Here is a 57,671-nt window from a genome sequence, read left to right on the forward strand (position 1 = left end):
TGTCCCACCAAAGCAAAAACTGGCACTAGTGGCCTAAGTCTCTACTTTTGATCTCAGCTAAAAATGGGGAGATTACCAATGATTCGCAACTCTGACATACTCTTGTAATTATATACGATTTAATTATCATGAACTTTCTACAAACCTGATTTTTCAGATATATACATATATGAATAAGTAGTAAGAAAATTATCTATACAATTACAAAGAATACAACATAAACAAACCCTTACAAAGTCGCTGATAAAATTAACATGGTAAGTTTATTTATCAAAGAGCCATATTGTGATGCTGTGAACTACGATATTGTATTAGCGATTCTTGCAGCCAGGTTACCCAAATATCCATTCCTATTCCATTTTTAGCTGATAAAGTTATAATATCGGTTTTATCGGATAATTCACACACTGCTCGTTTTACACTCTGAATTGAAAAGTTATCAAAATCAGGTAATAGGTCAGCCTTGGTCAGTAATACGGCATCAGCCTCTTGAAATATTACCGGATATTTAGAGGCCTTATCATCTCCTTCAGCTACAGATAAAAGTACAATGTTCAGATGTTGGCCAAGATCAAATATTACTGGACAAACAAAATTAACGACATTTTCCATAAACAGAATATCAACTTTGTCAAAATCAAGTTCCATGATAGCTTTGTTTATCATACCTGCATCTAGATGACGATCCACACGGGGAGTAATCTGAAGAACGGAGGTTCCATATTTACGGATCAAGTTGGTATCATTGCCTGTTCCTAGATTGCTCTCGATAACTGCAACACCAACACCGTATTCTTCCAATATCCCAATACTAGCTTCTAACAGACTTGTCTTACCACTGCATGGAGACGACATTACATTGATTACCAATATGTTACGATTATTAAAAAATGCTCTGTTATGTTCAGCTTGATGGTAATTATCATGTAATGAATGTTCTAATACTTCAGTCGATCTGCTTCCATCAAACCAGCTAGTGTACTCTTCACTTTCTTGAAGAAGATGATGGTTACCATCGAATATATGCCAGTTACAAGTATTACGCATAATAATGAACTCCGTTACTCTAGCCTTATCGTATTAAGGAATGATGAGCTTTATCTCTATTATACTCTTGAATTGAGGCTACCCCAATATTTAGACAAATGCACCTAATCCTTTTCATACGAAAACTCATTATCAATCATCTCTGCTAATTCTTTAAGTTCCTATTCACGCCCTATGTCAGGATTGTTGTCGCCTCAATTATAAAACTCCAAATTATAATCATCATTATAATCATCATTATGATTTCAGTATAGTTACAGGACTTTTTATTCGTGGATTATGGGTGGCAGGAAGCTCAAAGAGGGAACCATCGTTAGTTTCCTCTTGGCCTAGTGTGGGTAAAGCCAAGACATTAGTGACCACAGGCCATATTCCAAACTAAATTTGGGCAAAATGTTTTAACGTAGTTTATTTTCAAACGAAATATGACAATGTCGTTAAAGCATCACAATAGTAATTAGAAAGTATTCTATTAAAATTTGCTTAAAAATAACTCTTGCATTGTTCTTTTTTGCCGCATTTTAGGAATCAATAATTTATTTTATATTGTTCATTGTAGTTATAAAGGAGATCTATTTATGTCGAGTACAGACGAAAAACCAGGGAAAGGTGTATACACATGCACAAAATGTGGGCAAAGAGTAATTTTAGATGATAACTCCGATATACTTCCTCCTTGCCCTAAATGCGAAGCAACAAACTACAAGCCTTAAAATAGCCTTATATAAACTTATAAATGAGCACTGTTATAGGCTTTAAAAATTCGCCATTGAGCAGTAAAGAATGTGTAGATGGAGTAGCCATCACTGCACATGGAAGAAAGCATATTGTTATAAGCAACCGAACCATCATTAGCCTCTACAGAATTGAAACTTTATCACTCGACTACTTTCCTAAGAGCAGCCAAAGTCCCAAGAAATCTAAGTTTAATAATTGATCATAAATACCATTTTATGATGTGATTACGCGATTTTACGGGTTCAGAATATGAATTTGATCGGACTTAAGTGCAATAGTCGTCTTCACTCCGGCCTCAAGCGCTAACTTACGGACTAGATGTGTAGGCACATCGGCATTAATGATTGATCCGACATCAATCACTGATGCCATCACTCTCGAAGACTCGCCCATTACCAATACAGACTCAATCAGCACTTCTAACTTATTTATGCTTTTGCATAAACGGCCACTGCTAATGGTATTAAAGCGGATACCTTGATTTGGAATAACCCAGCGAATATTTTGGCCAATCGTTAATTTTGGGGCACTGTCGCTAACAATCAGTTCATGGCCCAAGGTAAACGTAGTCATATTACGCTCTGTGTCTTGCTCGACAACTTGACCGTCAAAAATATTTCTCAAGCCCATTTGCCTTGCCACAGCTTCGTCATTGGGATGAGATATCACTTCAAATGGCTCGCCGTGCTGGAGCATTTTCCCTTGGCTAATCAATATCATTTTATCGGCCAATAATAAGGCCTCATGAATGTCGTGCGTCACCATAACGATGGGAATAGACAATTGTTGTTTTAAGTGAGCTAATTCAATATATAAGCGCTCACGAGTTTCTTTATCAACTGCAGAAAAAGGTTCATCAAGCAGCAAAATAGCAGGCTCTCGAGCCAGTGCTCGAGCAAGAGCAACTCGTTGGCGTTGTCCACCGGACAGTTGAGCGGGTAAACGATTAGGAAAACCATGTAAGTTGACACGATCTAACCAATCTAGCGCACGCTGTTTACGTAATGCTTTGGGTATATGGTCAAGCCCAGAAATGACATTATCTAATGCTGATAAATGCGGGAACAAGCCAAAATGCTGCGGCAAATAGCCAATATGCCTTTGCTGAGGGGTCAAAGAAATAGATTGTTGTTCATCAAACCATACCGCATCCCCATAACGAATCTGGCCCTGTTGAGGAAAGGTTAAACCGGCAATCATTCTCAATAAGGTTGTTTTACCGCCACCAGAAGGGCCTACAACGGCTAAAACTTCACCTGCCCGACAACTGAAGTGCGCTTCAAGTGGTATGGGGAATGTTTGTGAAATATCACATGTAAGATCAGCGTTGCGAGGCGCCATGATGCCCTCCTAAACGCCTCGACATACTGGTAGTCAGCGCTAGCGCACTCACAGCAAAAACGAGTAAGACCAAAGACATCATCCCAGCTGAATCAAAATCGAATGCCTGAACACTATCATAAATCGCTATTGAAATGGTTCTGGTTTCACCTGCAATGTTTCCACCCAGCATTAATACCACACCAAATTCACCTAAGACATGGGAAAAACACAATACAACGGCAGTTAATACACCAGGCCAAATCATGGGTAATTCTACTCGAAAAAAAATACGTACACGACTCATACCACAACAAGCAGCTGCGTCGCGAATATCGATAGGAACGGTTTCAAACGCACGTTGTATCGGCTGAACGGCAAAGGGAATATTGACAATAATAGAGGCTATCACTAAACCAGAAAAATGAAACACAAGTTGTTGCCCAGCTAACTGCTCAACCCATTGACCAATGATGCTCTGGTCACCTAAACCCACTAATAAGTAATAACCTATGACAGTAGGTGGCAACACTAATGGCACCATGATTAAAGCCTCTAGCCATGACTTTCCCTTAAACTGGCAGTAGGCTAACTCACGACCAACAAAAATGGCCAGTGGAATGAGTAATATCACCGTAAAACAGCTCAGTTTGACCGACAACCACAGAGCTTGCCAATCCATTAATCCACCTTACGAATAACATGGATGGGTAAATTAAACCCAAATTGAGAGAGAACTTCCTGTGCATCAGGTGATTGCATATATTGATAAAAACGTTCTGCCGTTTTAGAGGCATTGGGCATTAATGCCATCCGTTGATTGATCGGTTGATACAGAGCATCGGGGATCTCGACATAGTTACCACGCTTGATAAACTCAGGCGTTAGCGCCAATGATAATGGTACGATTCCTCCTTGGGTTGATCCACTGATGGTAAACTGGGCGGCTTGTGAGGCATTTTCGCCTAAAATTAATTTAGGCTGCACCGCATCCCATAAACCTTTCGCTTTAAGGACTTCTCGGGCACGCTCACCATAAGGAGCATGATCAGGATTGGCAATCGCAAACCGCGACAATTTACCATCGTTGATTAATTGCGTTAATCCAACTAATTCAGGGTCCAAAATGAGTGGTGATGATTTAGGCGCAGCCAATGCTAATCGACCAATGGCATAAATAATGCTTTTATTTTGAGTCAAGCCAGCTTGATGCAGAATATCAATATAATCTTCATCAGCACTGAGCATTAACTCAAAAGGCGCACCATGCTTAATCTGAGTGACAAAATTGCCTGATGAACCATAACTGAGTCTTACAGATAGCCCCGTTTGCTGCTCAAAGCGTGTGGCAATTTCAGCCACAGCAAACTGAATATTTGCAGCGGCGGCAATAGCTGGTGTGTCACTGGCTATGCTTGCTGAACTAAATCCAACTAAACTAATAATCGCAAGTAACGCCGAGATACCGCCAGTATAAAACTTCAACGAAAGCCGATTAAAAAAATGAACAATGGTATTGATGAAATACATTGAAGATTTACCCTCGCTATTTACGAGCAATATGGAAAATTATTTTTGCCACGTTTTAGCTGCTTGTTGATCGCTATCACGTGCTTCAACCCATTTAGCACCATCGTCACCCGCTTCAAGTTTCCAGAAAGGCGCTTTCGTTTTTAAAAAGTCGATTAAAAACTCACAGGTAGCAAAAGCCGCTTTACGATGGGCACTGGTCACACCAATAAATACAATTTGTTCGCCGAGCGACATCGTACCGAAACGGTGAATAATGGTCACTTTGTTTAATGGCCAGCGTTCACAAGCCTGTTCACTAATCTGCATTAATACTGATTCTGTCATCCCAGGATAATTCTCTAGGGTTAAATCGGTTACCGCACTGCCATCATTAAAGTCCCGCACTTTACCGACAAAATTAACTACAGCACCGTCCTGATTATCACAGGCCAGCAGCGCATATTCATCTGCAACATTAAAGTCTTCGGTGTGCACTCGCACCATGATTTGATTATTCATTCTAACCTCCCGTAACTGGAGGGAAAAAGGCGACTTCATCACCATCGTTTACAGGCGAATCCCACTGGCTCATAGTTTGATTAATCGCGACCAATAATTTATCCGATGCCAACACTTTTGCCCACTTATCATCTGTGGCAGCAAGCGCTACGCGTAACGTTTCGGCGGTATCTATATTGTCGGCACAATGTTCAACTTTAGCGGTACCTAATAGTTCACGGATTTGGGCAAAAAATAACACTTGGATCATAGTAGTCTCTCAACGTATTTATTCATAAAACGTATTTAAATTTACGCTAGTGATAATTAACTGATTAGGCTTTAAAATGCCCAGACTTACCACCGCGTTTTTCAAGCAAGCGGACTTGAGAAATAATCATGTCCTTTTGCACAGCCTTACACATATCGTATATCGTTAATGCCGCCACAGACGCTGCGGTTAAGGCTTCCATTTCGACACCGGTTTTACCAGACAGCTTACACAAACTGGTAATGCGAACACGATTATTTTCAGGTTGAGCCTCTAGATCTACTTCTACTTTAGTTAGCATTAGTGGATGACATAAAGGAATTAAATCTGAAGTTTTTTTTGCGGCTTGAATACCCGCGATACGTGCTGTAGCGAACACATCACCTTTGTGATGGCTACCACTCATGATCATGGTTAAGGTATCTGGTGCCATATCAATAAAGGCTTCAGCACGAGCTTCACGCTCGGTGACCGCTTTTTCAGTAACATCGACCATATGGGCATTGCCATCGGCGTTAATATGGGTAAAACGATCGCTCATACTTTTACAGCCTTATTAAAATTCAATGTCTATCGACTGAGCGTCACTGACATTGTGGGTGTCGTATCAGTTTGATTAGTCTTAAAATAGCTTAACCACCAATTGAGGCAAGATGTTGAGTCACGCCAGTAATGCCTTGATGTAAAAAGTGGGTTTCTTTTTTCTGAGCTAATTGACCGTGTAAACGGCTAATTAATTCATCTCGTTGAGAAGCATCTTGGAGTAAATCACGTAAATCCACGCCATTTTCAGTAAACAAACATAGATGTAATTTACCTTTTGCAGAGACACGTAAACGGTTGCAACTGGCACAAAAGTTTTTTGCATAAGGCATGATTAGCCCAATACGGCCTTTGTAATCTGTATGACTGAAGTTTTGTGCTGGACCATCATCAACATCAGGCAGATCATATAACCAGCCTTCTCGTTCAAGTTGTTTTTTAATATCGACGCCAGCGAGATGATGGGCGTTAAAATAATCACGGCCTAAACCAGTTTCCATCAACTCAATAAAACGTAGATCAATGGGTGTATTTTTAATCCAATGTAAAAAACGCGGTAAATCTTTATCATTAAGACCTTTTAACAACACGGCATTAATCTTGACTCGCTCAAACCCAGCCTCAAGTGCGGCATCAATACCACGCATCACTTGGTCGAATTTATTTTCACCGGTAATTTGGTAAAACATTTTAGGATCTAAGCTATCAACTGACACATTAATGCGTCGCAATCCGGCGTCATACCATTCTTTGGCATGTTGCTGTAAGCGATAGCCATTAGTTGTCATGGCGACAGTATTAATATTAGGATTATCGGCAACAATCCGCACTATGTCGGTAAAGTCTTTACGAAGTGTGGGTTCGCCACCAGTGATACGAATTTTTTGCGTACCGACATCACCAAAACCAGCAACTAAATTTTCAATCTCGTTGAGAGTTAAAAACGTAGGTTTACCGTCTGGGCGATAGCCGTCGGGCAAGCAATAAGTACATTTGAAGTTACAAACATCAGTCACTGACATTCGTAAATAATGAAAACGTCGACCAAAACTGTCTTGTAATTGGGACATGTTAACCTTTCCAAGTGTGGGAGGTAAGTGCATTTATTTACTCACCCCGGTGGCAAAATTACCACGGCTAACTGTCCATATCGTTGACGTAGGACAAAAAGCTCGGAGAACCGTCAGATCTAACTATAGGCCTAGATACCGCAATACAAATACCCCTTAGGTTAATATCTTAGCTAAAAAGGTTATATCGTTTACTATTTATGACTCGACTCACACTGACAAGATTGTGTTTGCTACTGTGACAAAAGCAAATTTTGCGGTAAGGTAAGCAAAGAATAAATGATCGCTTACATATGCCACATTTTTGTGCAAATGAATGTACTCACTCTTATCTCAAAGCGAAAAATATTGATTTTGCATTGAAAATGTCACTAAGGGCCATAATGAAAACTAGCCCTGTAAGGTGCTGAGCATTTTCAAATTCCGGTTTACAATAATCCGATGTACCTCATATATTGCCAAGGCCAGAATCGTAAATCCGGCCGCAACTATGCTCAAGTACTCACTTCCAAGTGTTTGAGATACATGTTTTCCAATGGACGCTGAGAACGAAACGCCTAGATATATAGCTGATGTGTTAAGGCCCAGCACGATGGATGCACTAGTAGGTGCAACTTTGACTAGCTGGTGCTGCAGAGGTACCAAGCAGCTCCAAGCAATCGCTCCCCAGAGCGCAAGTGACAAAATAGATACGAACGTTGAATTGGTAAGATATGGCAACAGTAAGAAGTTTACACTCAAAATCGAGAGCCCGAAAAAGATAATCGGCCTTGTACCCCATCGGTCGGTAAGCCTAACGACGAAAAAAGTTCCAAGGGTAGCCGCAACGCCCCAAACTGCCATTAGAATAGCTAATGTTTTGCCGTCACCACCAGTCGTAGGCATAAGAATTACACTGGCATAAGTATGAACGATATAAGATCCGATCATTAAAAACAATGTTGTTCCTAATAATCCCAGTACTGCTGGTTTCATTACTGAGGCAAGTAAATCCCTGCTCCTTTTTTTTGTGACCGTTCTTGGAATAGGTTCCATTAGAGTTCCAATCCCAATAGCCGCAGCACCAGCCAGTGCAGCAACAAGCCACATACCAAGCCGCCAGTCACCAAAACTCGTTGAAAGAGCAATTCCCAATGGAGCCCCAATCGCGGTTGACGCACTCAATCCAGCTGTAATGATTGCTAATGAACGGCCCCAATGCTCTTGCGCGACTATCGCTGTCGCCGCCGCTCCGGCAATTGGCATAAACAGAGCTCCTCCCAGCCCCCCCATCGCACGACCAGCGATAGCTAATTCTAGAGTTGGCGCCAGTGCTGAGAACACATGGCCTGCAGCAAGAATTAGCATGCCCACAACTAAAATAGGTTTATACGAAAAATTCACCAATAGGATCGCGGCAATAGGTATAACCAGAGCATAAGCTACAGCGAATGCCGCAATCATACTTGCCGCATCACCTACGCTGGTATTAAAACTCGCAGCTACTTCGGGTAGAAGGCCAGCCATAACGAAACTGCCAGTGCCTATGGAAAACATTCCTAACGCTAGGACTAATAGTCTATTCATTGAGTTTTCGAACTCCTGTTACAATTAATTTAGCACTCTGTACCGCAGAGTCACTCGGTTAAAAAAACTGATTTAGACAATAACGTCCTATCAATGGTTAATTCGGTAACTGATAACATTCAAGACACGCTCTTTGGGGAAAACTGTCTGCCCTTTAAGACAAAACGTACATGTCAGCTTCGGAGCAAGCCGGAAACTGTCCAGTGACTAGCAACCCACACGTCACAACATAGATTTGCCAATCATCAATTTCAGTTTACTGCCCCCACTGGCTTTGAGCATTTCCTTCATCAGGAATAACACTACTATAAGTGCCCCTTCTTTTTGTTGGTAAAGCACATCACTTGCTAGCCAGATAATAGGTAGCCGGCATCACAGCCTATAACAAAAACATCAGTACCTAGGGAACTAAGCTAACTAAAGCCTGCAGCAACAGACTTTCTAGCAAGTAGCGCTTGAGGTATAGGCTTCTCCGTAAATGGCTACATTGTCATGTCCACTAGAATCTAACGCAGTGAGCAAATCCTCGGAGAGCTTGACATAATAGATCCGTTCCGCAGGTACCCTAACTCGAAACGATAATTAGTTACGGTCTCTAGGTACTTAGATCTTGAGGTGGCTATCAGCATTTTTGCGGAAGCCATCACAAAGTCATTCTAAGTAGCACGAGGATTTAGCTCTACGAGTTTTAACCCGGTCTTATCCCTGGTGTCACCGAGAAGCTCATTTGACGCCAATAACATTAATCCTCTCATTTTTGTCAGTTCAATAATTAATTTACTGATTAACGGCCATGGTTAACACTTGCGGAGCTCTATTCATCTCTTGCATGCGAGTGTTATTTCGCTGCCTCATACCTTCGAGCTTTGGCACGAGAGATGGCCTTAATGGAGGTTATATATTGACGTGCTGCATCCCCTCAGTAGTATAACGATCGCCGCTAATGGTGCCATTCGGAGCTATTTTACCGAGTATAGAAATATCTTCCTCTGTCAGAGACAATGACCCAGCACCTATATTTTCGTCAATATAACGTTCTGTACGTGTACCGGGAATAGGGATAACGTGCTCTCCTTGCGCCAGAACCCATGCCAAAGCCAACTGTGCCGGTGTACAGCCTTTTGAATCTGAAAACTTAGTTAGCGCATCGATCACGGACAGATTCTTTTGTAAATTATCTCCCTCAAATCGTGGTTGAGAAGTACGTCTAAAGTCATCTGCAGCCATGTCGTCAACAGACCTGATATTACCCGTCAAAAAACCTCGGCCAAGCGGACTGTATGGAATAAATGCTACACCAAGTTCTTTGCAGGTCTGCAATATTCCGTCTTCTGGATCGCGCGTCCATAGAGAATATTCCGACTGCACTGCTGCGATTGGATAAATGGCATGGGCACGGCGCAGGGTAGCGGGTGATACCTCGCTCAACCCTAGGCCACGTACTTTACCTTGTTTAACGAGTTCAGCCATCGCGCCCACAGTATCTTCGATTGGAACAGCTGGATTTAATCGGTGAGCATAGTAGAGATCGATTGTTTCTATACCCAGGCGTTTTAGCGAAGCCTCACAGGCTTTGATCATGTAGGCAGTGGTATTGTCAATTCGGCGTTCCTCAAGCGGGCCATCACGTACAATGCCAAACTTAGTCGCCAGAGTGATTTCGTCGCGGTGTCGGGCGAGAAAGCTACTGAGAAGTTCCTCATTACGGCCAAGACCATAAGTATCCGCGGTATCAAAGAAATTAATACCTTTATCAAGTGCATACTCCAGCGTCGCGAGAGATTGAGATTTATTAGAGGGGCCATAGAACTCAGACATCCCCATACAGCCGAGGCCAATAGCAGAGACAGCGCCCAGTCCAGCGCCAAGATTACGTGATTTCATAGTAGTTATCTTCCTTTTATATTTCAAAATAATAGGTAATTAGCACCATCACCAAGGATCATTCGCAGGCAAGAATGGGTAATCAGTATACCCCGCGGCCCCTCCCCCATATGCCGTCGCGTTGTCAAGCGGATTGAGAGATAAATTAAGCTCTAATCGGGTAACCAGATCAGGGTTGGCAATATAGGGGCGCCCGAATGCAATCAGATCAGCGGTATCATTATGCCGCGCTGCAAAAGCTAGATCTCGGTCATAGCCATTATTAGCCATGTATATCCCTTTGAACCGCTGTCGCAAAATATCTAAATTAAACCCCCCTTTGACTATGCGTGGCCCACGAGTTATTCCCTCAACAACGTGAAGATAAGCCAAATCGATGTCATTGAGTTGGTCAACAAGAGCCTTGAACACCGGTTCGGGGTTGCTGTCGCTAAGGCCATTGGCCGTGCTGATGGGAGATATCCGTAGCCCAGTGCGGCCGCCATTACAAATTGCCGCAACGGCTTTGGTAACTTCAAGAGTCAACCGAATGCGGTTTTCTACCACCCCGCCATAGGCATCAGTACGTCGATTAGCCCCATCACGCATAAATTGATCAAGCAAGTATCCATTTGCGGCATGAATTTCGACACCATCAAATCCTGCTACAAGAGCGTTGTGGGCAGCCTGCTCAAAATCCGCCACTATTCCCGGTAATTCGTCAATACCCAACGCCCTTGGTATCAATGCCGGTTTCTTTCCCCCTGCCGTGAACGCTTCTACATCGGGACGGACTGCAGATGGAGCGACGGGTAGTTCTCCTCCCAACTGCACATCTGGGTGAGAAACCCGGCCAACATGCCAAAGTTGAGCAAATATCCGTCCTCCCTTATCGTGGACGGCCGCAGTGACAGGGCGCCAGCTTTCTATCTGTTCAGCTGTCCAGAGGCCAGGAGTAAAGGCGTAGCCCACTGCTTGTGGTGAAATGTTCAGCCCTTCACTGATTATCAAACCCGCCGATGAGCGCTGTGTGTAATACTCTTGCATCATAGATGTGGCAATACTTTCTGCCGAGCGAGCCCGTGTCAAAGGTGCCATAATTATACGATTTTTCAGGATATAAGGTCCTACAACAACTGGAGAAAACAGGTCGTTTTCAGGGGTATTAATCATATTAACTCCTCATTTCCTGGCAGGCAGGAGAGTGCATTTTTGACTGAGGGAACCAATGCAGGGTCTACGCAAAGGTTTTGCCAAAACCGATTCACCTGATTTTACCCTCTCTGATATAATTGGACATCGCGCCTAGTTACGAATTTTTACGTGTCTTATCCTTGATCTGACCCGACGTGCAGCGTGGATCAGCAGCCTGAAAAGCTGCGATCTCTTCGTCGCCAATAGACAACGGTGCGCAGCCGTGATCTTTCTCGCAAACGAAATCGTATTTGATGCCCGCTGCATGGCAGCTCAAGCACTCACGCCCTTCAAAATTGACAGCATGATCTCCTCGACTCGTGATCGTCGTACTCTTTGCCGTCACATCGAGTGCGAGGAACTCCCAACCATTACTGTCCGGGTAGTATTCTCTTGAGTGCTTGACCATCGCTTCAAACGGAACAAGTTGCATTACAGTACCAACAGGATACTCAGTATCAGAGACACGTTTGGTAAAAATACGGATAGCTTCCTTGAGTTTTTTAGGGTCAGAATGGAATAGAAAGGTATTGCGTACTTTGGGCAAATCATAAATGCAGCTAAACATTTCCGCTGTCACATGGATATCATTGCTGGAACGGATAGGAGCTTCGGCTTGCGTTGGAAAGGCAATGAATAATGCGGCAAACAGGGCCATTACATTAGCCAATATAGACCCAAAGCCAGAACTCAGATGGACTGTTCTCATATGTTTTCTCCTTAATTGAATGTTGTGATAAGCCCATAAACCAGCACGGAAATAATACGGTAACAGTTCCGCCCGGTACAATTTCGGGATGATGGATGACATTGACCGCCCCTTGAAGCCAACCAGAATTCCTATATTTCGGAATATGGAGACGCTTAATAATGAAACAGGGTCAGTCAAGTCAACCTTTTCCGCTTATTTCAACAGCGCAAGGATCTCTTGTGCAGCGGCAGCCGATGAGGCCGGATTCTGGCCTGTGACGAGTTTGTCGTCTCGCAGCACAAAGCTTGCCCAATCAACGTCTTTCTCATAATGGCCGCCATTGGCTTTAAGCATATCCTCAACAAGGAAGGGCACTACGTTGGTCAGGCCAACGGCCTCTTCTTCTGTATTAGTGAATCCTGTCACACGTCGCCCAAAAACTAAGGAGTTTCCGTCGATACCTTGGGTGTGGCGGAATATCGCAGGAGCGTGACAGACTGCCCCAACAGGTAAGTCCGCGGCTGCGAACGCCTCTATTAGGCGTATGCTGTCAGCATCTTCAGCAAGATCCCACAATGGGCCATGCCCTCCAGGATAAAAGATTGCGTCGAACCCTTCTTCAGTCATATCTGACAGCTTCAGCGTATTAGCAAGATGCTCTTGAGTCTCAAGATCCCCCTTAAATCGGCGGATATCATCAGTCTGTGTGTCCGCGTTATCGCTGGAAGGGTCAATTGGAGGTTGCCCTCCTTTGGGCGAAGCTAGAGTGATATCGGCTCCGGCATCCTTGAACACATAATAGGGTGCAGCAAACTCCTCTAACCAGAAGCCGGTTTTTTTACCAGTGTCTCCAAGTTCATCATGAGATGTTAGTATCATCAAAATTTTCATATTATTTTCCTATTTTGTATTGCCAACGCGGATCACCCGCTTTCCAAAATTATCGCCATTAAGAAGGCCTATGAAAGCTTCTGGAGCATTTTCCAGACCATCGATAATCTCTTCGCGATATTTCACCTTACTGCTTTCAACCCACGCGCCCATTTCCTTCGCGAAGTTCGGGTAGAGATGGCCAAAATCGTCAAAGATGATGAAGCCTTGCACCTTAATCTTCTTATGTAGGATTTGACCCATTAGCCAGTTCATTCGATCCGGTCCATCTGGCAGTTCAGTGGCATTATATTGCGATACCAACCCACACACTGGTATACGTGCATTGGAATTCAGGAGGGGAATAACCGCATCAAGAACTTTGCCCCCAACATTCTCGAAATAGACATCAATACCATTAGGACTAGCCTTGGCAAGACGATCTGAGAAGTCACTAGCCTTGTGATCTATACAGTCGTCAAAACCCAACTCATCTACCGCATAAACACATTTTTCAGGCCCACCCGCGATGCCCACTACACGACAACCTAATAACTTACCGATTTGGCCTACTGTTGCGCCGACAGGACCAGTCGCAGCAGCCACAACAATTGTTTCACCGGGCTTAGGCACACCGATCTGCGTCAAGCCTGCCCAAGCAGTAAAGCCGGGCATGCCCAAGACACCGAGCGCCCAGGACGGATGTGCTGGCGATGCACCAAGGTTAGTCAACCCAGTACCATCCGATAGGGCATAATCCTGCCAGCCATTGAAACTGAGTATCCAATCGCCTATTTCAAAGCCATCAACGTTCGAGGTTACAACCTGCGCGACCGTGCCACCAACCATAACTTCGCCGATCTCCACTGGTGCGGCATATGATGGTTCATCACTCATCCGTCCCCGCATATAGGGATCTAGTGATAAATATTCGGTACGCAAAAGCATCTGATTGTCGCCGATAGAAGGGACCATAGCAGCTTCAAGCCTTAGGGTGCTCTTCGTCGGTTCACCTTCAGGGCGTTCAGCCAAAACAAATTTACGATTTACTATTTCAGATTGTGTCATCTTTAATTTCTCCTACAAAGCAGCTTCAAGAATGCGGCGAGCATCATCTGGGGCAATTGCTTTGTTTTCACCAAGTGCTGTCATACCATGGCCCTGCAGTGCTGTAACGATATGATCAATATCATGTGCATCAATGCCGTAGTCGCCTAACCGAGTTTTGATACCCATCTGTTCAAAGAAACCACATGTTGCGTCGATCACAGCATCAATACGCACATCGTCGGACCCTTCGTGGATACCCCAGACATTACTAGCATATTGAAGTAGCTTCTCGCGTTTAGGCCCACGTTGATCATTCATCAGCGATGGCAACACAACAGCTAGCGTTCGAGCATGGTCAGTATCATTCAAGGCGGTAATCTCATGCCCAATCATGTGGCTAGCCCAATCTTGAGGCACACCAGCACCAATCAGCCCGTTGAGAGCCATCGTCGCTGTCCACATCAGATTGGCACGAATGTCATAATTTTCTGGAGTCTCAAGAGCTTTAGGACCTAGATCTATAAGTGTGCGCAGCAGAGATTCAGCGAAGCCGTCTTGGACGTATGCAGCCGCTGGGTAGGTCAGATACTGTTCGATGGTATGGACAAAGGCATCCACCACACCATTGGCAATTTGTCGTGTAGGTAAAGTATAGGTGACCTCCGGATCCAAGACAGAGAAAATCGGGTAGCAATAAACGCTATTAAACGGAAGCTTTGCACCCTTCTCTGGATTTGTAATTACTCCCCCAGAGTTCATCTCTGAACCAGTTGCCGGTAAGGTCAATACTGTGCCAAACGGCAGCGCCTGCTTAATAACAGATCCGCGTGATGTCAGAATTTCCCATGTATCACCATCATACTTTGCCGCTGCTGCAATAAACTTTGTGGCGTCGATGACAGACCCACCACCAACCGCTAGCAGGAAAGTTATTTCTTTTTCACGGATCATCTCTACAGCTTTCATCGCTGTAGCAAAGCGTGGATTTGGTTCAATGCCTCCAAACTCAAGCACTGTTCGCCCAGCTAAAGCCGAACGAACTTGGTCCAGAACACCTGTCCGCTCAGCACTGCCACCGCCATAAAGAATCATCACTTTCGCATCATCAGGGACCTGATCTTTCAGGTCTGCAATGCTATTTTTGCCAAATAATATTCTAGTTGGGTTGTAAAAGTTGAAATTTTTCATACAAATTTCCTTTAGTCTCAATGTGTAGGCGGAAATCAATGTTTCCGTGTGTAGCGTTAGAATATGGGAATAGCCAATGCCTCGCCCAGGCCAAGCACCCTCAAAGGCCATACCCAGCAATTGGACGATGAAGCAAAGATCAAAGTCGTATCGACTATCGGCACGCAAGCTAAAACCCAACTGAATCGAGTTTTTGACCACTAGGCATAAAGCTTGACTAGCTTTACGCTATCGTAAATTCAAAAATAGGGAGCGTAACTGAGTGCAAACAGTTAACTCAGTTACATCAACCCTCTGCTATTCAGCCAGACTATTTTCACCTAAAATTTGCCATTGTTTAGGACTTTTCGGCTTAGAACGGCGCATCGATATCAACCACGGAGATGAGTTTGTGGTTAACGAACTCCTTGATTCCTAGCCCGATCAACTCTCTGCCGTACCCCGAACGTCCGATGCCACCAAAAGGTAGATCCGCCTTAGCCATTGTCGGGTGATTAACAAAAACCATGCCTGTGGAAATTTGCTTTGCTACATCGTAGCCATGATTGGGATCGGCAGTGAAAACTGACCCGCCTAGACCAAATGGTGAATCGTTGGCGATTCGCACAGCATCCGCCTCATCCTTCGCGCGGAACAGCATTGATACTGGACCAAAGAATTCCCAATACCGAGCGGGGTTGTCTTCAGAAATATCGGTCAAAATAGTTGGCTGGACGAAAGCCCCCGAGCTGGGAACCTTTGGTCCTACTTCGGTCGCTGTCGCTCCGTAAGAAACCGCTTGGCGTATCTTATCTTTAATCTCTTCTGCCGCGGCCTCAGAAGACAAGGGAGCTAATGTCGTCGATGGGTCTAATGGATCCCCCACCCTCAGATTAGCAACACCGGCGATGTAACCTTCAAAAAATTGGTCGTAAACGTCATCGACAATGATCATGCGTTTAGAGGACACACAGACCTGGCCACCATTCCAATGTCGTCCAAAAACAGCCCATTTAATAGTTTTCTCCATTTCTGCATCAGCGAGCACAACGAAAGCGTCAGCTCCGCCAAGTTCGAGCGTAGATTTTTTCAACGCTTTACCGGCTTGCGAGGCAATTATTGAACCCGCACCTTCAGATCCGGTCAGTGCAACTCCATGAACGCGTGGATCATTGATGATCGTTTCGATTTGAGCCCTTGTTGCATAAAGGTTTTTAAACGCTCCCTGGGGTAAACCGGCCTCCAACATCAATTTTTCGAATGCCGCTGCGGCCTGTGGCACATTTGATGCATGCTTGAGTAACATGGTGTTACCTGCAGATAATTGTGGCGCGGCAATACGAGCAACTTGGTAGAATGGAAAGTTCCACGGCTCAATTGCCAGTAAAATCCCTAGCGGTTCAGCGGATAATACAGCGTCTCCCTCACTGGGATCCGCTACTGGCAGCTTTTCAGATGCTAACAGCCTCTCTGCATTATTCGCATAATAGTCAAAGATATCTGCTGAAAGAGCGATTTCAGCTTTAGCTTCCGGTATGAGTTTACCCATTTCAATAGTCAGAAGGTTAGCGAAAAAATCAACGTCACGACGTAATATGTCTGCTGTATTGTGCATGACTCGAGCCCGTTCCGAGAAACTGGTTTCTTTCCAAGTCAAAAACGCATTATGCGCATGTTCAATCGCCTGATCTACTTCAGTATTTGTTGCATCTGGAAATGACGAAAGGAGTTCGCCAGTGTATGGATTGAGTGATTCGTAGGCCATTTAAGGACCTCCTCTTGATTAATTACGGCAGTGCTTCAGAACTTGATACGGCTCTCTATTAGCTCTACAGTAGACCGCCTGTCTATGACACAGAGTAAATAAAAAGCCGATAGAACGACTTGTAAATCGCGATAACGGTTTGTTCTGAACAAATAAGCCAACAAACAATAGACCAGTCTACTACATTTAGTCAATGAATTTTCTTAAACAATAAAAAAATCTGTTATTTTTATTGAAGAACAGCTATAGCCTATTTATCTTTCAAGATGAATTTTACAAGCAATATTTGGCAGTTTTGTATAAAATAAATCTCATGAAATGTCATTATTCTTTACAAATAAGAGATAAAGCACTAGAAAGGGAATAGCATGCAGCAAAGAGGATTTTGCTAAACGGTTTATACTTTTTGTTACAAATATAAAGTCGCCTTGTTTAAAAAGCTTCAGTCACTCGCTAACAACCCACAATACGGGAGCGAACATTGAAGAAGTTTCCAGTAACGCATTTCGATTCCCTATAAAGAATCATGTTATCTATTATGCAAAAAGAGAAGATACAGTTGTTTTAGTCGGAGTTATATCATCTGACATGTCACCTCAAAAACATATGATTCGAATGAAAGATATAACCAATGAGCTAGGTATGTGAATTTAGTTGTTGATCATTCCAGAAGTGCGTCTTTGTGATATTCGAAACTGAACGCATCCGAGATAAAATCCTTTAAATCAAATTCTTGGTTTTCTTTCAAAACATCAATGATCCGCATCCACCCAAGATAATTGGGAAAATAATCTGTTCCTACTCCGTTAAATCGCTCCATCCAGCTTAGTAGGTGTAATGGACATGTAAATATTGACGTTCTGTATATGGAACTGCTTGCCAATCACCCGTTCACCCTTGCTGGTAATAGCTCGGTAGTGCGTCAAGTTATTCTCTTTTGCAAAAGAACAATAAGAACGCGCACCATCGGAGCACAGAATAGAGTCAGGAACGACAATCGGCTTTATTGCCAATTCAATCTTTTCTTTATTCGGTCTGCCGAGCATGTAATCTGTCGTGGCACCGCTGCGATCTTTGACGATGAGAACGACTACCTGATCTTCTTTCGTGCGTTTATCTGCCAAACCACCACGTTTGCGTGGCTCTCTGTCATGGATAGTGCGTTTTCCTTTGTAGCTTTCAGCGAAAAACTGTAACGATTTAATCTGAATGTTATGTCTATAAGGGTCTTAAATAGCGAATTATTAGACCAGTCAATTTTATTATGGCATAGTCATGATCCAATGATCGAATTGAATATTAATCGATCTATGTTCACACCCAATCAAAGTAAAATATTTTTTGGAGCTATAAATATGATCCTTGTTCATCACCTTAACGATTCACGCTCACAACGTATTCTCTGGTTACTCGAAGAGCTAGGCCTCGAATATGACGTAAAATGTTATAAACGTGACCCTGACACACATCTAGCACCGCAGGAGCTCGTTCGGATTCACCCCCTGGGGAAATCACCTGTCATTGAAGACGGCAACAACATCATTCATGAGTCTGGAGCGATTATTGATTACCTCATAAGGAAGTATGCAGGAGACAAATTGCACCCAGCGAATACAACTTTAGCTTATGAGCAATATGTACAATGGCTTCACTATGCAGAGGGATCGGCGATGTTGCCCCTGCTTTTGAAGATCTATGTAGATCCTCTTGCTGAAGGTGGAACACCTCTGCATCCTAGGATCAACAGCGAACTAGACAACCATTTGGGCTTCATCGAGGCTTCACTAGAAGGGAAAACCTTTTTGGTTGATGAGAAATTCAGTGCTGCAGACATTCAGATGAGTTTTGTCGGAGAGGTTGCAGCCTCTTTTGAATTATTGCAGCTACGCCCTAACCTACAGGCTTGGATAAAGCGGCTTCAAACTCGGCCAACTTATCAATTAGCTATTATGAAAGGAGGAACATATAGATTGGCCAAGTAGTAACTGACTCAGTTTAGAAACTTTTTATGTACTACAAACAGTTATAATTCAATTAGTCCCACATATCTCGGATGCTACAAACTACATATCTGTGATATGGAAGATAGTGAGTAGAGCCAGTACCCACTTCACAGCGGGGGATTTTGGGACTATTTCGATTTATTTCAATCAATAGACAGAAACCGAAACCGACCAATATTATCAAGAGGGTGCTGTATAAATCGTTGTTTACTGGAGTTATTGTGCCCCTCTGCTGACTTGATTTAGCAGACAACTAACACTTCGGTAATCTCCCATTACTTCTTTGACTGTCTTACCTGATTATGTAGCACAAGCCAAAGTGATATTCTTATCGTTTCAAGATACAGAGTACAAGTAAAAAACTAGCTTAGATTTGCAGATAGAAAAATGATTACATTTAAAATCAAATAAAATCAGATAACTAAATTTTAAAAGATAAAATTTATCCAAAGACACTTTCTGTGGAAAGGAGTAACTATATGCATTTTCACAATCAGATAAAGCTGACGGAAAATCATTGACCGATGAACTAGAACGAGAAGTTCATCTATTTGATCTAGGCACACCTTCTTCGAAGGTAAAAGCAAACGGTGTACTTGATATACATCAAAGTAAGTAGTATAAGTGTGACTTAGTGAGCTGTATTAATGTGATCTTAGTAAGCTGTTTTGATGTGTACTTAAAGGGCATCAATTGAAAGGATTTCGTATTGAACATGAAAATGGATATAGTCAATCTAAATATCAGAAGCTTAAGTTTAAGCTGTAACAACTGTAATCGAATGACAGAAATCGAAGGTGAGATTGTGTGTTTTGAACAAGGAAAAATCAAACGTCTAATTTTAGACCCTTCTCCAACTTCACTCATGAGAATGGTGTGTATTCATTGGCAGAAAAAGTGATCTTCTAAAAATCTATAAAGCAGCATTAACAGTACAACAATATGAATGTTTTGTACCACAAATCTACATGATAAACACTCATAATCCGCCTGACTTTAAGTTAAAAGTAAGAGCCGATTGTGCAAACATAATGACATTCGATAAAAATTAGACTCATCATGTATGGTAACTGTGCAATAGTTTGATTTATTCTCCGTGGACGATCCCAAGTGTGGGAGGTCCACCAAACTCCAGAAAAGCCTGATGAAGAAATCGTCACGATCTTTTTGTTTTAGACGTTCCATATGAGTCGGCGTGGAAATTGTTGGGATAATGCCGTCGCAGGAAGTTTTTTAGCAACTTGAAGAAAGAAAAAGCCAGACGTATTCAGCTCAAAAACATAAGAAGAAGCTAGGTTAACTATTTTTCAACACATTGAGATGTTTTACAATCCGAAAAGGCGCCATACTGCTAATGGCAGGGTTGCACCAGCTGAATATGCAAATCGTTATTTTAAGGCTTTAGAAAGTGTCTAATATTCATAGGCCTTACCATAAATAATTCACTCCATTAGACACATTTCTGCACAGAAACTGGTAATTATTCCTGTTCTGTGCAAACAATATTATTTCATCACTTACCATCCTTAAATCTGTTCCTTTTTTTACATATTGTCTTAATAGACCATTGGCATTTTCATTAGCTCCACGTTCCCAAGAGCGATACGGATGAGCAAAATAAAACGCTGTGTCTAACGCCTTGGCAATGACTTCATGATGAGCGAATTCACGGCCATTATCGGCAGTGATAGTGTGCACATATTGCTTGTAGGGCATCAATAATTCGATAGTCGCCTTAGTCACATCCTCTGCAGATTTTGACGCCACTTTCTTTATTAAGTAAAAACGGGGTTTTCGCTCTAAAATTGTCACGATTGAACCTGTTCCATGCTTTCCTAACACGGTATCGGTTTCCCAATCACTGTGGCATAGTTATTTTGGCCACCTAAATAGAGGTGATATTATTACCTCGTAAATGACTTTAGGTGAACACATGAGATCGATAACCCGAAAAACATTTAGTGCTGAATTCAAACTTGAAGCAGCTCAATTAGTCCTCGATAACAACCATAGCATCATCGAAGCTGCAAAGACGATGAACGTGGGTAAATCCACCATGGATAAATGTGTAATGCAGTTAACACTAGAACGCCAGGGTGGCACGCCAAAAGCCTCTCCCATTCCCCCTGAACAAATTGAAATTCGTGAACTGAAAAAAATAGCTCGTCTTGAGGGGCATAATTTTATCCTAAAAAAGGCTACCGCTCTCTTGATGTCAGACTCGATGAACAATTTACGCTAATCAGCGCACTCAAGCAGAGCCACTCTATTCTCACAATTTGTAATGCATTCAAAGTGCATCGAAGTAACTATAAATATTGGCTAAAAAGAAAAGAACATATTGATGCAGACTTTACTATTTAATGCAGTGAAGTGAAGGCCGCGCATCGTATTAGTAATGGCTCTGCCGGTGCTCGAACGATAGCGCAATTAGTGACTAACAAAGGAATTAGTCTCAGTTGTTATCGATCACGTAATCTAATGAAAAAGCTTGGATTAGTCAGCTGCCAGCAGCCTAAGCATTCATACAGAAAGTTGCATAAGGGCATGTAGCGATCCCGAATACGCTTAATCGACAGTTTGCGGTTACTCAACCGGATCAAGTTTGGTGTGGCGATATGACGTATGTTTGGGTTGGTAATCGTTGGGCATATTTAGCGGTGGTTCTAGACCTGTTTTCCCGTAAACCTGTTGGGTGGGCGTTGTCATTCTCGCCTGAGAGCGAGCTGACATGCAAAGCCTTGAAAATGGCATTTGAGTTAAGGGGGGAAACCTGAGAATGTGATTTATCATAGCGATCAAGATTCACATTACACAAGCTTGAAATTCAGACAATTATTATGGCGTCTTCAAATTGAGCAAAGTATGAGTCGTCGCGGGAATTGTTGGGATAACGCGCCAATGGAGCGTTTCTTTAGAAGTTTAAAATCTGAATGGGTACCCGCAAGTGGTTATGGGAATTTTACAGAAGCAGACAAAGCGATCACCAATTACATCACTGGATATTACAGTGAAACTAGACCCCATCAATATAATGGTGGGTTAACGCCAAATGAGTCAGAACGTTTATATTGGAATGACTCTAAAGCCGTGGCCAATTTAACTTGACCACTACACTTAAATATATTGTAAACCTGTAAAATGGCTTACAAATTAACTCCGCCTCCCATCAGATTATTTAACGCCTCTAAAGCGATAGATTCCTCAGTTGTTAGCTCTTCCGTTTTGGAACAACGAGGATCCATTTTCTGTACAGCTCTAGTCATAACATGTGTTAAAGGCAGTGGGTCACATCCATGCCCAGTTTCACAAACAAAATCCCATTGAGACTCTGCTTTTACATGACATGCAAAACAATTTCCTCCAAATCTATTTTTAACATCTACAAAGCCTCTAGTTAAAATTTTTGAACCTTGCGGAGAAACATCAAGTTCAAAGAACTCCCAATCATTAGTAACGGGACTGAATCCTTCATCACGTTTAACCATAACTTCAGTTGGAACTAACTGTATAACACTTCCTACAGGATATATTTCACCTGAAGAGTTATTTGCGGCTTTAACGGTTAACTTTAAATCTTCTGGCCCTATAATATTATCGACATAAAAGTGCCTAATTGGCACCATGTCTCTAATGCAGCGGAAATCGGGAGTAACAGTTTTACTTTCTTCGGCAAATACTTGAGTACATGTTAATAGCATAAGGCACAGTACTGAGGCGTTTACATATTTCATTTTTTATAGCTCCACATCATTTTTAGATATTAATTTAGGTATCTGTACGAGATTAAAATATTAAATATAACTATTGAGTATAGGCAGCCTATAGCTTGAACTAAATATCTTACAATAATTCAGATAGTTAGAACTTGAGTTTATTAGATAAGGTTAGTTTTTATAAATCAATATGTAAACATTTGATTTATATAATTTAGTAAAATGAGATTTATGACGCGAGAAATGTAAACTTGTTTCATTCCTATGTTAGGGCTACCGCATTTAGGGTGTGATCGTGATTGTTTTTGCTAATTCAAAGAGGATTTTCAAACAATCCCTCATTGCTTGTTTTAGTTGGGCTTCTAGGAGTTGAATTCTCCGTTGTTCTTCAGTTAATGCTTTGGCATTTTCTGGTGTATTACCGGCTAATTCAGCTTGGTACTGCACTTTCCATCGAGACACAGCAGATTTACCCGCACCTGACATATCTTCAATTTGCTTGTTCGTGTAACCCTGTTCGACCATTAGCTTGGCATATTCTAATTTTTGCAGAGGGCTGACAGTGACTTTTATTTTTCTAATCATGATAAATACCTTTAAGATTTTGCTTATTTAAGCTATAAATCTCTACAGTTTCGTTAGACCATTACATAGTTGAAGCTTCAGAGAGAAGACTATCGAGGGGTGGCTGACAGAATTAAGAACGTCTTTCCCACTTTAGCGTCAGCATATATTCACTGTTATCAATTACTAGACGAGAATGTTCCGATACAAACTATCACGGACAAGATTCATGTTACCAAAATGACTCTTCATATATAAAAGTCTCTAAATGACGTTTTGAAACTACACGGCAACAGTTCAGAATTTACTCTAACCATTGGCAGGTATTCTTTAAAACCTAAGTTCATTATCTAGGGGATCCTGGTTATTCGCTATTTACTTGTCGGAAATTTTTGAATCCATTTCTCCCAACTAGTCATATCAAGTTTTCATAAAGATGAATTGTAGAAAAAATTATTGAAGAAAACTATTATAAATTAAGTACTAACATTGCTGTTCTAACCAACGACCAAAACTAATTATATCAGTTCGATTAGAGTTTAACTCACTATAAAAAAAATAAAAATTATCACCCGTTATCAATTCATGCATCGGAATTCTAACAAAATTCTGCTTATGAGATTGATCTACCATCATATAGTTATTAATAAGAGTAACACCTAAATTGTAACGTGCTGCTTCTGCAGCAAGTAGTACATGACTAAATTTATTGATTTTTAGATCACTAGGTAGTTCAAATCCACCAGCTTTGCACCATCGCAGCCAATCACTAGCGATGTTTTCATTTGTGTCAGAATATCGCACTGACAATATAGGATGTCGCCATAATGCCTCAGGCAGTGGCTTTCCTCTTATTTTTTCCCAAAGATTTTGACCACAAACAGGAAATAGCTTTTCTGTAAATAATAATTTACTGACAAAATGACGTTTTGGTGGGTTTACGGTAATGAAACAGTCAGCAAATTGATCATTAAAGTCGGGCTGGTCTGTGACCATATCTAACGTTACTTCTATCTCTGGATATTGTTTACGGAAATCTTCTAATCGCGGAATTAACCAATTAACGGCCACAGAGCTATAAAGAGCTAAGCGAATATACCCAGGTTTTCCATGTCGAATAATCTGACTAGTATTTGAAAGGATAGCTAGTGAGCGATTTACTTCTGTGAAATAACGCTCTCCAACTTCTGTTAAAGAAAAAGTCCGACCTTGCCTATAAAACATTGCTTCACCAAGATACTCCTCGAGAATTCGTACTTGGTGACTCACTGCACTCTGAGTAACATTGAGGCTTGCTGCTGCTTTTGAAAAGCTATTAAGTCTTGCAACTGATTCAAAGCATTGTATTGCGCGCAATGGCGGTAACTTCATTATTAGCTCAACTAATACTAAATGGATTTATATCATTATACGTCATAGCTCTATAGGAATATACTGACGACTTAACGCAAGTAATTTGCGTAATCCTATTTAGTTTTTATATATATTCCTGATAAAGCCGAGGGTAAGAATGCCGAAGATGAGTGTTGGATTTGCAATGGTTTTATTGGTTTTAGGAAACATTGTCGCAGTCCTCTCAGATGCTCTGATTAAAAACATGCCGACTGGGACTGCGGTGTATCAATTTGTTCTATTTCGTCAATTAACAGCCGTTTTGATGCTGTTACCATTTTGTTTAATCAATACAAAAAGCAAATTATTTAGTAATGTAAAATGGCACTTTGTACGTGGCCATGTTTGGTTGTTTGGTGCTATATTCATGGTGTTATCTCTTCAAGCTCTGCCTCTGGCAACTGTTAATGCTATTTTTTATACTGCCCCACTACTTATGTTACCGTTAGGTTTTTTATTTTATAGAGACAAGTTAACCATCCCAACTATAGCTGTATCGATTGTTGGTTTTATAGGTATTATCATTGTTGTACAACCGACACAGATTAGTTTAGCAGCTATATCTGCACTTATAGTCGCGGTAACAATGGCTACAAATAATCTATTAATTCGTAAACTGCCCTATCATCACAATGTAGTTCAAACCTTATTCTTGACCAATCTAATGGGAATACCTTTTGCTCTTAGTTTAGCTATTTGGGAAAACCAACCTTTGGATTGGTCTCCACTATTGACAGCGGCTAGCTCTAATTTGTTCATTTTGATCTATGCCGGTATATGCGTTTTTGTATATCGAACTGTGGAAGCACATAAAATTTCTAGTGCTGAATATACTGGTTTACTAGGTGCTGTAGTGGTTGGGATAATGTGGTTTGATGAAGTACCAGATATGAGTCTAGTGATAGGTTCAGCGTTAATTATCTTACCTTTAGTTTGGCTAGCGGCACTTGAATCAGTTAAGCATAAGAAGTAGGTTTGAAAATAGTCATCAAATTATTTTAACTTGACCACTACAGACATGTTGAGGATTGAAATCCCACCGTATCCGGCAGAATGATATTTTTGATATTCTCTGCAATCTCCTTCAAGTCACGATCCGCCGTCAAGTTTCTCCCCAAAAAAGGCGCTATAATTGACTTCGTCGCATGATTTGAACTAAGTACTGATATGATATTTCGCTCGCTAATTTTGATTTCTATTTCAGTGAGAGATGCTGGCGAGCCCTCTCCCCAAAAAGCGAGTTTGAATTCTTCTATATAACCACGGCCAAAACAGACGATAACTTTGGGCTTAAACTCATTGACTAAAGCATTCAAAAGCTTGAATCTGTATTGAGCACAATATGTTTGATAGTGATACTTAATACGTGTTTCAGTCAAATCGATATGCTCAGTTGACCATTTATCTATTTGCGGTGCTGGCAGGGGGAATAAATTAACTTTAAACTCGTTTAAATCTGCTTCGCAATATTTTTCGCGCATGTACTCCTTATAACAACCTCCAAAGTCGAATATCCGGCATAATAACTTCGCAATTTTTTGGTCAAACTTTGCGTTGCGCTTGAAAATGACTAAACGTGACTTAAAAGGTACTAGCTCACCTAAAAAGTAAACGCCAAGGCTTTTGGCTCTAGCAATTGCTTGAACTGTAGTGGTCAAGTTAAATTGGCCACGGTTCTAGAGTCATTCCAATATAAACGTTCTGACTCATTTGGCATCAAGCTTGATTTCTTTTGAATAGGACTTACGTGTTTTCATTTCAATCTCCAGTTAAATCAATTACGTCTTAACTCGCTTAGTCGTATCAATTAAACCACGTCACTAACTGATGGCTAATCAAAATACTTGAAACTGAGTGAGCAATAAGTGCTCGTGCACTGACCTCTTGTTCATCTACTAACTCCAGATTGTTTGCGGCAATCAAGTGCTCTAAATGCCATAACGATAGTTCACACCACATTGACACCAATATTCTATCTTTGACCAAAATATAAGCACTTATCCAAGTTCGGAACATAAAAGCATCGCAAGCAGGCCTTTTAATGGCACTCTAAGTTTTATTGTAATGGTCAGAAGGTAATATAGACTTCGTTAGTAAGTTATTCTTCGTTAAATTCCCGTTCCAATAGGTTTACTGCTATCAGCCACAGTTGACAGGTAAAATCATGCATCACTTGAATATGTAAAGGTTGCATTTACCTGATCTTAAAACGGTTTATCACAGCTCAATATTATTGCAAATTAGGGGGGGACATAGAGAATGCGTTTTTACAAACATCTAGGATAAAGTAAATCATACTGTAAAGATAAATAGGCAAGCATTTGTTTTATTTACTATTTTTATATTATAGATAAAAAGTGCTCAACTTTTGCAAAGAGCACCTTAGATATTTGAATAAACTCATTTAGCTCCCCTAAGCAGCACATGAGCACTATTTAAATGGCGAAGGAATACCATGAGGAGATGAACGAAGGTACTGCGGTGGTGCAGTAACTTGCTGACCTAATTCAGCGGCTGCATGCCAGACCCAGTGTGGGTTATAAAGAATACCCCGAGCTAATGCTACAGCATCAGCTTTACCAGAAGCGATGATTTCATCTGCTACTTTTGGATTGTCTATCAAGCCAACTGCTATAACAGGGATATCCACAGCTTGCTTTATTGCCTCAGCAAATGGCACCTGAAACCCTGGTGCCACTGGGATCTGTTGCTGAGAACTTAAGCCTGCAGTACTCACATGGATAAAGTGACATCCCTTAGCGGCAAGTGCTTGAGCTAATATTATACTTTGTCCAAGATCCCAACCACCATCAACCCAATCGGTGGCTGAAATACGCACGCCCAGGGTCATCTTATCCGATATCACAGCAAGCATACGATCGACAACATCTAGTAAAAAACGCATACGGTTCTCAAGATTACCACCATATTGATCATCACGCGTATTCGACAATGGTGATAGAAACTGATGGATTAAATAGCCATGGGCAGCATGTATTTCAATGGCATCAATGCCTAACCTTTCTGCACGTTTAGCCGCAGCCGTAAAATCTTCCAAAATATTAACAATATCTTTAACGCTTAGTTCATCAGGTATGGGTCCATCAACAGTAAAAGGTAATGCAGAGGGAGCCACTGGGGGCCAACCATTTTGTGCATCAGCTGCAATGAAATTGCCGCCATCCCAAGGTTTCTGAGTTGATGCTTTACGGCCAGCATGTGATAGCTGGATAGCGATAGGTATATTGGAATAACGACGAGCTACAGCCAATGATTGGGCTAGTGCCAGCTCTGTCCTATCATCCCATAATCCCAAATCAGCATAAGTTATACGGCCTGTCGGATTTACCGCGGCAGCTTCTAGAATGAGTAATCCGGCACCTGATAACGCTAATCTACCCAAGTGTAAAGTATGCCAATCTGTTGCTGCGCCCTCATCAGCAGAATACTGACACATAGGTGCAATGACAACACGATTTTCTAAAGTCAAGTGACCGATTTTTAGGGGGGTAAATAAGTGGTTCATAAAAAGGTTTCCTTGCTGGTATAAATTAATGCAGATGACACATTAGTCTGTGTCAGTAGGATATTCAGTAGTGACAAAGCTTGAACTACTTGGTTTTAGCCTATTCACTTATTTTGATTATAAAGTGCGCTAATTTTTAGTTTAATTACCGGCAGCTCAATCTAAAAAAGTAGTTTAAAAGCATTCTCGAAAACACAATCACCGTAAAATTTAGCGATTTATTCATACTCGCTTATCGATCAATAATAATTTTAACATCATATTATAAAGGTATGAGTATCAAAAAAGAATATCAACTGGACGCAAAACTCAATTGCTTATTATGCAACACTGACTCGTTATTGATATGTCTGCTACTGAACACTGAGTTAATAGCTATTATTTAACGATTTCTCTAACGAAGTCGATAAATGCATTTACTCTTTTTGATCCACGATGGTTAGGTAAATATAAAGCAGAAATTGCGGCACTGGAACTATTGGGATTAACTTGATATGAAGTCAGTAGACTGATCATTTTGCCACCATTAATATCTTGTTGGATCAACCAATCTGGTAATAAAGCGATGCCATGACCAGACAAAACTATCTCCCTGATAACTTCAACATTATTGGTCTTTAACTTGCCTGCTACAGGAATACGTAGCTCTTCATCTTCAGACAGAAACGTCCATACTAGCTGGCTACTAAAGCGTAAACATTGGTGTTGCAATAAATCTGCTGGCTGCTGCGGACGACCATATTGCTTTATATAGTCTGGACTAGCAACCACTAGCCGTCGAAATAGACCTAATGGCCTACTAACTAACTCTTCATTTGGCGCAGGGGAACCAAGTCTGATCGAAAGATCGATACGCTGAGTAAATAAATCTATAATTTCATCACTGAGAACCAGATCCAAATCTACTCTAGGGTGAGAATGTAAAAAACTGCCTATATGTGGTGCAATAACAAAACGACCAAATGCTGTTGGCACCGTCACGCGCAGTGGACCTGATGGCTCATCTTGGCTGTCTTTTATCTTTTCATCTGCTTGAACTACACTGTCAAGAATCTTCCTTGCACTCATGTAATATGCCATACCGGCATCAGATATGGTGATTTGTCGAGTTGATCGATTTAAGAGCACTGTGCCTAATTCGGATTCAAGCGAATCTACCATGCGTGTTACCGATGATGTGGCAACTGAAAGGTTGCGTGCTGCCGAGGAAAACCCCTTCGCATCAACCGTCTCGACAAACATTTTCAACGCCAGTAATTTATCCATCTAATATCTTACTACCTTCTTCTGATTTGTTTAGAAAATTCATGTTAGATTATTATTATACCATTACCGATATACTCTCTAGTCAATGACGTTTTAAAGTGCATAAAAATTAACATATTAGCTAAGCATCACCCCGACTAGCTGCCTTTAAAACTTGATTGTTCCCCCCTTCTTATCAGAACCTTCAAAAATTGTGGCAGGACAGATATTCGTCTGTATCTGCTGAATTGGATGCGTGTAGTACATCGTCTTCCAAGAGGAATGGCAATTTCATACGTATTGATAGTATCTCAACGGCATCAAACTCACTTTTCCCTTTAGTGTTTGTATTAACATAATATGAGTCAAATAATTTTACTTTAATAGGAAGGTAAATAATGTAAATAATATTCACACGCTAATGATAATGAATATTATTAACGACCATTCATTATTTGTTAATCGGTATACCTATGTTATTTAAGCCTAGCCAATTGGCTATTGCGACACATTGTGCATTATTTTTATTAGTACTCCCCGTAACTCATGCCAATGCAGAATCTTCAACACAAGCCACAGAAAACCAAGCTTCAATGGAGCGAATGATTATTACTGGTAGTCGCTCTGCAGAACGGATAGAGGAAGTCCCTTCTTCAGTCACGCTTATTGAGCAACAAACCCTCGCACAAGACATGTTAATGACTTCGCAGTTACAAAACTTACTCGCATTTCGCGTTCCAGGGTTAGCGCCAAGCACTGGCACATCAAGTAACTCGGGACAAAACTTACGCGGTCGTGCCGCACTAGTCATGATTGATGGCGTGCCACAATCTACCCCATTACGAAATGGAAAATTAGGCATAAGCTCTATCGATGCAGGGGTCATTGAGCGTATTGAAGTGATTAAAGGAGCGACCTCAATTTATGGCAATGGCGCTTCAGGCGGCATCATCAACTACATCACTAAACGAGCCAGTGAAGATAAAGCACGAGTGAAGGTTGGGGCTTCCAGTAAATTTAGTGCGGTAAAATTACAAGACAGTGCCGGTTATCGAGTGGATACATCAATAGACGGTACGGTTGATAATTTCAGTTACGTATTTAGTGCCATTACCGAAAAAACAGGTGTTGAACGTGATTCAGAAGGTGACGCTATCGGATTAGTCTATGGTTTATCAGAAACTAAATCGAATAATTATTTTACTAAACTCGGCTATCAACTCGACGACGACAAGTCGATTCAACTGACGTATAACTACTACGAAGCCCAACAAGAATCTGACTACATAGATGTTGTTGGCAATGCTAACACAGGCGAAAAAACTTACTCGATAGACAATACTACTGGGATTGTAAAGCTGGGCGTACCTCAAGGGCCGCGTGGCAATCATAACCTAATGTTAAAATACGTCGACCAAGAGATATTCACTAACACCCAATTAACCGTTGATGGTTATCTGCAAAAAATTGAAAACATGTTTTTCTTTTCAACTGCACTCGCTAATCAAAGTGAAGGTTACGAAGGGGGTCAGTCCTTCATCAAGTCAGAAAAGAAAGGCCTACGCGTTAACTTTGCTACCCAAGTTGATTGGGATAATGTTGAATCAACCTTCATTTATGGTATTGATGCGCTGCAAGACATCAGTTCACAACCATTAGAAGACGGCCGAATTTGGGTGCCTGAAATGGACATGCGTAACTTAGCGGTTTATTTACAAACTAAGTTTGTTATTGCCGACGATTGGGTTATTAAAGCCGGTATCCGCCAAGACAGTGTTAATTTAACGGTCGATGATTATCAAACCTTAAAACTTTGCCGAACGCCAAGTACGTGCTCAGTACCTTTTGATGTCACAGGCGGAGAATTAACATATAACTCAACCACCTATAATATTGGCTTACGTTACAATATGAACGAGTTGTTTAACCCGTTTATGAGCTTTTCCCAAGGTGCAGATATTTCAGATATTGGCCGCCTTTTACGAACAGCCACTGTCGATGATATTGCGTTAATACGCACAGAATCATCGATTGTTGATAATTATGAAATCGGTTTTTCTGGTCAACTTGGTGATCTGAATTATGAAATTGCCGCCTACCGAAGTAAATCAGAATTAGGCACAAGTAACAGCTTTGATGCAACAACAGGCATTTACTTGCCTGTACGCGCACCACAAAAAATTTGGGGTTACGAAGCGCAAGTTGACTATCGAGTGTTAGATAATCTCAATACAGGTTTAAGCTATAGCTGGGTTGAAGGTAAAGACACTGAAACGGATACTTACATAGATGGTGGCACCATATCCCCTCCTAAATTAACAGCTTATATTAGTTGGCAGCCCGTTGAAGAAGCGAGTATTGGTATTAACTACATGTATGTTGGTGACCGAGACCGATTTGAGCCGGTTGATGGCGCATATATTGGTTCTCAAGGCCCTATAGAAAATTATAACGTTGTGAACCTAACCAGTAGTTATCAACTCAATAATTGGCAGCTCTCATTAGGTGTGGAAAACTTACTTAATGAAGATTATTTTTCTGCTCGCTCACAAGCTTCTACTAACGCGAGTTACTATACTCAAGCACTGGGTACCACTATCAATGTAGGTGTAAAAGCCAGCTTTTAACCCTCGGCAAGATAGCAAAAAGGGAATAAACAATAAAATATTTACTCCCTTTTCTAATTCAGCAAGGGGTTAATACAACCCCAGTAATAGTCCAACACTAAAAGTGATGCGGTACCTGCAACACCAATTCTCATGGTGCACTCGGGAATGGCTAAGTCATATTAACCACACTCCAGTGAAGGAGGAATCAATACTCTTACCTCAACAAATTAGATCGTAATGCATTGAATTACAACCCTATTTATCATGACACTTCAATGCGGAAAACTTCGTTAGAGAATAAGCGAGAAAGAAATTAGACTCGATGATTAGCTTAAAACTCAGTATAACCGAGTGATCGGTGGCAAAAAAGGAAATAACTCTCAACTTAAGTGAACAGCATTACGAATAAAGTGTATTTTTTAGGTAAAAATTTGAATTAGCAAGGTTAATTAATATCACCTTAAATTTTAGCCTAACTGTTTTTATTTCATTAAGTAGCTATTAAATGCTATAGCAAGCCGTGAGCGTTGGTTTGAGCTATTCTAAAAGAATATTGCCCTGAACGCGTGCCTGTAATCATATCTAATTCAAATTAAGTGGTCAGTTTTCTACCGTCTAGAATATAATTGAACTTTCATAACAAACACAGAGATAAATCAATTCTATGGAACCGAAGACGACTCAATAATATCATCAAACTCACTATCTCCTACCTATCAGAAATATTAATAGAACACTTTCATTTAGCATACAAGGGTATGGATACAACCAAATTATATTATTGTCCAGAGTTAGATGTAGGAGTTATTCTTACCCGAAAGATAACTGTGCCCTGAAAGCAGTAATAACCCAGCAAATATACCTAAATTTTTAACGAAGTTTTGTAATTCATGCGCTCCCTCAATACCCTTAATATTCCAAAAATCATGTAAATTGATGTTGATAAGCAAAACAAGACCGGCCAGTAGTAATGAGAAAATGGCTGTATATCGATTAAATATCAATGCAAAAGCTGCAACAATTTGGAATACACCAGCTGACGTAAGAAGAAAGGGAATAAACACCATTCCGTGCTGAGCCATTAATGAAACATGCATGTCCCAAGCGACAAACTTCATTATTCCTGGTACTAAAAAATACAAAGCTAATAATATTCGACCGACAATGAGAGCTGATATCGCTAATCTTTGTCTTTTTAGAGGAGCTATAATATTCATAATGGCATATCCATTGCTAGTAAACCAAAAACATCAGAGCAATGATCTTTTTGCTCCAATATGTTTATTTTATCTAAATAAGCTGGATCTAATATGTTTTGCATGTTGTTACCTTTGAATTAAGGAGTAATTTTTAACTCCTTATTGAGATGGTAGATCATAATCTAGTTTACAAAAAAGTGGCTTAACCGTTACTTTATAGATAACTTTAATTTCGACTATTCCGAAGTAGAAACAACACCAAGCATCTGCAAGGTACCGGGCCAAATATCGTCTAATAACGTTGGATCATTGAGTACTTGTGCATGAGTCAAAACACCTTCAAAAAAAGCAAGCACACAACGCGCACTCATAGCTGGATCAGTCACATTAATGTCGCCAACTAGTTGAGCGTCACGAATTGCAGATTCAATATATGCAAGTAAATCAGTAAACGTGCGCTTCAATTTTTTATCCAACTCAGGTGCAGTACCACTTATCTCTGCTCCCACACTAAAATTAGGACAACCCAATATACGACCGTGTGTATTGAGGGCCTCTAATTGTGTATTTCGTATATCATCGAAATACAGTTTCAGTCGTTCTAAAGGGGTTCGGGTATGCGAAAATAAAGTGTCCATTTTAGCTTTCTTAGCCTCCCATCTCCAACTTATAGCCTCCGCGGCAAGCTCGGATTTCGAGTTGAAAAAGTAATAGAAACTCCCCTTTTTAACACCCGCACGCTCACAAATTAGGTCGATCGTAAGAGTGCCATAACTGGTCTCCCACATCAGATCTAATATTGCCTGTTGCAGGTGTTGTCTACTGTCACTCTTTCGACCCATTAGTCAGTACCTTTTTCTATTGCTAATAATTATAGTTGACTATCTATCTATGTCAATATGCTACTTTGAATATTTACTTTTGTCACAGAATGATTCAATACCGTACGATTTATCAAACACAGCATCAAAACTGATGCTTGTAGATGGCTGAACTGATTAAGAAATAAGATAAATGTGTTGCTTGGTAAGCATTAATTGATAATCGAACTATAACAGTGCTAGTTCTTAAATTTACAATTAGATCATAGGCTAAATTAATCTATAAACATAAGCTACGGGTAAGTAATCCAATACTAATCTAGCCAAATCTTTACAGTCTGACTGATGAACTTCTTGAAGCTCCCGGCAAGCTAAAGAACTAACGAATTGATAGTTTGAGGATGTATTTCATTACTATAATTTACTGACTTAAAAATTAACTGGTGATTTTTTCAAGTTAGTTCTTCAGTGAAAACAACATATGTATAGGTAGAATAGCTTATTTCAAAAATATAAATAAGCTAGTTGGTCAATAACATACAATTACTAGATATGAGCGTATTATTCAAAACTTTTCCATATCAAAGATAATTTACAAAAATTCAGTCTGCTGTATCTAAGCGCTGCTGAACATCAATTGGATTTTTTAATCCGGATAGAAACCGCTTACATTTAACCCCCTAAAGATAGTCATACCAACAAACTCAACACCATACTAAATGATAGGCAATATCAAAATACAGAAATGGTAACATCTAATAAAAACAGAAATGATGCATTCGACATAATCGTATAAGATACTGCCTATTAAGTAGTTAATTAGGCACTTAAATGAACAACAATTTTCAGTTGATAAGTATCATTTAAAATTTTAATAAACAATATATTAGCAAAAAAACCATATCCACACCCACCTTATAGGCATTCCTACTAGCTATAAAACCACAACATTAGATAAAGCTAATTATTTCACTTACGTCTTGTTACTAATCAGCGGATTGATGTATTATTTCATTCTAATAGTCAAATGAGGTGCTAGTTTATTAATACTATTTCTTATTCAAAATGATGTGACAAATATATTAAAATTCTTTTTTATGAGTGATTTAGCAGGCTAAAACCGAGGTCTAGTGATACTCTAAGCAATAAAGATATTATTGCCGTAGCGGCTTGTTTATTTCAATTATCTGCAAAAGCAGCGATCCTAAATTACAATAACAAGTGGACGAAATCCGCAATCAATCCCGATTTGAGCACTAATTCACTGGAGAAGTGGCAATGGCAAAATTTATTTTAAACGGCAAACCGATGACTGCCGATGTAGAGAGTGATACTCCTCTACTGTGGGTTATTCGTGATGAACTGGACATGACTGGCACCAAATTTGGTTGTGGTATCGGTAGCTGTGGTGCCTGTACCGTCCATGTAAATGGACGGGCATGGCGTTCATGCATTACCCCAGTTTCGTTAGTTGAAGGAGCCGAAATCACTACGATTGAGGGGCTTTCTGAAAAGGGTGATCATCCATTGCAAATTTCTTGGCAAAAACTGCAGGTACCACAGTGTGGTTACTGCCAGTCGGGCCAAATTATGCAAGCTGCAGCACTACTAAAAGACATTCCTGAGCCTTCAGACAAAGACATTGACGCTGTGATGGGCGGAAATTTATGTCGTTGTATGACCTACGTTCGTATTCGCAGCGCCATTCATGAAGCAGCAAACGCAATCAAGGAGAGCAACGATGAGCAGACTGCCTAAACGTGGATCGGTGGGTATAACCCGCCGCGGTTTTTTAATTGCCATGACAGCGGTAGGTGTCAGCTTTGGTTTTCCTCGCCATTTGATGGCGGCAATGGATCCTGCTAGCCCTGACGGTAAAGTACTCCCAAGCGAAGGCGACATTTACGAACCGTCTTTATGGTACTCAATCGATACTGCCGGCAAAATTAAAGTCAACATTATGCGCTCAGAAATGGGCCAACATGTTGGTACCGCTATTGCTCGTATTCTTGCTGATGAACTGGAAGCCTCATGGGATGATATTGAAATTATCCATGTCGACAGTGATCCACGCTGGGGTTACATGGTTACCGGCGGCAGTTGGTCTATATCACAAAGTTGGCCGGTTTACCGTCAAGCCGGTGCTGCGGGTCGTACAGCCTTAATTGAAGCTGCAGCTAAAAAATGGGGTATTGCAGCTAAAGACTGTAAAGCCAGTAACGGTAAAGTTATCTCAAGTAAAGGCGAGCTGTCTTACGGTGAGTTAGTCACCATGGGCTTAACACGTCAGTTTACTGAAGAAGAACTGAAAACCCTGCCGCTGAAGCCTAATGCCGATCTTAAACTGGTTGGCCAACAGGTGACCTCTCTTGATATTGCCAACAAGACCAACGGTAAAACCATATTTGGTATCGATGCGAAAGTTGATGGCATGGTGTACGCCAACCCTATTTTGCCCCCTACTCGTTATGGCTCTAAAGTAGTTAAGTTTGATGACTCAGCAGCAAAAGCAGTAAAGGGTTATCAGCAAACTATCGTACTAGAAGATGCCAGTGGCAGTGTGCCAGGTTGGTTAATGGTTATCGCCAGCAGCTTTAATGCGGCCCAAAAAGCCTCGAAGCTGGTAAAGGTGACATGGGATGCAGGTAAAACGGCCAACGTGTCTGAAGCAGACATTATTGCTCATGGTAAGCAATTACTTGGCGACCAAACCAAAGGCAGTATTTTAGACACAGGCAATTCTGACACTGGGCCTGTATTTGCGAGCGCGAAAAGTACCATTGCAGAAGAATATATCACCAGCACGGTACTCCATGCGCAAATGGAACCGCTTAATGCCTTGGTATTTAAAAACCAAGACGGTATATGGGAAGTGCACTCAGGTTGTCAGTGGCAATCACTTACTCTACCCGTATTAGCCACGGCATTAGGCGAAGAAGAAGCGAACATTGTTATTCGTAGCTACATGTTAGGCGGTGGCTTTGGCCGCAGACTTAACGGCGATTACACCATTCCTGCGGCGTTGACCTCTAAAGCATTAGGCGGTAAACCGGTTAAAATGGTGATGATACGTCCACAAGACATGTTATTTGATAGCGCGCGTTCTGCATCAGTTCAACAACTCAAAATGGCATTTGATGATAAAAAAGCGGTTACCGCAATGGAACATCACGCCACAGCAGGTTGGCCAACCCAAGTAGTAGCGCCAGGGTTTATGCCCAAAGGCACCAATGGCGAACCATTTGATCCGTTTTCAATTACAGGTGCAGACCATTGGTATAGCGTTGGCGCACAAAAGGTACGTGCGGTATCAAACGATCTGGCTATGGCGACCTTCAGACCAGGTTTTTTACGTTCTGTTGGACCGGGTTGGACAAGCTGGGCAGTTGAAAGCTTTATGGATGAAGCTGCCCATCACGCGGGTAAAGATCCATTGCAGTTCCGCCTAGACATGCTCATTGCCGAAGGCCGAAATGCTGGTAGCACACCCGTTGCTGAAGGTGGCGCGGCTCGCCAAGCCGCAGTATTGAAAAAAGCTGCTGAGATGATTGGTTGGGGGACTCCGCAAGCCAAAGATACTGGACTTGGCATTGCATCAACCTTTGGTCAAGAGCGTGAAATGCCAACCTGGGTAGCGTGTGCAGTACAAGTTCATGTCGACAAAACCAATGGTATTGTCAATGTGCAAAAGCTTTATATTGCCATCGATGCCGGTATTATTGTTGACCCTAATGGTGCTGAAGCTCAGTGTCAGGGCGCAGCATTGTGGGGATTATCGATGGCCTTGTATGAAGGTACTGAACTGCTTAATGGCCAGTATAAAGACTCAAACTTCGATACCTATACCCCGCTGCGCTTGGGCCAAACTCCAGAAGTTAAAATCGAGTTTATCCCGAGTAAAATGCCACCATCTGGATTAGGTGAACCGGCAGTAACCCCTGTTGCTCCAGCGATTGCGAATGCAATCTACAAAGCCGTCGGTATACGTTTACGTAAAATCCCGATGAGACCTAGTGACTTAAAAAGTGCATCCATTAAAGTGTAATAGCTGACAAAAGTCCGTTACATTGTACAAAAATTGACTGCATATATTTAATTGGATATCACCTAAGATAGGAAGCACTGAACATGGATACGTTTGGTGCTTTTTTATAGAGGAGGTAAAGCTAGTATCAGGCTTAACTTAGCGATTGTTCTCCGGATGATCGATACAACAAGTCAACACCTATATTTGTGTACTAATTTAGTTGACCACATCAGCCTAAAAATTTATTGAAAGCTCATAGAGTCGCGCTACTCAAGCCTAATTCTCTATATCCATTGTACCTAAGCAAACGAGAATATGTACGACAAATAAGCCCAATATCGCTATTTCATCCTTGGACTTCTGATGGCAATACAGACCTTTATGTTTTCTGGGGCAATCGTTTTTCTTTCTTATCAATGATGATACAGAAATCTCAGTCAGCGAGTTATTATTTGCATAATCTAATCAAGAGGCAAATAGGATAACTTTCGCTCAATTAAAGATTTGAAGATAATCTTAAAAATCTCATATTTTTGTGACGACAATCTCAGCTTAAACTAGAGATTAAGTTAATCTGTGGCTATCAGGTCAGCTGAGTAGTCACCGTTCTACTCCCTATAAACTCCAGTAATTGCTGAATGTTAGAGCGCGCGATGCAATCTAGTTTTCTCGTGTTAATAACCATTATGTTGATCGGTTTTTAATCCTATTACCTTTTATAACTGGCCCCAATAACCATCTACAAGTGAGAACAGACTAATGTGGAAGTGGCTACATTGTTTCGAAGACCCAGAGCAGGCATATAAATTGTCTGGCACCATGTTACCGTGGTTTAGCTTCTTGGCAATATTGCTCGTCGGGACAGGCAGCATTTGGGGTTTAGTGTTTGCCCCTACAGATTACCAGCAAGGAGATAGCTACCGTATTATCTTTATCCATGTACCTGCAGCATCAATGTCTATGATAGCTTATATGACCATGGCAGTATCCTCTTTAGTAGGCTTAGTCTGGAAAATAAAATCGGCAGATTGGGCTGCTGCTGCGATAGCGCCTATCGGTGCTATGATGACCTTTATCGCCTTATTAACGGGCGCAACATGGGGTAAACCTATGTGGGGCACTTGGTGGGTATGGGACGCACGTTTAACATCTGAGCTGGTGTTATTGTTTTTATACCTTGGAATAATTTCATTATATGCTTCATTTGAAGATAAAGTCCTCGCTGCGAGGGCGTCTGGCATTCTTGCAATTGTAGGAATAATAAATATTCCAATTATTAAATATTCTGTTGACTGGTGGAGTAGCATACATCAACCATCAAGCATTAAATTTACTGAAAAGTCGTCCATGTCGACCGATATGTTATATCCACTATTAATTAACATAGTTGGTTTTGGCGCAATGATTGTCGCCATCACTCTGATCCGCTATAGAACTGAAATCCTTGCTCGAAATGGTATGCGAACTTGGGTAAGGGATTTAGCAATCACAGAGGAAGCTAAATAATGCAATTTAATTCATTCAACGATCTTCTGTTTATGGGCGGTTACGCATTTTATGTTTGGCTGTCGTATGGCGTAACGTTCGGCTGCCTAGCCCTATTGATAATCTTTAGCATTCAAAAGAAGCATATGGTTCTTATTGAAATAGCTAAAAAGATAACTCGAGATCAGCACCTGAAAGAAATAAGAGGTAATAACCATGAATCTAAGACGTAAAAAAAGATTAACTTACGCCGTTGTAATTATTGCAGGCGGAGCAGCACTTACTTCAACGCTATTATACGCACTAAATTCAAATTTAAACTTATTCTATACACCCTATGAAATTACTCACGGGAAAACTGATTCAGGCGAAATGCCAGGAGTTGGTCAACGGATCCGAGTTGGTGGTATGGTAACGATGGGATCAATGAAACGTGATCCAAAAACTTTACATGTAGAGTTTGTGGTGCATGATTCATTGGGAGGACAAGTGCTTGTGACATATGATGACCTATTACCAGACTTATTCAGAGAGGGACAAGGAATTGTAGCGCAGGGAATACTGGCTGAATCAGGGCAGCTAGAGGCAACTGAGGTTCTGGCCAAGCACGATGAAAATTATATGCCGCCTGAAGTAGCTGAGGCTATGGGACAGATGCATGAAAAACCGACTTATAATAAGCTCGCGCTTACAGATAAGTAGATTATGCTTAGAATAAGCCAACTACTGAAAGTGGTTAGCTTATTCTCGCCTTACAAAAATATCACTATAAGTTAGCAACAGTTGACAGGAAGTGGATATCAAATTTCAGTCTTTTAAGAAGATTGCCATGATATTGCAAAATCCATCAATTGCCATCTTATTACGCTTGTAGTGTTCTGCTATGATCGTCCTGACAAACAGCACCTAAGCCAATGCCTGCAATATGCAGCGTCATTCAAACAAATATTTAATACTCAATAAAAGAGTAATCACTATCCGTCTCCTATTAGTACATAATTGGAGTCCAGAACAGATCTCACAGGTATTACTGGTAATGAATTTACATTACGCTAAGGAATAAGCGCCAACCTAGCTAACTACTTAGGAGCATAAACACTATCACATAGGCAAGAAAAGAAAGCTACTGCTATTAAAAATGGCACATTCTACCGAGTCTAGCCCTGCAATTGTCAATACCCGCGAGCATTTTAGAGCTTGAGATATTAGTACTGTATTAGGCAAGGTATAGTACAGGTTCAATAGTGGCGAGAGTGGAGCAGAAAAATATCATTACTTGATAAAGACGGAGGGGCTTCTGAGACTGTGACTAAATCAACTATCGAATTATTGATGCAGTACAGGGAACATGTGTGCACAATACAGTAGATAATTGTCACTAATTTTCTCATAATGAAATCATTGCTAAAACGCTTGATAATACACTTTGTTTGCGCAGAACAAGATAACTATCGACCTAAGAGATGTTTGAATTTTAAGCAGGAAGCAGGTCTATTCAAACTATTAGCAGCTCAAATTACCGACGGTCACACTTCTGAGTTGAATTCGGGCTTCATATTATAGTCAGGAATATACTACAGAATAACAATTCTAGATAGATGTCTACATGTAAAATTACGAAAAACTGTAAAGTTTATCCGGTTGGATATTGGATTATTACCAAAACGCCAAGATAAATTAGATTTAGTAGCTAGAATATCCTTCTAAATACAAGCTTATCTTAACTATCCCATGTAAAATCACAATTTAGCATCTTAGATACGACCAAGACTGTATTTTATCTAGCAAGATAATATGTCTTGTGTAGTAAGCAAAGCAATTTTAAGTGGGTTATTATTACCATACATTTTGCTCATTAAACTTGCTCCAAGCCAAAGTTGGTAAAGTGCTGTAGCAATTCTGTAGGAATCAATATTTGAATGTGGTATTGAACCATCAGCTTTGCCCTGCTCTAAACAACTAGCGATACTACTAATGATAAGATCAGCTCCGTCATGAAGAGTTTGACGCATTAACTCAGACAAATCTGCAACTTCGGCACTTAATTTAACAACTAAACACATCTGAGCATCACAAGGCTCACAATATCCATCTAACCATTTTTGCCAATATCCCATAAGTCTATCATTTGCTTTTAAACTTATATCAGAAAAGCGTTCATCCATATCGGCTAAGTATGCTTGAAAATACTCATCCAACAAAGACTGTCCAAATTGCTCTTTAGATTTAAAATAATGATAAAAAGATCCCTTAGGCACCCCTTCTGCCTGCAGTATTTCATTTATACCAACGCCAGTGAATCCTTTAACTAACATCATCCTGTGCCCAGTATTTAACAATCGCTGGCGTGTGTCTTTATGTTTTTCTTTCATTCTACTATTTTACCAATAACTAGACTTGTAGTCTACAATAAGTGAACTTCTGATTAGAAAATAATATGTCCAGAAAACTCTTCTGACGAGATAGTAACAATAGTCGCGACTACAGATATGATCAATCTATATAACACAACATGACAATAGAAATCTTTGAGTTTAGGAATGACTATTTCGCGCATATGCATACTATACCCCAATATATTCTTCTATATAAACATTGGCATAATTTTAGTTCTATACTTGCTTGGTAGACTGGCGGCGAAATGCTGCGGGAGTCATCCCATATACAGCTTTGAACTGTCGATAAAAATGGCTAAGGTTAGTAAACCCACTATCAAGGGCTACTTGAGTAATAGATCCCTTGCCTGCAGACAAAATTGTCGCAGCAACTTCGACTCGGCGCAAATTACAATAATTAATAAAACTTTCCCCAGTATGACGACGAAACTCTCGCGTAAGTACGGTTCTAGAAAGACCAAACTCTCTTCCTACCTGATCTAGACTGTTACTTTCATGTAACTGAGTGTCGATCCAATCTCTAATATCTTGAATTTTTTGACTATAACGATGCCAAACGTAGTCATCAGCAAGATCATCAGTTTCAATATCAAATGCCAGTAGCATGCCTACTGCTCCCCAGGAAAGGGCTAAGTCTCTTGCACTGATACTCTCAGCCCCATCGCGAATCAAATCAGATAGTTCTCGAACATTAGACAAGCTTTTATCATGGTCTGTATACCTTACTTGCGAAAATCTCATTCTCCCTAAAAGTGCACGCTGGGCAGGAGAAATATAGGTAGCTAAATCGTGGCTGTTCATACATAGAATTTTCAGCTCTGCATCCTCACCAGGCTGAAATGCCAATCGATGACTTGTCCCTGGAGCTATGAGGACAGTTCTTCCTGGATGCAGCTCGATTGTCCCTACTTCGCTTTCAAGTCGGCCAGAACCAGAGCGACAAAAAAACCACTCCAAAATGTCGTGCCTGTGCCAAGATGTGGACTCTACCAGCTTGGCAGTCATACTAAATAGCATAGAGTTGATACCCAATCATACATAATATAAGTCGGATCATATAAGACAATAGCCTTCTAATCCAATATATTTACACTCTGTGTAATCAAATCATTAGAGTATATTTATATCAAAATAGACACACTGTTTTATTGGCTTTAATTCTCATAGAGGCACGGCGACTGTTTAAGTGAAGTAGTAACTGGATTAGCATTTGATAGATAACCCCATTTGGGCAAATCTTGCCGGATTATACTTAATATTTTAGTCTTCCTGCTGGATGAGGATCACTATGATGACTCAGCAGTTCTGATTTATAGTGTTGATTAAGCGTTGTAAACTCATCACGGCTACTGTTACTAGGCTAAATTACGCACTATGCTCATATTATTTATGAAAAAACATGTGCCTGCTTCGTTTGTTTGTAGGCAATCACTAAAAACTGGATAGGGTAATTTCTGATGGTAATTTTTTGTTCTTCGGCAATTTTTTTTTACGGCCTTGCGCTTATGTTAGTATCTAGTCGCCTATTGCACCCCGATGGCCCCAACCGTTTAGCAGTGACTATTTCTGCAGCAATTGCTGTCGTATTACATGCGGGTATATTAGGACACTCCATATTTATGGTAGATGGGCAAAATTTCAGCCTTACTAATGTAATTTCGTTGGTGATGTGGATAATTACTTTTACTTTTACTGTGCTTATGTTTCGGCTGAGACTTATGATTGTAGTACCAATAGTTTATGCTTGCTCAGTTATGTCTGTTGCCTTGCTTTGGTTAGTCCCGCCTGCCTACATTACTCACTTTGATTTACACCCTAAAATTTTCGCTCACGTAATTATGTCATTGATAAGCTATAGTACATTATTGATAGCAGCACTATATGCAATCCAATTATCAGCAATTCAGAATAAATTGAAGAATAAAGAGTTTATTCGAAGCCCTATAACACCACCTTTATTAACAGTAGAAAAACAACTCTTTCACTTGGTGATGATAGGAATCGTGCTACTGAGCATATCTATCGCAACTGGATTCATTTTTTTCGAGAACACTTTTGCTGATGGTATCGGTCATAAAGCAGTACTATCGATTTTGGCTTGGCTTGTTTATGCAGCAATGTTATTACAACACTACACTATTGGTTGTAAAATACGCACAGAATTGATTTACACTTTAACAGGGGCTGTGTTATTGACCGTTGCTTATTTTGGTGCTCGCACTGTTAAAGAACTAATCCTCAGTTAATTTAAAATTAGATCTAACCAGCGAAAAAAGCCATATGTATATTATCGATCCTTATGAACCGCATCGGTAAAGATCTATTAATGAATATTAGATAATATCACGCCACAAATTAAAAAATAGGTACTGATTATGCTTATAATATCAACAGCAGTGAAAGCCTACGGAGTCGGGCTAGATCGCGAATATTTTCTATACAGATTTAGTCTGTGTTTAGAACTAAATATGTTCAGTACATTATCACTTCATGAATAGTCAGAAATGATTCAGTATTGAAATTATTCGCAGTGATCAAAAAACGCACACCCATGCGGTACGCTGGCCTACAGGAGATTTCATTGCTAGTTCTACTCAAGATAATAGTTAGGTAACTATATTACCGGATATTATAGTGAAACTAGACTCCATCATAGTGAATTTTACCCCCAAATGAATCAAAGTGGTTATATTGGAAAACTTTGAAACTATACCAATAATTGTTGATCTCTAACTCTTGACTAATCTGGAAGGTTTTTTGTTAAAGGGACGAAGCCTGAACCTCAGTTATTGAGGTGAGCAAACAAAGTCAAATACCAGGAAAGCTTTCAGGGCTGAGCATAAAATTGAAGCAATACAATGAGTCCTAAATAAAAAACACAACGTCGGTGAAGCATCAAAGGCCACGAAAATAGGTAAATCGACCATGGGTAAATGGGTAGATAACTCAACATGAGCAACAAGGTTTAACACCTAGTGCCACAACAATTACAGCAGAGCAAGTTGAAGTTCGTTAGCTTAATAAGCATATCTAGCCGATTTCCAGCCCAATTTCACGAAGGAAAAAAATTCATCGTATCGATAATAGCTCCGCTGAGGCTCATAATATGACCCAACGAGTCACAAAAGAGGCATATAGCTAAGTCGCTATCGTACGAGTAATTTAATGAAGAAACTCAGTTGGTAATCTGTATGCAGCCTAAACATACATATAAGAAAGCGACCAAAAATATATTGCCATATCAAATACACCTAATCACCAACGTGTTCTCAACTCGCGGGGTCAAGTGACTTTAATATAGATAGTATAACTCTTATGCTCTATGAAACCAGCCATCCCTGGCTGATAGTCATTAGCAGTTATTCACAATATTCAGGATAATCGGTATACCCCACCTCTGTTCCCCCATACATTGAGGATGGATCGACCTTATTGAGCAACCAACCATTACGGATACGCTCTGGTAAATCTGGGTTGGCAATGAACGGACGCCCGAAACCGAACATGTCACCGTAGCCGTTTTCCAGAACGCGCAATGCTTTTTCTATCGTATACGCCCCTGCATACAAAATACGTCCAGAGAAATGTTCACGAGCTGCGCGATAAAAATCGTCAGGCAAATCAGGAGCGTTGTCCCAATCAGCCTCAGCTAGCGAAAGATAAGCTATATTTGCATCTTCCAACACCTTAATGGCTTCGACGTATGTATTAAAAGGATCACTTTCCACCAATCCTAGATAAACGCGCTCTTCCTCTGTGCTAGCAAAAAGAGGTGCAAAACGAACCCCTACACGTTGGCTACCAATTACATTAGATACAGCAACGACCACTTCTCTAAGAAATCTCAAGCGATTTTCCAAACTGCCACCATACTCATCCGTACGCTTGTTCGAGTGTTCGGAAATAAACTGGTTAATTAAATAACCATTTGCACAATGCAGTTCAATACCATCAAAACCAGCTTCAATTGCATTGCGAGCAGCCTGCGCATATAAGTTAACCAGTTCTTTTACTTCATTGGTCTCTAACGCTCTGGGTTCACTTGGATCGGCTAGTGCACCTTCCCCAGGCCCAGTTTCAATGAAAACTTTTACCGTATCAGCACGTATTGCAGATGGTGCAACAGGAGCTGACTCATTAGGTTGCAGACTTGTGTGCGAGACACGACCTACATGCCACAATTGAGCAAAGATAATGCTACCCTTGTTATGGACCGCTGACGTTACTAACTTCCACCCTTCAATTTGCTCTTTTGAATAGATACCCGGTGTCCATGCATAGCCTTGTCCTCTAGGCTCAATCTGAGTACCTTCAGTCACCATGAACCCAGCTCCAGTTCTTTGTGTGAAGTACTCCCCCATCAAAGCATTAGGTACATCACCAGGTTGACCGCTTCGTGAGCGAGTCATTGGTGGTAAAAAAATACGGTTAGGTAGTGTGTATGGCCCCAATTGGACGCTCTCAAATAATTTATCTACTATCATGATTATCTATCTCACCTATTAATTAATACATTCCCATTGGTTTCTCATTTAAGCTAATGAGAATATTTTTCTTTTGCGTATAAGCATCCATTATTGACTTATGAGTTTCGCGTCCAATTCCAGACTTTTTGTAACCGCCAAAAGGGGCGTGAGCTGGTAGTTCGTGATAAGTATTTACCCACATTCGCCCCGTTTCAACTCCACGAGCGACACGTAACGCACGATTAATATCTTGGGTCCAAACCCCCCCTGCTAACCCATACTCAGATTCGTTGGCTGCAGAAATAACCTCATCTTCGGTAGAAAACGGAATAACAATTACCACTGGGCCGAAGATTTCTTCTTGAGATACACGCATTGAGTTGTTTGCATCTATAACGATTGTTGGTTCAATAAAGCATCCATTCTCAAGATTCCGGTCTATAATCTGCTTACCACCAGTCAAAATTATGGCGCCTTCTTCTCTAGCTAATTCGATATAGCCGAGAATACGGTCCATTTGTGTTTTGCTAACTTGTGTCCCCATTTGAGTTGCTGGATCCATAGGGTCACCCACTTTCACGGCTTCAAATTTGCTCTTTAGTTCGCCGACAAATCGTTCAAAGATTGTATCCTGAACAAATAAACGGGCACCTGATTCACAGACTTGACCTTGATTTAAAAGGATAGATAGTGCCGCACCATCTAGTGCTCGCTCCCAGTTTGCATCTTCGAATATGATATTGGCTGACTTACCGCCCAGCTCTAGAGTTACCGGAATAAGCTTATTTGCAGCAGCTTTTGCAACGGCATATCCGACATTTGTTGAGCCGGTGAAGGCTAGTTTGTTTATGCCAGGATGATCCAACAAGCTTTGACCAGCATCTTGTCCAGTACCAGTAATAACATTTACTACACCTGCTGGTAGCGTTTGTTCAAAAATCTTACATAGCTCTAAGAGGGTTGAAGATGTCATTTCAGAAGGCTTAATTACTACAGTATTTCCTGCAGCTATTGCTGGTGCTATCTTCCAAGCCGCCATTAAAAGCGGATAGTTCCAAGGAATCACCTGCCCAACAACCCCTAATGGTTCACTTAATACTAGGCTCATTGTTTCATCATTAATCATGACAGCTTCATCGCTATGTGAGCGAATAACACCAGCGAAGTAGCGAAAGTGGTCGATTGCTAATGGAATATCAATAGATGATGTTTCACGAATAGGCTTACCTGTCTCCATAGCTTCTAGACTCGAAAAAAAGTCTTTTTTCTCTTGGATTTTATCCGCAATTTTTAGTAAAATATTTTGTCTTTCGATAGTAGATGTATTCTTCCACTCAAGAAATGCTTTCTGTGCAGCATCGACTGCCTTATCAACATCAACAGAGTTAGCAAGGGTGATTTGTGTAAATACCTTACCTGTCGCAGGATTAATGCTTTCATAAGTATTGCTACTACTGCCATTAACCCACTGCCCACCAATGAACAGCCCATACTCGTCTTGCGGCATATATTTTGTACCTAAGTTATACATATTTGCTCCCTTGTCTGAATACACTGTTTGTGTATTGAGAATATTAAGAAAAGCAGGGTACAATTGGAAACAAAGTCTATTTGTTTAGGTTACAATTATGAATGGTTTAAATCATGTTGATCTCAAGCAGCTTCGTGTACTTGAGAATTTACTTCAAGAGCGAAATCTTTCACGCGTCGCGAGTAAAATGAACCTAACACAGCAAGCTATAAGTGAGCACTTGCGTAAACTCCGCTCTCTTTTTGATGATCGTTTGTTTATTCGACAAGGTAACACTATGGTGCCTACCCCATTAGCTATTGAGCTAGGAGAGAATGTTAGTCATATTTTATTGGACATAGAAAAACTACTCGAACCATCGACATTTAATCCGTTGCGCTATCATGGTGTATTTACAATTAGTGCGACAGATTATGCGATTCAATCAATACTTCCCCAATTTTTACACGCATTACGTAAAGAAGCTCCGAACTTAAAAATCATCATACGAGATTTTGAGTCAAATAATGTTTGTCATCTATTTTCCTCTGGTGAACTGGATCTGGCACTGACATTTCCAGAATTTGCACCTGATTCACTTATGACATCAACATTGTTTATCGAACAGCACATACTCATCGCCGGTATTAATTCCCCCCTTAGGAACCGAATGTTATCAATAGATGAAATAGCTGAACTACCTCAGCTAATTATATCTCCTTCAAGAGCAAACTTGAAAGGTTCCCATGATGATTGGTTCGCGGAGAAAGGGTTAAAAAGAAATATCGTAATGTCTTTACCTAGTTTCTCCGCAGCCCCAGATATTATCTTCGCTACTGATTTAGTAGCCTTTTATCCATCATGGCTACTTCCAAATACAAAAGTAGAGCCATTGGTCACAGATTTTTGTCCTCCTAAATTTGAAGTAGTTGCCGCATGGCATCCTAGAACAAATAATAGTTCTATCCATCAATGGGTAATCGAGAAATTAAAAAATTTAACAAAAGGCATGGATCATTAATCAAGTTGATTACTGTGTATTCCTGGATGATCCGGACACCTTTTGCGGAAACACAACAACTTTACTTATAATGGACCGCTGATAACTAAATGGTTTTATTACTATCCCCCTGCATCAGGATGATTGTCGTCTCAATTAATTTCAATATATTATTATGCCAAGAAACTGAGGAATTAATTAATTCATTTAGGCTCACTTTCACGAAATATCATTAATCAACAAGTGAAACCGTTGCGCGTGGACCAGTCTAGTTCAGAGAGAGTCATTTGATTGGAAACTGCTATTTAGCTTTTCGTTAATATGCTTTGGCTTTCATTTTGACGAATACATCACAACTCATCTTTATTTATTATGGTGTTGCCTTGTTTTTTTTGCAATCACCCCAACGTCAAATATGAGTAATGTTGCTCTTCAACTATTGGCAAGATTTATATGGCTATTTACATTGCACCAGGTAATAAAGTTAATCGAGACGGGGGCTCTTTTCAAGAGTGTAAAATGAATACAACAAATCATACGATCACAACGAAATATGGTCGATACTGTACTATCAGAGACCATGAGATTGCACCTCCGACAAGTACAGCTGGTCGACATTGGTTACAGATTTATAGAACACCAGATAACACAGAATAATATCCGTAACATTATAGTAGAGAGTCCGCTTGACGCGGCCTTTCTTTTTTGAATGAGAAAAAATAAAATCTGCTTGTAGCGGCTATTAACCATAGGTTTTAAAACGATAGTTGTTCCTAATCTGAATGCGCCTTATCCTGGGAGTGTTGAAATGGAACTAAACTAATCCAAGCAGCAAAATTTTGACCATTCTTGATCTGATACGTATCCTACATTCGATAGGCAACAAGCAGCTGTCATTGGCCCTATACTAGGTATTGTTTGTAGTAACTGCATCAATGGTTTTCATTTAGTAATAACTCCAATTTCTTATCTTGTTTATTTTAATGTGTTCAAATACTTGTAGTATTCATGTAATTCCTGCAACTCAACCATCAATGTGAAAAGGATCTGTTCACCTTTATCAGCCAACCATTGGAACGGTTTTTTCATATGAGCATGACCTCTAGGAAAGCTCATACCAAACTCAAGCAACACAGAGCCAATTCTATTCATGTTAGCAGTTCTTTCTTTGATGTAACCTGAACGTATACGGCGAATGACATTGGCAAATTAGCACGGTTTCACTTTTTGGTGATGCAAACCTCATGCTGGACATCATGGACGCTTCAGCAATGGTATCCAGATCAATGAATTCATTTTGTGTGTTTTAACGTAAGGTTATACATAATTAGCAGGGATTAACTTAACTTGATGACCATATGACTCATATTCCAAGCAAGCCACCACAGGTTTCCATTGAGATGATGGTTGGTTCTTTGGTAAAATCAACAACTTGATCATGTAATAATATCAAGTTGTTGATTGATTAACAGTCTGGTAAAAAAGTCGATTTAAACTAAATAAATAGCATTACTTCAGTTCAATAACGAACATGTTTATTCCCTATTCTGTGTTATACATTTTGAGGACAATTCTATTTGTATCACCTAGTTGAACAAATATTAATAATGTACAATGCAGGCTGTTTAAAAATTATTATCATTCAGAGTATTTATATGAAACATTATCAAATGTAGCTCGTTAATATAGTCACCGATCGTGTTTGTGACGTATGTGGGAACAGCGTCATGATTGATTTAGTTGGTCATAAATATGAAGAAGTTGGTGAACTTAAAGCTTCATGGGGATATGGTTCCAAAGAAGATGGCACTACATACCATTTAGATTTATGTGAGGCCTGCTTTAAATTTGCTGTTACCGCTTTAAAAAAGCATAGAGAAGCTGTGATGCTTGATAATTACCTAGATCTTCCTAGAGAGGATTTTGGGATAGATAAATATCATACGCCCAACTAAATAAAACTATTGGGGACGTATGTCTGATCCAGGATTATTTTGCCTAATGCTTGTTATGTGAATTTGAAACCATACTCTTTAATCGAAATATCCTTAATTTAACTTTCACCGATACTTCTTTTTAGATTCGAGTACACTTTTAGCGCTGCACTATAAAATTACCCATGGTCTAAGTCATCAGCATACTCAACAGCCTTTGTAAGATAATTAGCCACAGAAAACAACTTAAAATACAAATAATCATCAACATATGCTTCAAGCTAGGCTTTTACTACGAGTGTCCAGGGCGAGATCTCGAACGTTTTTCAGTCAATTAAATACACTCTTTGACGTTAACATTTAGCTATGACCTTATACTCCCGTTTTTCGGGAGCTCACCATGCATATTGACCACTTCAAAGAGACTTTTCAATCCATAACAGACCAACGCTAAGGGGCTAAAGTGACCTATTGCCTTTTTGAGGTTCTGTTTGGTTCTCTATGTGCTGTTATCGCAGGCGCTAAAGGCTGGTTTGATATTCGAGAATATATACTTGGACATCATGATTGGTTTAAAACAATAACCTATTCGTAAGTGGCATTCCTGCTGATGACACTCTAGCTCGTATCATATCAACTATAGTACCAGAACAATTTCACCTATATTTTATCAACTGGATGTCATCGATACACACGCTTACTGAAGACAAAGTGATTGCTATCGACAGAAAACGCTTCGAGGGTCATACAATCGTCAAGACAGAGCCAGTACCATACACAAGATTAGTGCCTATGTTTCATCAAACAAATTAGTACTTGGCCAACTTAAAACAGAACAAAAAAGCAATGAGATAACTGCCATTCCTGAGTTGATAAAGATGTTAGATATCAAAGGGGCTTTAGTGACTATCGATGCGATGGCTTGTCAAACAAAGATAGCCAAAACTATTGTGGAACAAGGTGGTGATTATCTGCTTGCCGTTAAAAGTAATCAGGGAAAACTACGCGAAGCGATAGTAAAAGCCTTCTCTTTCCAGCGAGCCAACAATACAGATAAATCCGCAATTGGACACGGTCATGGGCGAATAGAGTGTCGTCAGTGCTATGTTATTGACAGTACAAACTTAGCCGGTGACTTTTCAAAGGGGAAAGGGCTAAAAAATATCGTTATGCTTGAAAGTTGTCGCCTTGAAAAAAGAAAACCAATCGAGTTTGAGTACCGTTATTACATCAGCTCTAAAGAGCTAAGTACCAAACAGCTGCGATAGCCGTTCGAGAACGTTGGGGGCACTGAATGCTTGATGTCACAAGTGGCATAGTTAATTTGGCCACCTAGTTGCATGCTCTAGCTAATTTCTGGACAGAACAGACTTTCATCAGTCTGTTCTGTAATGGGCGGGGAATTTAGATCAAGAAGTCTTCGATTGAACGGCCATTTTCAATTTGCAGTTTGAATACAGTTGGCATTCTACCCTGCCCTGTCCAAGTGACAGTTTCGCCCTCAACTACGATTGAATATTTAGCGGGACGTGGTGCTCTTGTGCTTTTTACTTTAGCAGCAACACCACCAAGATCACCAAGTGACAAACCAGCTGACTCAATCATCTTCTGAAGCTCTGCAATTTTCGCGATACGCTCAGCATTTGCTTCAGCTTCAGCACTCGCTTCTTCTTCTCTTTCAGCAACGATCTTGCCTAACTTTTCGTACACATCTTTTAGTTCTGCAACAGATAACTCTTTAACCGAAGCTTTTAAACGACGAGCATGAGTTAAGCTCTCTAAAAATTCAGACATTGTATTTCCCTGATAAGTTTATATGGCAGCAATATAACTGATTTTCAATTTGTAATGAATACACAAAGAGATTCAATTTTAATAATTATTAAAGTGGTCAAATTCCATTGCTTCCAATTATTCCTATTACAGCCCTCGTATAGATAAGTAGGGAGATATGCTCTTGCTAAAATGGGTCTTCAACCCCGTGTTAGTCTGCTCGATAAGCATGACCGACAGCCCGATTTCATTGGCAATATTTATCGACTGTTCTACACTCAAGATCATCATGGCAGTCGCAAAACCATCGGCTACGGCGCACTGCTGGTGAAGCACTGTCGCCGATACCAGACTATTTTCGGCCGGTATCCCGGTTGTTGGATCGATAATGTGACTCAACTGTCTATCACCGCTCTCGATATAATTAACATAGCTACCCGAGGTCGCCATAGACATATCTTTAAGATTGATTAGTTGCTGTATTTCCAGGCTAAGCTTCTCTGGACGAGTAACAGCAACAGTCCAGTCTCTGCCCCTGATACCAACTCCACGAGTCCGCACCTCTCCGCCTATCTCGACCAGATAATTAAGTACACCCGCACCATCGAGAATCTTGGCAACACGATCCACGCCATATCCTTTCGCCACAGCCGAAGCATTTATCTCTAGCCCTCGAATCACTTTCGTAATGGCTTTCGAGCTCAGGGTAAATCCATCCATGCCTGTTTTCGATCGAGCCAACTCCAGCTGACCACGATCTTTATTCTGCAGATCTCTGGCCTTAACACCAAACCCCCAGAACTCAATCACTGGCCCTAATGTCACATCGAGCGCCCCATAGGTTTGCGAAGATATCGTCTTTGAAATCTGTAATACATCCCTTAGACGCTCAGATACCAGAATAGGGTTTCCAGTATCATTTAAATTCAATATAGATATTTCAGAATCTGAACGGTAAACTGACAGAGCGCTATTCACTCGATCCAGTTCCTGCTCAACTAATGCCTTTATCTGCTTTTTCGTCGCTAAATTATTCTGCAGGCGCAACTGTATCGTGTAGGTCGTCCCCATCGTATTACCGGTTATCTGCTCGATATTGATATGCGCCCATGCCCGAGACTGGAACATATATGACACCAATAAGCTCATCGTTAGGAGTTTCACACAAAGTTTCATATTAGCCTTCAAAACATTTCCTATACTCATAATAAAATATTCCGCTCAATAAGTTGAACGGAATACTTATTTTAAGCAGAAGCTATCGATTATTGTGCGGCAGCTTCTTTACCTGCAATACGGCCAAACACGGTAATATCGGTAATGGCATTACCACCCAAGCGGTTGGAACCATGGGTCATACCGGTAACTTCACCAGCTGCGAATAAACCAGCAATAACCTTACCTTGTGTATCTAGTACACGAGTATGGGTATCTGTCATCAAGCCACCCATAGTGTGGTGAACAGAGGGCTTAGCCACCAACATATAGAATGGAGGCTTCATGATAGTTTTTAATCCTCCACGATGATTAAACTCTTTATCATCACCCGCTTTAGCAAACTGATTTACACGTCCAACCTGAGCCATCAGCGCTTTTTCATCAACACCGAACTTTTGAGCCAACTCTTCGATTGAGTCGGCCTTAAACATCATGCCTTTACGGTTAAGCTCGGCGAACTCATCCTTATGCACACCAACAACACCGGCAATATCTTCAATCTCACTGCCCCAAAGTACATAAGTCTGCTGATCGGTCTGGGCCAGAATTGCACGGCTAATAACATCACGGCGTTCCAGCTCTTCGACGAAGCGATGACCTTCCTTATTCACCAGCAAGGCACCGAAGAAGCGTGAGTCGGCGATCAAAGAGATCGCTCCGCTATCGATATGACAAATAGGATAAGTCTGGATAGACTTCATGTTATGTGTTTGAGCGTTAAGCTTCTCGGCCATCACGATACCGTCACCCATAATCCCACGAGCATTAGTTGTACCGTAGCGGCTATCCAGTTCGGGGACATACTTGGTGCGCATCGCAACATTAGCACCGAAACCACCGGTTGCCATGATCACGCCACGCTTGGCGTAGTAAGTAAGTTGCTGTCCATTCTTCTCAGCTTCAACACCGATCACTCGTCCATTTTGATCTTTAATCAGCGCAGTTGCTGTCGTGCGGGTATGGATAGGGATCTGCAGCTCATCAGTTTTTGCCATAAACTTACTGATCCACTCAGCGCCAGTATGGTTACGTGGGATCAGTGCACGCTTAACGCTATGACCACCAAATTGGAATAGCTGATCCTTGTAAAAATCAACCTTAATATAATCCCTTAGCCACTCTGCGGCTGGCAATGCTTGCTCGGCCAAAATCTGTACCATCTCAGGATCACCCAGATAGTCACCGCCCTTTAGGGTATCCTTTACAAACAGGTCGATACTGTCTTCGATGCCCATCTTCTTCTGGACCCAGTTACCCGGCACGTTCATCTGACCACCGGTGATCAAACTGTTACCACCAACCGTTGGCATTTTTTCGATAATCACCACGCTAGCACCAGCATTTTTAGCCGTGATCGCGGCGCTGAAACCAGCACCGCCTGAACCTATGATAACGACATCGAAATTCTGTTCACTGGCAACTAGTTCTGCCGGCTTATCATTACTCTTGACCATACCGGCAACTAAGGTAACGCCAGCTGCGGTAAGAGAGCTCTCAACAGCCTCTTTAAATGCACCACTGGTGATCGTCGCGCCGCTGATGCCATCGACCTCGGTACTGTTATTGGCAATCATTGCATCTTTCATTTCGGTAAATACCGACGCCGCCAATACCTTATTTTCATGCTGTTTCAGGATACTGATATCGACCAACTTGCCATTTTTAGTTTCGGTCTGAACCTGAATTTCTCCATGCTTACCGAATGCAGAACCTTCGCTCTTCGTTAACTGGTCGCTCTCTTTAAGTGAGCAGCCCATGACCAGAGCGACAATTGCACTGGCGATAATTGTTTTTTTAATCACTTTGTTATTCCTATTAGATCAATCCGATATTAGAAGGTAAAACCAACCGCTACGCCATATTCGATGCCATCATTAGGCGCTGATCCCCAGCTATCAAAATGGGTCATGTGCAACTTGGTATAGAATGACTCCGTCATACTTGTCTTTAATGTGGTGATGAGCTGATGTCCGTAGCTGTCATAACCTAAGGTGCTCATATGGTCTTCATCACGGTCGATCTGCCCTTCATAGTTGACAGATAACGAATGCTTAAGCCCCATTGCAGAAAATGGGTAACTGGCATTAATCACCGCGGCATAACCACTAATCCCATCGAAATTTTCCCCGGTTGGATCAAAATGAGCAACAGAGTAGTTCAGACCGATACCGGCATTGATAAAGAGATCGCCATACTTACGGTTAGTGGTCACACCCAGATATAGGTTGTCTTCCATCACTGTACGGTTAGAGACCAAGAAATTCTGTCCCCATAAGTTGTAACTTGTATCAGAGATCTGCTTATCAATAATAAACAGGGACTTTACGGTCAGCTTTCCATCTGCACCGTGTTGAGCTTCTTTCACCTCACCCGGGTTCTCAAGCTTCACATAAGCCAATAGCGTACCCCAATCTGCTTTATTGAAATGTGTCAATTTAACAAAAGGTTGGTCATATGCCCCACCGTTATCCGACTTAGTATCAGAAGTGTGCGCCTTATATCCCAAATCGACTGATGTTGCTGACATTGCAGGCGCTATCACTAAGGCAGCTAATGCTGTGACAATTTGTTTTTTCATCAAAATATTCCTTATTTATAAGATTTCCATATAGGATAAATGAATAATTAATATTCTTTGTGAGCCAGATCGTGTAATAGTTTTAGTTCATATAATGTGTGTGGATTAGAGAAGTAAAAGAGTCAAAAATGCGTATTAAATATAGAATGAAGAGATATAAATAATAACCATGTAAAAATAACGTCAAAATAAAAATATCGAAAACCATAGATTTAGATATTTAAACCATAAATAAAATTAAGTCACTTATTAAATAAGTAACATTTAAATCTAAATATAAGAATAAATATGGAATTAACAGTCAGTGATAAGAATAAACTTTTAGAGAGGTTGTTAAGACAATGAAGTGCGTTTAGAGACTCTCACTTAAATATATAGTGGACACTCCATGCCCACTAGCAAACTGTCATAATCAAGATAAGACTCAGATCAAGTGGGCCGTATGATGAGCGTAGCCCTGAAGGAGTTATGTTCATTACTGGTTGAATAGTGCCAATTGAGCTGTTTTGCTAACCGTTCTACCAACATCAATCCCAGACCAAAGCCGCTGGAGTTATGCAGGGACAAGGGATTAATAATATCGATTCGATTGCCAGCCTGAACAATAGAGATACCTTTAGCGCCATGCTCTAAACTGTTGCGCACCAAGTTGTTCAAAACGATAGTCAGCGGCTCCTTGAGTACGAACAATTCAGTTTCATCGCACTTTAGATCGACCGGGACATCACTCCCTTGAGCGAACTTTTGATCGTAGATGATACTCTCCAACAACTTTGCCAACTTCACATTACTGCTGTCCATCGGGCTACAGTCAGAACTCATTAACCAAAGTAGTGTCTCGGTAATCGATTGCATCTGAGTTGTTGCCTGACTGGCATGTAAGGTAGGGCCTGTGAGTTTCCCTTGTTGCAGGGTCAGAATATCGAATGAAGACTGACATATGGCGATAGGCGTTCTGAGCTCATGGCTTGCAAAGCGCAGGAAAGAGAGCTCCCGCTGTTGTGCCTCTTTGAGCTGTTTGATTGAACTATCCAAGGCATCGAC

45 protein-coding genes, 7 pseudogenes and 1 riboswitch (1 of these 53 running past the window's edge) are annotated in these 57,671 nt (G+C 40.8%); of the genes and pseudogenes, 14 read left to right on the plus strand and 38 right to left on the minus strand.

The window, feature by feature from the left end:
• Positions 1-270 precede the first annotated feature (270 nt).
• Entirely contained in the window at positions 271-1,047 is a 777-nt protein-coding gene (gene hypB / locus AAEY98_RS18770) for a hydrogenase nickel incorporation protein HypB (RefSeq protein ID WP_351018766.1), read from the minus strand.
• A 578-nt stretch (positions 1,048-1,625) separates the two neighbouring features.
• On the opposite strand from hypB, the gene AAEY98_RS18775 reads away from it, so the two are divergent.
• Complete coding sequence (locus AAEY98_RS18775) at positions 1,626-1,760, plus strand: zinc ribbon-containing protein (RefSeq protein ID WP_188926991.1); 135 nt, start codon at positions 1,626-1,628, stop codon at positions 1,758-1,760.
• 259 nt (positions 1,761-2,019) lie between these two features.
• Here the strand turns inward: AAEY98_RS18775 and AAEY98_RS18780 are convergent, their stop codons facing one another.
• The 16 genes and pseudogenes from AAEY98_RS18780 to AAEY98_RS18855 form a co-directional block, all read right to left on the minus strand.
• On the minus strand, positions 2,020-3,126 hold the full coding sequence (locus tag AAEY98_RS18780; protein ID WP_351018770.1) for an ABC transporter ATP-binding protein: 1,107 nt from the start codon (positions 3,124-3,126) through the stop codon (positions 2,020-2,022).
• Entirely contained in the window at positions 3,107-3,787 is a 681-nt protein-coding gene (modB, locus tag AAEY98_RS18785) for a molybdate ABC transporter permease subunit (RefSeq protein WP_188926989.1), read from the minus strand. The genes AAEY98_RS18780 and modB overlap by 20 nt, the downstream gene beginning before the upstream one ends.
• Positions 3,787-4,635, minus strand: a complete 849-nt coding sequence (gene modA, locus AAEY98_RS18790) for a molybdate ABC transporter substrate-binding protein (protein ID WP_188926988.1) — start codon at positions 4,633-4,635, stop codon at positions 3,787-3,789. Before modA ends, modB begins: the two co-directional genes overlap by 1 nt.
• A gap of 39 nt (positions 4,636-4,674) precedes the next feature.
• Positions 4,675-5,136, minus strand: coding sequence for a molybdopterin synthase catalytic subunit MoaE (moaE, locus tag AAEY98_RS18795; protein WP_351018775.1), 462 nt, complete (start codon positions 5,134-5,136; stop codon positions 4,675-4,677).
• A 1-nt stretch (position 5,137) separates the two neighbouring features.
• A complete protein-coding gene (moaD, locus tag AAEY98_RS18800; RefSeq protein ID WP_137224607.1) occupies positions 5,138-5,386 on the minus strand; it encodes a molybdopterin synthase sulfur carrier subunit in 249 nt (82 codons plus the stop codon).
• 64 nt (positions 5,387-5,450) lie between these two features.
• Positions 5,451-5,927 carry a cyclic pyranopterin monophosphate synthase MoaC gene (gene moaC / locus AAEY98_RS18805; RefSeq protein ID WP_351018779.1) on the minus strand — a complete coding sequence of 159 codons (477 nt, stop codon included), beginning with the start codon at positions 5,925-5,927 and terminating at the stop codon, positions 5,451-5,453.
• A 91-nt stretch (positions 5,928-6,018) separates the two neighbouring features.
• On the minus strand, positions 6,019-6,999 hold the full coding sequence (moaA, locus tag AAEY98_RS18810; protein ID WP_188926985.1) for a GTP 3',8-cyclase MoaA: 981 nt from the start codon (positions 6,997-6,999) through the stop codon (positions 6,019-6,021).
• A riboswitch (molybdenum cofactor riboswitch) is annotated at positions 6,987-7,119 on the minus strand. Its footprint overlaps the gene before it by 13 nt.
• A gap of 270 nt (positions 7,120-7,389) precedes the next feature.
• Positions 7,390-8,565 (minus strand): MFS transporter, encoded by a 1,176-nt coding sequence (locus tag AAEY98_RS18815; RefSeq protein WP_188926984.1) that lies wholly within the window; start codon positions 8,563-8,565, stop codon positions 7,390-7,392.
• A gap of 894 nt (positions 8,566-9,459) precedes the next feature.
• Complete coding sequence (locus tag AAEY98_RS18820) at positions 9,460-10,449, minus strand: aldo/keto reductase (RefSeq protein ID WP_351018784.1); 990 nt, start codon at positions 10,447-10,449, stop codon at positions 9,460-9,462.
• 48 nt (positions 10,450-10,497) lie between these two features.
• Positions 10,498-11,601, minus strand: coding sequence for an alkene reductase (locus AAEY98_RS18825; protein WP_351018787.1), 1,104 nt, complete (start codon positions 11,599-11,601; stop codon positions 10,498-10,500).
• Between the two features lie 136 nt (positions 11,602-11,737).
• A complete protein-coding gene (locus AAEY98_RS18830) occupies positions 11,738-12,433 on the minus strand; it encodes a hypothetical protein (RefSeq protein WP_351018790.1) in 696 nt (231 codons plus the stop codon).
• Positions 12,434-12,526: 93 nt separating this feature from the next.
• Positions 12,527-13,204: a type 1 glutamine amidotransferase domain-containing protein gene (locus AAEY98_RS18835; protein WP_188926980.1), complete on the minus strand. Its 678-nt coding sequence runs from the start codon at positions 13,202-13,204 to the stop codon at positions 12,527-12,529.
• A gap of 9 nt (positions 13,205-13,213) precedes the next feature.
• A complete protein-coding gene (curA, locus tag AAEY98_RS18840) occupies positions 13,214-14,251 on the minus strand; it encodes an NADPH-dependent curcumin/dihydrocurcumin reductase (protein WP_351018794.1) in 1,038 nt (345 codons plus the stop codon).
• A 12-nt stretch (positions 14,252-14,263) separates the two neighbouring features.
• The gene (locus AAEY98_RS18845) at positions 14,264-15,421 is read right to left on the minus strand and encodes an iron-containing alcohol dehydrogenase (protein WP_351018797.1); all 1,158 of its coding nucleotides are present in this window, start codon (positions 15,419-15,421) and stop codon (positions 14,264-14,266) included.
• A 352-nt stretch (positions 15,422-15,773) separates the two neighbouring features.
• Entirely contained in the window at positions 15,774-17,165 is a 1,392-nt protein-coding gene (locus AAEY98_RS18850) for an NAD-dependent succinate-semialdehyde dehydrogenase (RefSeq protein WP_351018800.1), read from the minus strand.
• 739 nt (positions 17,166-17,904) lie between these two features.
• Positions 17,905-18,355: pseudogene (locus tag AAEY98_RS18855) on the minus strand (IS1595 family transposase); the annotation flags it as partial.
• Between the two features lie 102 nt (positions 18,356-18,457).
• On the opposite strand from AAEY98_RS18855, the gene AAEY98_RS18860 reads away from it, so the two are divergent.
• On the plus strand, positions 18,458-19,147 hold the full coding sequence (locus tag AAEY98_RS18860; protein WP_351018803.1) for a glutathione S-transferase: 690 nt from the start codon (positions 18,458-18,460) through the stop codon (positions 19,145-19,147).
• 1,449 nt (positions 19,148-20,596) lie between these two features.
• Here AAEY98_RS18860 and AAEY98_RS18865 read toward each other — a convergent pair.
• A pseudogene (locus tag AAEY98_RS18865) lies at positions 20,597-21,028 on the minus strand (IS30 family transposase); the annotation flags it as partial.
• Between the two features lie 73 nt (positions 21,029-21,101).
• Between AAEY98_RS18865 and AAEY98_RS18870 the strand changes: the two are divergent.
• Positions 21,102-22,276: pseudogene (locus AAEY98_RS18870) on the plus strand (IS3 family transposase).
• A gap of 38 nt (positions 22,277-22,314) precedes the next feature.
• Here the strand turns inward: AAEY98_RS18870 and AAEY98_RS18875 are convergent.
• From AAEY98_RS18875 to AAEY98_RS18885, 3 genes and pseudogenes are all read right to left on the minus strand, one after another.
• Complete coding sequence (locus tag AAEY98_RS18875; protein ID WP_188927328.1) at positions 22,315-22,902, minus strand: hypothetical protein; 588 nt, start codon at positions 22,900-22,902, stop codon at positions 22,315-22,317.
• A 315-nt stretch (positions 22,903-23,217) separates the two neighbouring features.
• Positions 23,218-23,469: pseudogene (locus AAEY98_RS18880) on the minus strand (transposase); the annotation flags it as partial.
• A 462-nt stretch (positions 23,470-23,931) separates the two neighbouring features.
• Complete coding sequence (locus AAEY98_RS18885) at positions 23,932-24,819, minus strand: LysR substrate-binding domain-containing protein (RefSeq protein ID WP_351018807.1); 888 nt, start codon at positions 24,817-24,819, stop codon at positions 23,932-23,934.
• A 139-nt stretch (positions 24,820-24,958) separates the two neighbouring features.
• Here AAEY98_RS18885 and AAEY98_RS18890 point away from each other — a divergent pair, with 139 nt between their 5' ends.
• A complete protein-coding gene (locus AAEY98_RS18890) occupies positions 24,959-25,813 on the plus strand; it encodes a DMT family transporter (protein WP_351018810.1) in 855 nt (284 codons plus the stop codon).
• A gap of 37 nt (positions 25,814-25,850) precedes the next feature.
• Here the strand turns inward: AAEY98_RS18890 and AAEY98_RS18895 are convergent, their stop codons facing one another.
• The 4 genes from AAEY98_RS18895 to AAEY98_RS18910 form a co-directional block, all read right to left on the minus strand.
• Entirely contained in the window at positions 25,851-26,498 is a 648-nt protein-coding gene (locus AAEY98_RS18895) for a hypothetical protein (RefSeq protein ID WP_351018882.1), read from the minus strand.
• Between the two features lie 145 nt (positions 26,499-26,643).
• Complete coding sequence (locus tag AAEY98_RS18900; protein ID WP_351018813.1) at positions 26,644-26,856, minus strand: hypothetical protein; 213 nt, start codon at positions 26,854-26,856, stop codon at positions 26,644-26,646.
• 415 nt (positions 26,857-27,271) lie between these two features.
• Positions 27,272-28,366: an NADH:flavin oxidoreductase/NADH oxidase gene (locus tag AAEY98_RS18905; protein WP_188927056.1), complete on the minus strand. Its 1,095-nt coding sequence runs from the start codon at positions 28,364-28,366 to the stop codon at positions 27,272-27,274.
• Between the two features lie 378 nt (positions 28,367-28,744).
• On the minus strand, positions 28,745-29,632 hold the full coding sequence (locus tag AAEY98_RS18910; protein ID WP_351018817.1) for a LysR family transcriptional regulator: 888 nt from the start codon (positions 29,630-29,632) through the stop codon (positions 28,745-28,747).
• A 452-nt stretch (positions 29,633-30,084) separates the two neighbouring features.
• Between AAEY98_RS18910 and AAEY98_RS18915 the strand changes: the two genes are divergently transcribed.
• The gene (locus AAEY98_RS18915; RefSeq protein WP_351018820.1) at positions 30,085-32,238 is read left to right on the plus strand and encodes a TonB-dependent receptor; all 2,154 of its coding nucleotides are present in this window, start codon (positions 30,085-30,087) and stop codon (positions 32,236-32,238) included.
• 773 nt (positions 32,239-33,011) lie between these two features.
• Here the strand turns inward: AAEY98_RS18915 and AAEY98_RS18920 are convergent.
• The 3 genes and pseudogenes from AAEY98_RS18920 to AAEY98_RS18930 form a co-directional block, all read right to left on the minus strand.
• Positions 33,012-33,437: a DoxX family protein gene (locus AAEY98_RS18920; protein WP_188927053.1), complete on the minus strand. Its 426-nt coding sequence runs from the start codon at positions 33,435-33,437 to the stop codon at positions 33,012-33,014.
• A gap of 218 nt (positions 33,438-33,655) precedes the next feature.
• Positions 33,656-34,057, minus strand: a complete 402-nt coding sequence (locus tag AAEY98_RS18925) for a TetR family transcriptional regulator C-terminal domain-containing protein (protein WP_351018885.1) — start codon at positions 34,055-34,057, stop codon at positions 33,656-33,658.
• Positions 34,058-34,105: 48 nt separating this feature from the next.
• Positions 34,106-34,261 (minus strand): annotated as a pseudogene (locus tag AAEY98_RS18930) (TetR/AcrR family transcriptional regulator); the annotation flags it as partial.
• A 1,257-nt stretch (positions 34,262-35,518) separates the two neighbouring features.
• On the opposite strand from AAEY98_RS18930, the gene AAEY98_RS18935 reads away from it, so the two are divergent.
• The 5 genes from AAEY98_RS18935 (at position 35,519) to ccmE (ending at position 40,454) form a co-directional block, all read left to right on the plus strand.
• Positions 35,519-35,998 (plus strand): (2Fe-2S)-binding protein, encoded by a 480-nt coding sequence (locus AAEY98_RS18935; protein WP_351018824.1) that lies wholly within the window; start codon positions 35,519-35,521, stop codon positions 35,996-35,998.
• Positions 35,982-38,285 (plus strand): xanthine dehydrogenase family protein molybdopterin-binding subunit, encoded by a 2,304-nt coding sequence (locus AAEY98_RS18940; RefSeq protein WP_351018827.1) that lies wholly within the window; start codon positions 35,982-35,984, stop codon positions 38,283-38,285. Before AAEY98_RS18935 ends, AAEY98_RS18940 begins: the two co-directional genes overlap by 17 nt.
• A 741-nt stretch (positions 38,286-39,026) precedes the next feature.
• Positions 39,027-39,773 carry a heme ABC transporter permease CcmC gene (gene ccmC / locus AAEY98_RS18945; RefSeq protein ID WP_188927049.1) on the plus strand — a complete coding sequence of 249 codons (747 nt, stop codon included), beginning with the start codon at positions 39,027-39,029 and terminating at the stop codon, positions 39,771-39,773.
• A complete protein-coding gene (gene ccmD, locus AAEY98_RS18950) occupies positions 39,773-39,985 on the plus strand; it encodes a heme exporter protein CcmD (protein ID WP_351018831.1) in 213 nt (70 codons plus the stop codon). The genes ccmC and ccmD overlap by 1 nt, the downstream gene beginning before the upstream one ends.
• Positions 39,969-40,454, plus strand: a complete 486-nt coding sequence (ccmE, locus tag AAEY98_RS18955; protein WP_188927048.1) for a cytochrome c maturation protein CcmE — start codon at positions 39,969-39,971, stop codon at positions 40,452-40,454. The genes ccmD and ccmE overlap by 17 nt, the downstream gene beginning before the upstream one ends.
• 1,079 nt (positions 40,455-41,533) lie before the next feature.
• Here ccmE and curR read toward each other — a convergent pair.
• Entirely contained in the window at positions 41,534-42,124 is a 591-nt protein-coding gene (gene curR / locus AAEY98_RS18960) for a TetR family transcriptional repressor CurR (protein WP_351018835.1), read from the minus strand.
• Between the two features lie 240 nt (positions 42,125-42,364).
• Positions 42,365-43,165, minus strand: coding sequence for an AraC family transcriptional regulator (locus tag AAEY98_RS18965; RefSeq protein WP_351018838.1), 801 nt, complete (start codon positions 43,163-43,165; stop codon positions 42,365-42,367).
• A 440-nt stretch (positions 43,166-43,605) separates the two neighbouring features.
• On the opposite strand from AAEY98_RS18965, the gene AAEY98_RS18970 reads away from it, so the two are divergent.
• The gene (locus AAEY98_RS18970) at positions 43,606-44,394 is read left to right on the plus strand and encodes a cytochrome C assembly family protein (protein WP_351018841.1); all 789 of its coding nucleotides are present in this window, start codon (positions 43,606-43,608) and stop codon (positions 44,392-44,394) included.
• A 1,113-nt stretch (positions 44,395-45,507) separates the two neighbouring features.
• On the opposite strand, the gene AAEY98_RS18975 is transcribed toward AAEY98_RS18970, so the two are convergent.
• Together AAEY98_RS18975 and AAEY98_RS18980 are read right to left on the minus strand one after the other, a co-directional pair.
• On the minus strand, positions 45,508-46,632 hold the full coding sequence (locus AAEY98_RS18975; RefSeq protein ID WP_188927134.1) for an alkene reductase: 1,125 nt from the start codon (positions 46,630-46,632) through the stop codon (positions 45,508-45,510).
• Positions 46,633-46,654: 22 nt separating this feature from the next.
• Positions 46,655-48,145: an aldehyde dehydrogenase family protein gene (locus tag AAEY98_RS18980; protein WP_351018846.1), complete on the minus strand. Its 1,491-nt coding sequence runs from the start codon at positions 48,143-48,145 to the stop codon at positions 46,655-46,657.
• 97 nt (positions 48,146-48,242) lie between these two features.
• Between AAEY98_RS18980 and AAEY98_RS18985 the strand changes: the two genes are divergently transcribed.
• On the plus strand, positions 48,243-49,145 hold the full coding sequence (locus AAEY98_RS18985) for a LysR family transcriptional regulator (protein WP_188927132.1): 903 nt from the start codon (positions 48,243-48,245) through the stop codon (positions 49,143-49,145).
• Positions 49,146-49,921: 776 nt separating this feature from the next.
• On the opposite strand, the pseudogene AAEY98_RS18990 reads toward AAEY98_RS18985, so the two are convergent.
• Positions 49,922-50,538: pseudogene (locus AAEY98_RS18990) on the minus strand (transposase); the annotation flags it as partial.
• A 313-nt stretch (positions 50,539-50,851) separates the two neighbouring features.
• Between AAEY98_RS18990 and AAEY98_RS18995 the strand changes: the two are divergent.
• Positions 50,852-51,079: a hypothetical protein gene (locus AAEY98_RS18995; RefSeq protein WP_351018849.1), complete on the plus strand. Its 228-nt coding sequence runs from the start codon at positions 50,852-50,854 to the stop codon at positions 51,077-51,079.
• Positions 51,080-51,458: 379 nt separating this feature from the next.
• Positions 51,459-52,346 (plus strand): annotated as a pseudogene (locus tag AAEY98_RS19000) (ISAs1 family transposase); the annotation flags it as partial.
• Positions 52,347-52,462: 116 nt separating this feature from the next.
• On the opposite strand, the gene AAEY98_RS19005 reads toward AAEY98_RS19000, so the two are convergent.
• The 5 genes from AAEY98_RS19005 to AAEY98_RS19025 form a co-directional block, all read right to left on the minus strand.
• Positions 52,463-52,852 (minus strand): H-NS histone family protein, encoded by a 390-nt coding sequence (locus AAEY98_RS19005; RefSeq protein ID WP_351018852.1) that lies wholly within the window; start codon positions 52,850-52,852, stop codon positions 52,463-52,465.
• Positions 52,853-52,978: 126 nt separating this feature from the next.
• Positions 52,979-54,037 carry an FAD:protein FMN transferase gene (locus tag AAEY98_RS19010; protein WP_351018855.1) on the minus strand — a complete coding sequence of 353 codons (1,059 nt, stop codon included), beginning with the start codon at positions 54,035-54,037 and terminating at the stop codon, positions 52,979-52,981.
• A 59-nt stretch (positions 54,038-54,096) separates the two neighbouring features.
• Positions 54,097-55,806, minus strand: coding sequence for a flavocytochrome c (locus tag AAEY98_RS19015; protein WP_351018858.1), 1,710 nt, complete (start codon positions 55,804-55,806; stop codon positions 54,097-54,099).
• A 74-nt stretch (positions 55,807-55,880) separates the two neighbouring features.
• Positions 55,881-56,627 (minus strand): outer membrane protein OmpK, encoded by a 747-nt coding sequence (locus tag AAEY98_RS19020; RefSeq protein ID WP_351018861.1) that lies wholly within the window; start codon positions 56,625-56,627, stop codon positions 55,881-55,883.
• Between the two features lie 429 nt (positions 56,628-57,056).
• Positions 57,057-57,671: the 3' portion of a sensor histidine kinase gene (locus tag AAEY98_RS19025; protein ID WP_351018864.1), read on the minus strand. 600 nt of this gene lie beyond the right edge of the window; the window shows 615 of its 1,215 coding nt (coding positions 601-1,215); its start codon lies off the right edge, out of view; the stop codon is at positions 57,057-57,059.

It is taken from the genome of Shewanella sp. AC91-MNA-CIBAN-0169 (genome assembly GCF_040310165.1).
Taxonomy (GTDB): Bacteria; Pseudomonadota; Gammaproteobacteria; order Enterobacterales; family Shewanellaceae; genus Shewanella.

What these genes read in the sequence shown, in the direction of transcription:
- AAEY98_RS18920 (WP_188927053.1), bottom strand. Translation starts at nt 33,437, where the DNA reads ATGAATATTATAGCTCCTCTAAAAAGACAAAGATTAGCGATATCAGCT.
- AAEY98_RS19020 (WP_351018861.1), bottom strand. Translation starts at nt 56,627, where the DNA reads ATGAAAAAACAAATTGTCACAGCATTAGCTGCCTTAGTGATAGCGCCT.
- AAEY98_RS18935 (WP_351018824.1), top strand. Translation starts at nt 35,519, where the DNA reads ATGGCAAAATTTATTTTAAACGGCAAACCGATGACTGCCGATGTAGAG.
- AAEY98_RS18980 (WP_351018846.1), bottom strand. Translation starts at nt 48,145, where the DNA reads ATGTATAACTTAGGTACAAAATATATGCCGCAAGACGAGTATGGGCTG.
- moaC (WP_351018779.1), bottom strand. Translation starts at nt 5,927, where the DNA reads ATGAGCGATCGTTTTACCCATATTAACGCCGATGGCAATGCCCATATG.
- AAEY98_RS18940 (WP_351018827.1), top strand. Translation starts at nt 35,982, where the DNA reads ATGAGCAGACTGCCTAAACGTGGATCGGTGGGTATAACCCGCCGCGGT.
- ccmE (WP_188927048.1), top strand. Translation starts at nt 39,969, where the DNA reads ATGAATCTAAGACGTAAAAAAAGATTAACTTACGCCGTTGTAATTATT.
- AAEY98_RS18830 (WP_351018790.1), bottom strand. Translation starts at nt 12,433, where the DNA reads ATGTCATCCATCATCCCGAAATTGTACCGGGCGGAACTGTTACCGTAT.
- AAEY98_RS18775 (WP_188926991.1), top strand. Translation starts at nt 1,626, where the DNA reads ATGTCGAGTACAGACGAAAAACCAGGGAAAGGTGTATACACATGCACA.
- curA (WP_351018794.1), bottom strand. Translation starts at nt 14,251, where the DNA reads ATGACACAATCTGAAATAGTAAATCGTAAATTTGTTTTGGCTGAACGC.
- AAEY98_RS18905 (WP_188927056.1), bottom strand. Translation starts at nt 28,366, where the DNA reads ATGAACCACTTATTTACCCCCCTAAAAATCGGTCACTTGACTTTAGAA.
- AAEY98_RS18825 (WP_351018787.1), bottom strand. Translation starts at nt 11,601, where the DNA reads ATGATTAATACCCCTGAAAACGACCTGTTTTCTCCAGTTGTTGTAGGA.
- AAEY98_RS18900 (WP_351018813.1), bottom strand. Translation starts at nt 26,856, where the DNA reads ATGTTCCGAACTTGGATAAGTGCTTATATTTTGGTCAAAGATAGAATA.
- curR (WP_351018835.1), bottom strand. Translation starts at nt 42,124, where the DNA reads ATGAAAGAAAAACATAAAGACACACGCCAGCGATTGTTAAATACTGGG.
- AAEY98_RS19015 (WP_351018858.1), bottom strand. Translation starts at nt 55,806, where the DNA reads ATGGGCTGCTCACTTAAAGAGAGCGACCAGTTAACGAAGAGCGAAGGT.
- AAEY98_RS18925 (WP_351018885.1), bottom strand. Translation starts at nt 34,057, where the DNA reads ATGGACACTTTATTTTCGCATACCCGAACCCCTTTAGAACGACTGAAA.
- AAEY98_RS18835 (WP_188926980.1), bottom strand. Translation starts at nt 13,204, where the DNA reads ATGAAAATTTTGATGATACTAACATCTCATGATGAACTTGGAGACACT.
- modB (WP_188926989.1), bottom strand. Translation starts at nt 3,787, where the DNA reads ATGGATTGGCAAGCTCTGTGGTTGTCGGTCAAACTGAGCTGTTTTACG.
- moaA (WP_188926985.1), bottom strand. Translation starts at nt 6,999, where the DNA reads ATGTCCCAATTACAAGACAGTTTTGGTCGACGTTTTCATTATTTACGA.
- AAEY98_RS19010 (WP_351018855.1), bottom strand. Translation starts at nt 54,037, where the DNA reads ATGAGTATAGGAAATGTTTTGAAGGCTAATATGAAACTTTGTGTGAAA.
- moaE (WP_351018775.1), bottom strand. Translation starts at nt 5,136, where the DNA reads ATGAATAATCAAATCATGGTGCGAGTGCACACCGAAGACTTTAATGTT.
- AAEY98_RS18845 (WP_351018797.1), bottom strand. Translation starts at nt 15,421, where the DNA reads ATGAAAAATTTCAACTTTTACAACCCAACTAGAATATTATTTGGCAAA.
- AAEY98_RS18985 (WP_188927132.1), top strand. Translation starts at nt 48,243, where the DNA reads ATGAATGGTTTAAATCATGTTGATCTCAAGCAGCTTCGTGTACTTGAG.
- AAEY98_RS18780 (WP_351018770.1), bottom strand. Translation starts at nt 3,126, where the DNA reads ATGGCGCCTCGCAACGCTGATCTTACATGTGATATTTCACAAACATTC.
- AAEY98_RS18915 (WP_351018820.1), top strand. Translation starts at nt 30,085, where the DNA reads ATGTTATTTAAGCCTAGCCAATTGGCTATTGCGACACATTGTGCATTA.
- AAEY98_RS18850 (WP_351018800.1), bottom strand. Translation starts at nt 17,165, where the DNA reads ATGGCCTACGAATCACTCAATCCATACACTGGCGAACTCCTTTCGTCA.
- AAEY98_RS18890 (WP_351018810.1), top strand. Translation starts at nt 24,959, where the DNA reads ATGCCGAAGATGAGTGTTGGATTTGCAATGGTTTTATTGGTTTTAGGA.
- AAEY98_RS18975 (WP_188927134.1), bottom strand. Translation starts at nt 46,632, where the DNA reads ATGATAGTAGATAAATTATTTGAGAGCGTCCAATTGGGGCCATACACA.
- hypB (WP_351018766.1), bottom strand. Translation starts at nt 1,047, where the DNA reads ATGCGTAATACTTGTAACTGGCATATATTCGATGGTAACCATCATCTT.
- AAEY98_RS18885 (WP_351018807.1), bottom strand. Translation starts at nt 24,819, where the DNA reads ATGAAGTTACCGCCATTGCGCGCAATACAATGCTTTGAATCAGTTGCA.
- ccmC (WP_188927049.1), top strand. Translation starts at nt 39,027, where the DNA reads ATGTGGAAGTGGCTACATTGTTTCGAAGACCCAGAGCAGGCATATAAA.
- moaD (WP_137224607.1), bottom strand. Translation starts at nt 5,386, where the DNA reads ATGATCCAAGTGTTATTTTTTGCCCAAATCCGTGAACTATTAGGTACC.
- AAEY98_RS18970 (WP_351018841.1), top strand. Translation starts at nt 43,606, where the DNA reads ATGGTAATTTTTTGTTCTTCGGCAATTTTTTTTTACGGCCTTGCGCTT.
- modA (WP_188926988.1), bottom strand. Translation starts at nt 4,635, where the DNA reads ATGTATTTCATCAATACCATTGTTCATTTTTTTAATCGGCTTTCGTTG.
- AAEY98_RS19005 (WP_351018852.1), bottom strand. Translation starts at nt 52,852, where the DNA reads ATGTCTGAATTTTTAGAGAGCTTAACTCATGCTCGTCGTTTAAAAGCT.
- ccmD (WP_351018831.1), top strand. Translation starts at nt 39,773, where the DNA reads ATGCAATTTAATTCATTCAACGATCTTCTGTTTATGGGCGGTTACGCA.
- AAEY98_RS18875 (WP_188927328.1), bottom strand. Translation starts at nt 22,902, where the DNA reads ATGAAATATGTAAACGCCTCAGTACTGTGCCTTATGCTATTAACATGT.
- AAEY98_RS18820 (WP_351018784.1), bottom strand. Translation starts at nt 10,449, where the DNA reads ATGAAATCACGTAATCTTGGCGCTGGACTGGGCGCTGTCTCTGCTATT.
- AAEY98_RS18995 (WP_351018849.1), top strand. Translation starts at nt 50,852, where the DNA reads ATGATTGATTTAGTTGGTCATAAATATGAAGAAGTTGGTGAACTTAAA.
- AAEY98_RS18815 (WP_188926984.1), bottom strand. Translation starts at nt 8,565, where the DNA reads ATGAATAGACTATTAGTCCTAGCGTTAGGAATGTTTTCCATAGGCACT.
- AAEY98_RS18910 (WP_351018817.1), bottom strand. Translation starts at nt 29,632, where the DNA reads ATGGATAAATTACTGGCGTTGAAAATGTTTGTCGAGACGGTTGATGCG.
- AAEY98_RS18965 (WP_351018838.1), bottom strand. Translation starts at nt 43,165, where the DNA reads ATGCTATTTAGTATGACTGCCAAGCTGGTAGAGTCCACATCTTGGCAC.